Raw genomic sequence first — 57,183 nt, forward strand, 5'->3', positions numbered from 1 at the left:
GCGGGGCGCAGCGTCGAGCGCGGCGGGCCCTGGGCCCGCACCGGCGCGGCGACACGGACACCTTGATCCTTTCCTCCACGGAGGAGAACGAGCGCACTGGCCGAACCAGCTTTTCGAGAAAGTTGAAGATGTTCGCCGGCGCGCCTACCCTCCCGGGGTTCGCCGAGGGCGCGCGCGATGGTCGAGCTCGAGGACATGCAGCTGTTCGTGTGCGCGGTCGCGAGCGGCAGCCTGTCGGCGGCGGGGCGCGAGCTCGGGTTCTCGCCGGCGGTGGCGAGCAAGCGCATGACGCGGCTGGAGGCGGCGCTCGGCGTGCGCCTCCTCCAGCGCAGCTCGCGGCGGCTCACGCTGACCAGCGAGGGCGCGACCTACCACGAGCGCTGCATGTCCATCCTCGCCGACGTGAGCGAGGCCGAGCTCGCGGTGACCGCCGGAAAGGCCGAGGCGCGCGGCGTCCTCCGCGTGTCGGCGCCCGTGGATCTCGGCCGCCAGTGGGTGGGGCCGGCCGCGGCCGACTTCGCGGCGGCGCACCCGCGGCTCAGCGTGCGCGTCAGCCTGTCGGACCGCGTGGTGGACCTGTTCGAGGCCGGCGTCGACGTGGCCGTGCGCATCGGCGCGCTGGCCGACTCCCGCCTCGTCTCGCGCCGGCTGGCCCGGAGCCGGCGCGTGGTCTGCGGCGCGCCGGCCTACCTGTCGCGGCGCGGGCGGCCGCGCACGATCGCAGACCTGGCCGGCCACGAGTGCATCGTGCTGCAGCGCCCGGGCATGCGCGCCCTCTCGTGGACCTTCCGCACCGAGCAAGGGCTCCACACCGTCCGGCCCTCAGGGCGGCTCGTGGCCGACAGCGGCGACCTGGTGCGCGACTGGGCCGTCGCCGGCCATGGCCTCGCCTTCAAGTCGATCTGGGACGTCGCCGCCGACATCGACGCCGGGCGCCTCGTCCCGCTGCTCACCGACCTGCCCGCGCCGGGCTCGGCCTTGAACGTCATCTACCCCAGCCGGCGCTTCCTGCCCGCGAGGGCGCGGCTGTTCGTCGACTTCCTCCAGCAGCGCTTCGCCGCGCACGAGGCCGCGGTGCTGGCCGCCTCGACGCCGCAATCGGGGCCGCCGTCATCGCCTTCACCGCCGCCATCGGCGCGTGGCAAGCAACGCGCCTGAGGAGCCCCCCCGCGGCGGGCAAGGAGGGGCCGCTGCCGAGACGCGCGGCGCGCTTCAGGCGTCGGCCTGCGGGCCGGCGCCGATCGCCGACAGGAACTGCGCTCTCTCCTCGTCCGTCGGGCGCCGGCCCGAGAGGTAGCGCCGCTGGTGCGCGCGGGCCGCCGCCAGCGACGCCTGATTCAGGACGATGATCGGCACCTTGGGCGCATACAGGCTCGTCACCTCGATCAGCGTCGTGCCCCCCGAGCCCGGCGAGAAGCGGTAAGTCCCGAGCCCCCGCGTCCACAGCACGTTCTCCTCGAACGCATCGACGACGATCACGAAGACCTCGGGCGAGGCGCGCTCCGCGGAGAAGCGCAACGTCTGCGTGAAGTGCCCAACGCCCGGGAGAGGCACGCTCATCCGGACGACGAAGCGCGACTCATGGAACGATCCCGACTGCATCTCGCACCCGGTCCCGGGGAAGAGCTCCCGCGCGCAGCCCTGCTGATCCCACCACACGGCGGCGGCGTCGAACGGGTCGATGTTCCCAATATCGATGACGAACCGGACGCCGCGCATGCCCCGCGCCTCGTCGTGGACGCTCTCGGCGTGCGCGATCTCCGTGTCTTCCTGCTGCCACATGGTCGTCTCCTCGCCCCGGCGAGCGAGCATAAGTGAAGCACCGTTGCGCATCAAGGAAGCGGCCCTCCGCGCTGGATCCGCGCCGCCGCCACCCCGCGACGAGGTCTCCGGCGCGGCGCGCGGCGCCTGTCGCGCGCTCGGCGCCGCCGCCCGCCGGGCCGGCTCATGACGGCGCGACTCCGGCGAATCCCTACGACGCGTTCCGCCCTGGGGCGTGGACGGCCCACGGAGCGCGTTGCTACCCTCCGGCGCCATGGACTACCGCAATCTCGGACGCACCGGCCTGAAGGTCAGCCCCCTCTGCCTCGGCACGATGAACTTCGGCCCGGAGACCAGCGAGCCCGACAGCTTCGCCATCATGGACCGAGCGCTCGGACACGGGATCAACTTCTTCGACACAGCCAACGTCTACGGGCGGAAGCGCGGAGAGGGGATCACCGAGCAGATCGTCGGGCGCTGGCTCGCCCAGGGCGACGGGCGCCGGGACCGCATCGTGCTCGCCACGAAGGTCTACGGCCTCATGGGCGAAGGGCCCAACGACAGGAGGCTCTCGGCCTATCACATCCGGCGCGCCTGCGAGGCGAGCCTGCGCCGCCTGCAGACAGACCATATCGACCTCTACCAGATGCACCACATCGACCGCGAGACGCCCTGGGACGAGATCTGGCAGGCGATGGAGCAGCTCGTCCGCGAGGGGAAGGTCCTCTATGTCGGCAGCAGCAACTTCGCTGGATGGCAGATCGCGCACGCGAACGGCCTCGCCGCGCAGCGGCACTTCCTCGGGCTCGTCTCGGAGCAGAGCCTGTACAACCTCAACGCGCGCACCGTCGAGCTGGAGGTCCTGCCCGCGTGCCGCGCGCTCGGCCTCGCCGTCCTGCCCTGGAGCCCGCTCGCCGGCGGGCTGCTCGGCGGCGTCCTCCAGAAGGCGCGCGAGGGCCGGCGCTCCTCCGCCGATGCGCAGGCGCGCATCGACAAGAACCGCGCCAAGCTGGAGGCGTACGAGGCGTTCTGCGCCGAGATCGGAGAGCGGCCCGCCGACGTGGCCGTGGCCTGGCTGCTCCGGAACCCCGTCGTGACGTCGCCCATCCTGGGTCCGCGCACCGCCGAGCAGCTCGACGGGAGCCTGCGCGCCCTCGAGATCACGCTGACGCCGGAGCACCTCGGGCGGCTCGACGCGATGTTCCCCGGCCCCGGCGGCGAAGCGCCGGAAGCCTACGCCTGGTAGTGCCGCCCTGCGCGGCGCCCGCCGCCGGCGCCGCAGCGCGCGGCGCTCGCCGCCGGCGCCATCCAGCCGGCTCGCCTCCACCCGGGCGCCACGCCTGCGCCTTCCTCAGGAATCGCGCCGCGGGACGGAGCGATTTCGATTCCATGGCGTCGAGCGGGTGGCCTACGCTCCGAGGTCCCGAGACGCGTCAAGAGACGCTCGGGCACAAGGGGATCGATATGGGCCGATGGCGGTATGAGCAAGGGCTGGAGGACATCGGCAATGGCTGCTTTGCCTATCTCCAGCCGGCCGGAACCTGGGGCCTCAGCAACGCGGGGCTCGTCACCTCGGACGGCGAGGCCCTGCTCGTCGACACGCTCTTCGACCTGAAGCGCACGCGCGAGATGCTCGACGCCATGCGCGCGGCGGCCCCCGCCGCGGCGCGGATAGGCACCGTCGTGAACACCCACGCGAACGGCGACCATTGCTACGGCAACGCGCTCGTCGAGGGCGCGACCATCATCGCCACGCGCGCCGGCGCCGCCGAGATGGACGAGGTCCCCGCGCCGATGCTGGCCATGCTGATGCGCCAGGCGCGCAGCGGCGCCGCGGGCGCGCTGGGCGAGTACCTCGTCCACTGCTTCGGCGCCTTCGACTTCGACGGGATCGCCCCCACGCCGCCGACCCGGGTGTTCGACGGGGAGCTGACCGTCGCGGTCGGGGGCAAGGAGGTCCGCCTCATCGAGGTGGGCCCCTCGCACACGAAGGGCGATCTGCTCGTGCACGTGCCGGCGGACCGGGTGATCTACACGGGAGACGTCCTCTTCATCGACGCGACGCCGATCATGTGGGCAGGGCCCGTCGGCAACTGGCTCAAGGCCTGCGACATCCTCCTCGCGGCCGACGTCGACGTCATCGTGCCTGGACACGGCCCCATCACCGATCGCGCGGGTGTGCGCGCCGTCCGCGACTACCTCGTGTACATCCGCGACGAGGCCCGGCGCCGCTACGACGCCGGCATGCCCGCGGCGGACGCCGCCCGCGACATCGCGCTCGCCGACTACGCGAGCTGGAGCGACGCCGAGCGCATCGTGGTCAACGTGCACACGCTCTACCGCGAGTTCAGCGGCGGGAAGCTCCCCTCGCCGGGCCCGGTCGAGCTCTTCGGCCTCATGGCCCAGCTCGCGCGCCGGCCACGTTGAGCGAGCCAGAAGAAGATGACGGTCATCACGAGTCTGTCGTCGCGAGCAGCGAAGTTAAGCTAAGCGAAGATCACGCCCGTCTTCGTCCCTGGCAGCAGGCGATCCTCGGCGCCTCGGCCGCGCACAGAGGGGCGCCGCCCGCCGTCATGGACACAGAGTTTCCCCTGAGGACGGCTCCGGGTCAAGCGACGTCCCGGCGCGCACGGACAGCCAATGTCCTTGCCATCCTGCCGGCGTTCGGCGCGCCGCCTGCTGTATTTCGCATGGCGTCGCGTCGCGCTCCTGCCGGAGCGGGGCGAAGCGCCTGGAGGCGCGCGAGCACGGTGGCCACCCTCACCAGGCGACGGCGGAGCTCCTCCGACGTGTCCGGTTGCGCGGCCACGGTCGGCAGGCGCGGGAACCAGCAGGATTGCCCTTGCGGACGCCATGTTCCTATGATGCCTTCTCCCCGGAGCGTCTGGACATCATTCTCCCCCACCATGAGCTATGCACACGGCACCCCGCCCGAAGGCGCGGCAGCGGATTGGACGATTCCCCAGCGTTGGGAGCGCTACAGCGCGGCCGAGCACGCGCTGTGGGACCGGCTGTTCGATCGGCAGGCCAAGCTACTCCCGGCCCGCGCCGCGCCCGAGTTCCTGGCCGGGCTCGATGTGTTGCGTCTAGGCGACAGCGGAATCCCGAACTTCGACGCGCTCTCCGATCGCCTGATGAATGCGACCGGCTGGCAGGTGGTGGCGGTGCCGGGCCTGATCCCCGACGATGTGTTCTTCGAACATCTGGCGAACCGCCGCTTCGTCGCCGGCAACTTCATCCGCACGCCCGAGCAGCTCGACTATCTGCAGGAGCCGGACGTCTTCCACGACGTGTTCGGCCACGTCCCCCTGCTGGCGAACCCCGTCTTCGCCGATTACATGCAGGCCTATGGCCAGGGCGGCCAGCGGGCGAACGGGCTCGGAGCAATCCAGCGGCTGGCGCGCCTTTACTGGTACACGGTCGAGTTCGGGCTGATACAGAGCGCAGAGGGCCTGCGCATCTATGGCGCAGGGATCGTCTCCTCGCACGGCGAATCGATCTTTGCGCTCGACGATCCCTCGCCCAATCGCGTCGGCTTCGATCTGCTGCGGCTGATGCGCACCCGCTATCGAATCGACGATTACCAGCAGAGCTATTTCGTGATCGACAGCTTCGAGGATCTTCTCCGCCAGACGCTCGAGACCGACTTCGCGCCCCTCTACGAACAGGTCGCCCAGCTGACGGACATCGCGCCGGCCGACGTGCTGCCGGAGGATCGGATCTACACACGCGGCACGCAGGCCTACGCGCTCGCGAAGGGGGTGGCGGGATAAGGCATCCCCTTACTCGACCTCGAAGAAATGGCTGAAGAACTCGACTTTCAGAGTTCGATCGAGCCCCGAGGCCTCGCTGGCCGCGCCACGGGGGGCAACGCTTGACATTCGAGGAGGCCTGCCGCCTCGTCTGAACCCATGATGGAGGGCGCTTCCGCGCCGCCGCTCGCCGAGGGGTCCTGTGCCCTCGACCGGGCTCACATCGAGTAGGCGCCGCCCTGCCCCGCCGCAGCGGGCGCCTCGGCGGGGGACTCCCCCTCGCGGAGCTCTTCCACCGCCTTCGCGTGCTCGGAGAGCGCCGGAAGCGCCTGCGGGTCGTAGTCGGGCGCGACCCAGAAGACCTCTGGCGCGGGCCTGTACTCGCTCGAATAGCTGCGCTCCGAGGCCCTGCCGTCCTTGTAACGGACGGTGACAAAGGACCTCACGTCGTACCCGCACGAGCCCTTCTGGTGGCGCTTCACCTTGCCCTCGGCGAGCTCGGACTTCACGTAGATGCGCCGGATGAAATCGTCGGTGTGCTCGGCCGAGACGTGGTGTTGGACCTCCGCCACGGGGTCTCCGCCCAGGATCTCGACGCGGAGCACCGTCGGCTCGGGGAGATACGCGTGGATCATGATCGGGAACGGGAGCGTGTTCTTGATCTTCAGGTCCGACTCCGGGTAGGTCACCATCGCGTCGAGCCCCATGGGGATGTAGGCGCTCGGGCGGGAGTGGCTCTGGCGGTCCGGCGTGTCGAGCGCGCCGAAGAGCGACGCGGCGTAGAGCGTGCTCGAGACCTGACACGTCCCCCCGCCGTAGCCGGGGACGGTCTCATCCCCCAGGATCTCCGGGGCGATGGTGAACCCGTTCTTGGCCGTCCGGGGGCCGACATGGGCGTTGAACGAGAAGGTGTCGCCCGGGGCCAGGATGGTGCCGTCGATCTTGGACGCCGCGTTCCTGATGTTGCGGGCGCGCCCCGCCTCCTTGCCGTGCTGCTTGAACTTCGTCTCGTAGGCCGCGACGACCCTGGTGACGTCGACGCTCACCAGGTCGGCGACGACGACCTGCGGCGAGATCTGCCGGACGGCGAGCTCGACGAGCTCCTCGTCGCCGTGCTCCCCGGCCCGCAGCGCCGCGATGGACGCCTCGACGTCGAGCGCCCGGCCGGCCTGCTCCGGGATCTTGCGCCGGTTCGCGAGGTCGAGCCGCGCGTCCACGGGCGCCCGGTAGATCTGCGGAGCGAGCCGCTCGAGGAACGCCCGCGCCCGCGGCTCGTCGACGGCCCAGGCGAGCGGCACGTCGATCTCGCCGCGACGCGCCCCTCGGGCCTCCCGGAGCCGCCGCGCCCAGGGCCCCTCGTGGCCAACGCGCTGCGCCGCCGCGAGCGTCTCGTCGACGTCGACCTCGACGCCCACCTCACCGAGCGTCGCGGTGAGCTCCACGTCGTCGTGGCGCAGCCGGACCACGCGCTCGCGAAGCGCGTCACGCCGCGCCGCGAGCCAGGCCGCCGGCGCGGCGCCATCCGGCAGGAAGCGCTCGCCGACCGAGAGGCCGCGGACCACCGGAGAGGCCGGCAACACATGGCGCACCCCCACGGCGGCGCCCACGCCGGCCGACCCGCCGAGCGCCAAGACCAGAACGAGGGCCCTCGTATCCACGGCAGCTGGCCATGGTAGCCGGATCGCGAACGATCTGGAAGATCGCTAAACCGTCGAGAAGAGAAAAAACCGCCATGGCGCCAAGAGAAAAGAGAAGAAAAAACGCAAAGACGCAAAGACGCAAAGAGATTTTTAATTTTCTCGTGTCTTTTTGCGCCTTTGCGCCTTTGCGCCTTTGCGTTCCTTCTCTTCCTCCGGAAGCCGCGCCGCCAGCCGAACGACCTCAGCCGCCGCCGACGAAATGGACGATCTCGACCACGTCCCCCTCGGCGAGCTCGGCGGCCGTGTGCTCGGCGCGCGGCACCACCTCGCCGTTGCGCTCCACCGCCACCGGCCCCTCGGTCAGCCCGAGCAGCTCGACGAGCCTCCGCACCGTGAGCGCCGCCGGCACGTCGCGCGCTTCCCCGTTCACCGTGATGTTCATGGCTTCCTCACCTCTCGCATCACCAAGCGCGCCGCGACCTCCGGCGGCTCGACGGCCTCCCCGGCGAGCGCCGCCCGGAAGCGCCGCGCGTTCTCCACGTAGCCCGCGGCGCCCAGCCTCCCGAGCTCGGCCTGGTCCGGCCGCACCTCGCCCACCACCCGGGCCGGGTTGCCGCGCACCATCGAGCGCGGCGGGATCACCCGCCCCGGCGGCACCACCGCGCCCGCCGCGATCACCGAGCGCTCGCCGATCTCGACGTTGTCGAGCACGATGCTGCCCATCCCGATCAGGCACCCGTCCCCGACGACGCAGCCGTGCAGGATCGCGCTGTGCCCGATGGTCACGTCGGCGCCGACGATCGTCTGCGAGACGCCGCCCGTCAGGTGCAGGCACGCGAGATCCTGCACGTTGGTCCGCGGGCCGACGCGGATCGCGCCGATGTCCCCGCGCAGCACCGCGCCGAACCACACGCTCGCCTCGTCGCCGAGCTCGACGTCGCCGATCACCGTCGCGTTCGGCGCGAGGAACACGTCGCGCCCGAGCCGCGGGGACACCCCGCCGAGGTCCAGGACGAGCGCCACCTCAGCCGCCCTCGGCGGCGACCACCGGCAGCGAGCGCCGGGCGGGCCGCGGCTCCAGGCCGCCCCGCTGCCGAGGCCGAGCCGCGGCGCGCGCCGCCTCGGTGAGCTCGGCCTGCAGCGAGTGCTTGTTCGCCCGCGTGATCGAGACCTCGACGACCTCGCCGAGCAGATCGAGCTCCCCGGCGCCGTCGATGTGCGCGATCTCGTGGCGCCCCGTCCGGCCGGACCAGAGCGCGCCGCCGGCTCCGCCGTGACCGCGCTCCTTGTCGCGCCCCTCGACGAGCACCTCCTGCGTCGTCCCCACGAGGGCCGACAGGTGGGCCGCGAGCAGCGCCTCGCTCTCCTCGAACAGGCGCGCGAGCCGCTCGCCCTTCACGCCCTCGGGCACGTCGTCCGGCAGCTTCAGCGCGGGCGTGTGCGGCCGGCGCGAGTACTTGAAGCCGAACAGCCCCTTGAACCCCACCTCGCGCACGAGCGACAGCGTCGCCGCGAAGTCGTCCTCCGTCTCGCCCGGGAAGCCGACGATGATGTCGGTCGAGAGCGTCAGGCCCGGGACCGCCTCGACGAGCGCCCGCGTGCGCGCGACGTACTCGGCGCGCGTGTAGCGGCGGATCATCCGCCGGAGGACCCGATCGCTGCCCGACTGCACCGGCATGTGCACGTGGCGCGGCAGCACCGCGAGCTCTGCGTGCGCGAGGACGAGCGAGGGCGTGAGGTGCCGCGGGTGCGGGCTCGTGTAGCGCAGGCGCGCGAGGCCGGGGACGTCGGCCGCGACGCGCCGGAGCAGCGCCGCGAACTCGCTCTCGTCCGGGTCGTCGGCGCTCGCGCCCGGGGCCCGCGGCAGCGCGCCGAGCGGGTCGCGGTAGCTGTTCACCGTCTGGCCGAGCAGCGTGACCTCGCGCGTCCCCGCGGCCACGAGCGCCGCGATCTCGGCGACGATCTCGTCGCTCGGCCGGTACCGCTCCGGCCCGCGGGTGTGGGGGACGATGCAGAACGAGCAGCGCTCGTCGCAGCCCTTCATGACGGTCACGAACGCCGTCGGCGCGGCGCGCGGCGAGGACGAGGGCGACGGCGGCGACGCGACGAGGAACCGGGGCGCGTCGAGGTCGAACACCGTGCGCGCGATCGGCAGCCCGCCGATCGCGAGGTCGCCGAGCAGGCCGGGCAGCTCCGGGATGTTGTCGGGCCCCACCACGACGTCGATCGCGCGCATCTGCTTGAGGAGGCGCTCCCCCTCCTGCTGCGCCACGCAGCCCGCCACGACGAGCACCCGGTCCGCGCGCTCCCGCTTCCAGCGCGCGAGCCGCCCCACCTCGCTCCGCAGCTTCTGCTCGGCCTTCTCGCGCACGCTGCACGTGTTGAGCACCAGCACGTCCGCCTCGTCGGCGCTGCCGGCCTCCGTGTAGCCGGCGCAGCGGAGCACGTCGTGCATCCGCTCGGAGTCGTGCACGTTCATCTGGCAGCCGAACGTCGTGATGGAATACCGGGGCATCGAAGCGATGAACGCTCTAACAGAAGGGGCCCGAGGCCGCCACCTCGCGCGCCAGGAGCCCCGCCGCCGACGCCGTCGACGGCCCGCGAGCGCTCCCGCTCCCCCCCATCGTCAACCCCGCGCGGGCCCCCCGCCCCCGCGCCGAGCGACGCGCGCGAGGCCGCTCCAGCGTCGGCGCGACAACAGCCGGCGCCACGTGCCGCCAAAAGGACACTGACGCGGCGCAGTACCATGTTAACAATCGGATCGGGAGGAGACCGATGGCAAAACTGGAGAACCTGGTAGACCTGCTCGATCGCGCGCTGAAGCTTCATGGCCACAGGCCGCTGTTCGGCACGAAGACCGATGGCCGCTGGGACTGGATCACGTATGCGGAGTTCGGGCAGCTCGTCGCCAGGTTCCGCGGTGGGCTGGCGTCGCTCGGCGTCCAGCGGGGGGATCGGGTGGCCCTCATCTCCAACAACCGCGTCGAGTGGGCGGTCTCGGCGTACGCCTGCTTCAGCATGGGAGTCGCCGTCGTGCCGATGTACGAGGCGCAGCTCCCGAGCGAGTGGGCGTTCATCATCAACGATTGCGAGGCCGTGGCCGCGATCGTCGCCACGCCGCAGATCTACGGCAAATGCAAGGATCTCCCCGAGAAGGCGCCCTCGCTGAAGCACGTTGTCTGTCTGTTCGACCCCGACGGGGCGAGAGACGGCGTCCCCGGCGCGAAGACCAGCTCGTACAAGGAGCTCCTCGCCGCGGGCGAGCGGAGCCCGGCCCCGTCCATCCTGCCGACATCGAAGGACACGGCGTGCCTCATCTACACGTCGGGCACGACCGGCAACCCCAAGGGGGTGATCCTGTCGCACGGCAACATCGCCTCCAACGTCTGCGCGGTGCTGGATCTCATCCCCTTCGGCGGCGGCGATCGGAGCCTGTCGTTCCTCCCGTGGGCGCACTCGTTCGGCCACACCGGCGAGCTCCACGTGATGATCACGGTGGGCGCGTCGATGGCGCTGAGCGAGTCGGTCGACAAGATCCTCGCGAACCTCGGCGAGGTGCGCCCCACCGTGTTGATGAGCGTCCCGCGGATCTTCAACCGCATCTACGAGGGCGTGCAGAAGAAGATGGCGGGGAAGCCCGCCGTCATCCAGGCCCTGTTCCGCGCCGGGCTGCGCGCCGCGACGAAGAAGCAGAAGGGCGAGCCCCTCGGCCTCGTCGAGCGGCTCGCGCTCGTCGCGGCGGATCGCGTCATCTTCTCGAAGATACGCGCCAGTGTCGGCGGCAAGCTGAAGTACGCCATCAGCGGCGGGGCGGCGCTCGCCTATCAGGTGGCCGAGTTCGTCGACGCGCTCGGCATCACCGTCTACGAGGGCTACGGCCTCACGGAGACATCGCCCGTCGCCACCGTGAACTACCCGGGAGCCCGCCGCCTCGGCAGCGTGGGCAAGGCGATCCCGGGCGTGAAGATCGTCATCGACAGGTCGGAGACCCACGACCCGAAGCAGGGAGAGATCGTCGTCTACGGCCCGAACGTCATGGTGGGCTATTACAAGCGCGACGAGGAGAACAAGGCCGTCTTCACGGAGGACGGCGGCTTCCGCACTGGCGATCTGGGCTACCTCGACGATGACGGCTACCTCTTCGTCACGGGCCGCATCAAGGAGCAGTACAAGCTTGAGAACGGCAAGTACGTCGCGCCGGCCCCGCTCGAGGAGAAGATCAAGCTGTCTCCGCTGATCAACGGCGCGATGATCTACGGCGACAACCGCCCCTTCAACGTGGCGGTGATCGCGCCCGAGATGACGGCGCTCACGGAATGGGCGCGGGCCGAGGGGCTCTCGTTCGAGTCGACGGAGGTGATGCTGAAGCACCCGCGGGTGGTCGCGCACGTCCAGGCGGAGGTCGACAGGTACGCGTCTGATTTCAAGTCCTTCGAGAAGATCAAGCAGATCGCCCTCGCGGCCGAGGATTTCACGGCGGAGAACGGGATGCTCACGCCGACCCTGAAGCTGAAGCGGCGCGTGGCGCTCCAGAAGTACGGGCCCGCGCTCGAGGCGCTCTACGGCGGCGCGGGCGGCGCGGAGAAGACCGCGGCGCGCGACGCCGCGCAGCCCGGCTGAGCCTCCCGCGCCTCCCTGCCGGCGGTCCCTCGCCGCGCCCCCGCCGCCACCTGCCCTCCCCCCGTCCACGCCCTCTCCCCTCCCGGCGCGCGTTCGCGTACCCTGGGCGCGCCGGCGCGCGACGCGCGACGCGCGACGTCGACCGACGAACGGGAGCGGCATGACGACAACAGGCACCCAGAGGCGAACGCTGTATCCCGAGATCGAGCCGTACCGCGCCGGGAGGCTGCGCGTCTCCGATCTTCACGAGATCTATTTCGAGGAGTCGGGCAATCCGCGCGGCAAGCCGGTGGTCTTCGTGCACGGCGGCCCCGGGGGCGGCACGGAGCCGAAGCAGCGGCGCTTCTTCGACCCGGCCGCCTACCGGATCGTGCTCTTCGACCAGCGGGGCTGCGGCAGGAGCACGCCGTACGCGTGCCTGGAGGAGAACACCACCTGGCACCTCGTCGAGGACATGGAGAAGCTCCGCGAGCACCTCGGGATCGAGCGCTGGCAGGTGTTCGGCGGCTCGTGGGGGAGCACGCTGTCGCTGGCCTACGCCGAGCGGCACCCGGAGCGCGTGACGGAGCTCGTGCTGCGCGGCATCTTCCTCCTGCGGAAGCAGGAGCTCGACTGGTTCTATCAGCGGGGCGCCAGCGCCATCTTCCCCGACGCGTGGGAGGAGTACCTCGCGTTCATCCCCGAGCCCGAGCGGGGCGACCTGCTCGCGGCGTACCACCAGCGCCTCACGAGCCCGGACCCCGGGTTGCAGCAGCGGGCGGCGCGCGCGTGGAGCGTCTGGGAGGGGCGGACGAGCTGCCTGTTCACGAACCATGAGCTCGTCGCGAAGACGTCAGGTGATGAGTTCGCCCTCGCGTTCGCCCGGATCGAGTGCCACTATTTCATGAACAAGGGGTTCTTCACGACGGAGACGCAGCTGCTCGACGACGTGCACCGGATCCGCCATATCCCGACCGTCATCGTGCAGGGCCGCTACGATGTGGTCTGTCCGCCGGAGAGCGCATGGGCGCTCCACCGCGCGTTCCCCGAGTCCGATCTGCGCATCGTGGCGGACGCAGGGCACTCGGCGATGGAGCCGGGCATCCTGCACGAGCTGGTCGAGGCGACCGACCGGTTCCGCTGACGGGCGGTCACCGAGCGCGGCCGCCGCGGCACGGCCGAGCTCGGTGGATACGCCCGGTACACCAAACACCGTATTTCGCGGTCAACCACCTCCCGAGCGCCGCTCGCCCCCTCTCGCTATCCATCAATTCAGGCCGCGCGCAGGCTGTCGAGTCTGCTGGAGCCTGCCTCTCGGGGCGCGATCCGGCCGAATTACGCCGGACTCGGCCCTCCGGCCGCTTGCGCCGCGTGGGGTCGGTCTTTAACGTAAACCAAGGGAAGGGTTGATTCCCCGTGGAGGCTTATGGCAAAGAAGGCAGCACGGAAGACGTGGATCCTGGTCTCCGACGCAAGCCGTGCCCAGCTCTATCGTGAAGAGCCTGCTGGCAAGGGCTTTACCCTGCTCGAGTCCTACAACCATGACGAGAGCCGGGCGCGCGTGCGGGATCTGATGGCCGACGCGCACGGCCGCAAGCCGAATGGCACCTCCGGCGGGAACAGCAGCCCTGTCGGCGGCCCGGGGGGTCAGTACCTCGGCCGTCCCGGCGCCGCCCCCGACACCGATCCCAAGGAGGTCGAGAAGCAGAAGTTCGCCCAGGAGCTCGCGGAGGTGCTGGAGAAGGGGCTGAACGAGCACGCCTACGAGACGCTGGTGCTCATCGCGCCGCCGCACTTCCTCGGCCTGCTCCGCGGCGCGGTGAGCAAGCAGGTCAGTAACCACATCGAGACGAGCGTGGACAAGGACCTGAGCTGGCTGGACGGCCCCCGGCTCACCGAGCGGCTGCGCGAGCTGCGGGCCGGATAACGCCGCTCCCGGCTGCCTCGAACGTGTAGGCGACGCCGAGCCCGACGACGTTCGCCCGGGCGCTGTAGGCGCCGCCGTTGATGGTGTTCGGGTCCTCCGGCGGATTGGCCCGCACCGGGCTCACCTGCGGGAGCCGCGCTTCCCTCGGATCGACCCTCACATCCGCGGCGAAGGCGTGCGCATAGCTCGCGTCGAGGCGCCACCGGCCGAGGTGGACGCCGAGGCCGGCCGCCGTCGTCAGCTTCGTCGCGTCGATCGTCAGGACCGACAGGTACGCGGGCGGGACGGCGCTCTGCTCGAGGCTCACGCCGGCGCGCAGATCCCACCGCGCGCCCCCGAGATCGAAGGAATACTCGCCCCCGAGCCTCGCCGAGAGCGAGCTCTGGAAGCGCCGCGGGAACGAGACGGCTGGCACGCGGAACTCCTCCGGGAAGCCGGCGACGTTCCGGAGCACCACGCCGTCGGGCTCGACGAGGATGTCGTCGTGCATGCTCCAGCCCTCGACCCCGAACCCGAGCTCCACGCGCAGGTCGTCCACGACCCGCGCCTCCACCCCGGCGCGGAGGATCCACGGCAGGTCGAACGCGACGTCGGCGCCCTCGCCCTCCTGGACGGCGCGCTCGAAGACGGGCGCCGCGGGGAGCCGCGCCCTGAACTTGGCCGGCGCGCGCACCCAGATGGGCAGCTGGAAGGCCAGGCCGACGCGCCAGCGCGGCGTCGGGACGAAGAGCGCCCCGAGCTGGCCCGTGGGCGCCACGATGGGCGCGACGCTGAGCTCGGAATGGATGTCCCACTCCGGATCTTCGGGCGCGCAGAACATCCGCTCCGGGAGGCACCCGGAGACCACCATCCGGCTGTTGAACGCGCCGACAAGCGCGCTGACTCCGGCGCCGAAGCGCCATTCGGGCGACGGCGCGTACGCCGCCCCGACCCCCACGAGGGCGAGCGCGGAGCCCTCGAGCGTGAGCAGCGCGTAGCGCTGGGGCGCCGGCATGCCGTTCACCTGCTCCGGATAGCTGGAGAGGGCCGCGTACGGCGCCCACATCCCGCCCCAGACGACCCACCGCGGATCGACCTTGAACGACGCCGCCAGCGTGGGGATCGGCAGCACCGGCGCGCTGCCGGTCACCGGCTCCATCGTCTGCACGAAGCTCGCGCCCGTCGGCTCGCCGGTGTTCGGGTCGACCTGCCGTACGATCGCCTGGCGCGTGTGCCGGCTGCGCCACTCGAAGAGCCCGACGTCGAACAGGACCTGGGTGCCGGCCTCGTAGACGCCCGCGGGGTTGTAGGCGATCGCCCCGAGATCGTCGCCGCCGGCGATGTACGCCCCGCCGCGGGACGACGGGCGGACGCCGCGGTCGGTGAAGTACAGCCCGGCGGCGCCGGCGTCGCCCGCGGGCAGGAGGAGCGCCCCCGCGGCGGACGCCACGGAGAGCACGGCGCGGATCGTGGGCGTTTGCACGTGGATCACTCGTGCGGCCGGTTCTTGACGATGGCGTAGATCTGCTCGAGCCCGCGGGTCTCGTCCGTCAGGAAGTCCCTGACCGAGACAAACAGCTGCCGGTAGTCCTCCGCCGTCAGCGGCGCGCCGCTCCCTGCCTCGATGCGGTTCACGTCCGCGAACGCGTCGAGGAACACGTCGAGCGGCGCTCGGCCGTCCGCCATCGGCGTCACGAGCGCCGGGAGCACGTGCTCCATCGCGCGATACCTGTCGTAGCGATCGTCGTTGAGCGCCTTCAGCGCCTCGAGCCCCGCGTCGGCCGCGCCCGGCCCGCCGGCGCCCCCCGCCGGGGTCAGCGCGGTCGACGCGGCCTTCAGGATCCGGCGCAAGGCGTCGTCGTCGGCGAGGAGCTGGAGGCCGTCGGCGAGCGTCGTCGGCAGCACCTGGAACGGGGCGCCGGCCGCGTCCGCGTCGAGCAGGTAGGTGAGGAACCGCTCGATCTCCCGCCGCGCCGGCTCGTGGGCGCGGACTGCCTCCATCACGTCGACGGCGGCGGCGAACAGCGGGTGGCTCAGGAGGTCGCTCACCGTGGCGCCGAGCTCCTTCTGCGTCCAGGCGCACCGCCCCGTCGCCTCGCGATCGGGGCAGCGGGCGTTCAGTTGCTCGCGGAGGACGCGCAGGACGAGGGCGCCCATCCTCGGGAGCGCGCGGTTCTTGAACCGGGCCTCGGGCCCCGACCCCTCGACCGCGAGCAGCGCATCGACGAGCTCGTCCACGCCGCGCTTCCACTGGCCCTCTCGCTCGGCGGCGTCGGGCGCATTGCGCTGCGCGAAGCGCGCGTCGACGCCGTTCAGAGCGCCGGCGAGGAGGGTGAACACGGTGAGCTGGTCCTGGACCTGGCCATCCGCCCACGTGGCCTTCTTCTTCCCCCAGCGGTCGACCATGCCCACGCCGGCCGCGTAGCGGGTGCTGAAGAGGATGCGCGCGAGCTTCTCGATGACCTGGGCCTTCGTCAGCGGCCGATCTGCCGCGGGGCCGCGCCGCACGGTCACGGACGTGTCGCGCGCCATCCGGGCGAACGCCACCGACGACGCCAGGACGTCCTCGGCCCGGAGCGCGTCGGCAAGGAGCGGCTCGAAGCTGTTGACCCCTGCCTCCGAGCAGTACGCGGTGTTGGTCTCGGGCGAGCCGGCCTTGATGCACTCCGGCCCGTGCTCCTTGCCCGGCCAGTGGCGGTACGCCGTGCTGAAGAGATCGGTCAGGATCGCCTCGCCGGTGGTGCCGTGGTCGACGTCGGCGAACGCCTTCACGATGGGGCCCAGGTACGCGGCGAGCCCGAGCTGCTCCAGGAGGTAGGTCGTCCCCGGGTGGCGCACCCGGATCAGGTTCTCCGGGGAGCTGCACTCGTTCACGCCCAGCGCGTTCCTGGGGCAATGGATCGTGCCGGCCGGCTCGAGCGTCCCCGAGATGAACAGGTTCGTCGCGAGGTTCGCGCCGGCCCGGAAGGGATCCAGGTCCGGCAGCCCCGGGAACCTGTCCGAGTCCGCCCCGAAGTAGATGAGCCGGCTGAGCGCGGCCGGCGTGGGGTGGCTCGTCAGGCCGCCGATGCCGCTGGAGTCCACGAGCACCGAGTCGGTCACGAGCAGCGCCAGGGCCGAGGGCTTCACCTCGAGCTCGGCCCGCTTCGGGTCCCCGTCGGGGAGGAGCGAGTCGAGGTAGAAGGCCGCCAGGTCGTCGATCTGGAACAGCTCGCACTCGGCGAACTCGACGAAAGGCACCGTGACCTCGAAGGCGCTCACCACGGCGCCCTCCTTGTTGCACTGCCTGACGCCGGCGGTGTCGTGCATGAGCTGCATCAGCCGCTCCATGCCCGAGCGGTTGTCGCCGCCCCTCGGGTTCTTCGGGTCGATCGGCGTCTTCGGGGCCGCCGTCGACGGCGCCCCGACCGTGAGGTTGATGGCCGGGCCGTTCAGGTCCGACGGGTTGTACGCGTACTGGTCGCGGGTCGTGAGCATCGCCGCGATCGCGTCGCCCGCGTGCCGCGCGCCGCCGTGCGGGGTGAGGAGCGCGCCGCCCGCGATCGCCTCGAGCAAGCGCGCCACGAGCCCCGGCTGCTCCACGGCCCCGCCGAGCACCGCCGCGAGCTCGTCCCAGAGCGGCGCCTCGTCGTCGATCTGCGCCGGCGCCTCCTTGCCCTGGGCGGCCAGCCGGTCGTGCTCGCGGGCGACGTCCCGGATGCGCAGCGCCGCGGCGGTCATGCGCGCGAGCTCCGCCTCGCGGTTCTCGAGCAGATCGATGAGCGTGAGCAGGAGGACGTCCGAGTCCTTGTCGGCGAGCACCTGGCCGACCGCGTGCGCGAGGTCGGCGAGCGGCGAGTCCTCGCCGCGGAAGCGGCGGTACGAGAGGCAGCCGTCGCACCGCTCGTCCGCCGGCACGGCCCTGCCGCGGCGGACGTCGTAGCGGGCCTCCTCGCGGTCGCCGAAGAGCAGGTACGCGCCGGAGAGCGCGTACATGAGCCCTTCGTGCTCGGTCTTCCACGGCTCCGGATCGCCCTTGCCCGCGTACCGGGTCCCGTCGACGAGCGGCACGATCGACCGCAGCGCCGCGCCGAGGACGGTGCGGGAGGTGTCGACGTAGGCGTAGAGCTCCGGCGAGAGGCCCCCGAACGGGTCCCGCGGCGGCTCGGTGACGCCGGGGATGGCGAACGGCGGTTCGATCGCGAGCGGCGCGCCGCTCCGGTCCACGAACCTGCCGGACGCGTCGACGTCGGCGAGGCCGTCGCCGTCCGCGTCGGCGAACGGCGCGGGGACCCCGTCGCCCTGGGGGAGGACCCACCCGCGCCCGTCGCGGCGGGCGATGAAGATCGACCGCGGCGCGGCGAGCTCGGGGTGCTCCGCGAGCAGCGCCGCCTGCGCGAGCTCCAGGGTCGTGCGCGGGCGGCTCGGCTGCGCGGTGGCGGCGTCGATCGCGAGCGGCGCCCGCTCCGGCAGCGACAGCGCGGCCAGCTCCTGCTCGCCGGCCGCGAGCAGCGCCTGGAGCGCGGGCGCCCCCGGGCCGCCGGGGCCGAGCACGTCGAGCGCCGCCACGGTCATCGGGCGCAGCCCGGGGTACGCGAGCGCCGCGCCCAGCATGCCGAGCCCCACCTCCGCCGAGCGATAGCCCTGGCGCCCCCAGATGCTCGCGAGGGCGCAGACGGGCATTTCCTGCCCCTCTGCCCTGTCGCAGGCGATCGGCGCCCGCTCCCGCTGCCTCTTCTGGTCGCCCTCCTCCGGCCGCGCGCTCTCCTCGCCGCCGTGGATGAGCGCGTCCAGGAGCCTGGCGATCCCCCGGGTCGACGCGGGCAGGACCGGCGGCCCCGCCGCGTCGAACGGGTTCGTCTCGTAGAGCGGCGCGAGGGTCTGCGAGAGGCTCAGGACGGCATCGTGCAGCCGGATCTTGCCGCCCCCCTCGCCGGGCGCGACGTTGTCGATCTCGATGTCCGGCACCGCGGCGTTGACGGCGTCCACGAGGGCGTTGCGCCACCGCGCCATGGCCTCCACCTTGGCCACGCCCAGCCTGCGCGCCTGCTCCGCCCGCTCGCCCGAGACCGGCGGGAGCAGCGAGACGTCGACCTCGTCCTCGTACCGGCCCTCGCGGTCGTAGTGACAGACGCGCTGGTACGAGGCGCCCGTGGGGTCCTCGTGGAGGCTCGACGCGCCCACGCGGTCGCAGAGCATGCCGAAGACGTCGTCGCCCAGCCCGCCGCCCTCCGTGACCCTGGGAGGCGCCACCCGCGTCGTGTCGAGCGGCTCGTGACACGAAGCGATCGCCCCGCCGGCCGCGATGAGCGCGACGAGCCGGAGTACGACAGCGGCCGAGGAACCCAGCGCGCGCCTGCGCATGACGACAACCTCCCCCAGTTGCCTCCAGGGTAGACGATTCCACCCCAGGTGCGTAGGGGCTTGGCGCCCCTGCGGGTGTCAGGTGGGTGGCGTCGGAGCGCGCGTTCTCCAGTTCTCCAGCGTCACTGCGCTGCGACGGGGACGGCGGCGGGCTCGTGGGTATACGCTGCGGAGCGATGGCGACCCAACCCACCCCGCTCACCGCTGTCGTTCTCGCTGCTGGACAAGGGACTCGGATGAAGAGCGCCCGACCGAAGGTGCTCCACGAGCTCTGCGGCCGGCCGATGCTCCATTACGTCGTCGACGCGGCGCTGGCCGCCGGCGCCTCGGACGTCGTGGTCGTCGTCGGCCACGGCCGCGAAGAGGTCTCTGCGGCCCTGGACAAGGCGTTCGGCGCCCAGGGGAAGAAGGTCCGCACCGCGCTCCAGGCCCAGCAGCGCGGCACGGGCGACGCGGTGCGCTGCGCCATGCCGCACATCGACGCGACCTCCGAGGCGGTCCTGATCCTGTGCGGCGACACGCCGCTGCTCGATCCGGAGCAGCTCACGCAGCTCCGCGGGGCGCTCGACCGCGCGGGCGACGCGCCGATCGCGATGCTCACCGCGGAGGTCTCCGATCCGACGGGGTACGGCAGGATCCTTCGCGACGCCTCGGGCCGCGTGACCGGCATCCGCGAGCACAAGGACGCGACGCCCGAGGAGCGCGCGATCACCGAGGTGAACCCCGGCGTCTACCTCGCCCGCAGCGGGTTCCTCGGGCGCGCGCTGGCCGGGCTGACGACGGACAACGCGCAGGGCGAGCTCTACCTGACCGACATCGTCGCGCAGGCGGCGAAGGCCGGCGGCGCCGCGGCGGTCGTGGCCAGGGACGTCGGCTCGCTCGTGGGCATCAACGACCGCGCGCAGCTCGCCGCCGCCGAGGAGGTGCTTTACGGCCGCATCGCCGACCGGCTGCGCAAGAGCGGCGTCACGATCCGCACGAGCGCCCGCATCGACGCGGGCGTGGCCGTCGAGCCGGACGCCGTGATCGAGCACGCCGTGGTCCTGCGGGGCCGGACGCGCGTCGGCGCGGGGGCGCGGATCGACGTGGGCTCGGTGCTCACGGACGTTGTCGTCGAGGCGGGCGCCTCGGTGAAGCCGTACACGGTCGCCTCGCAGTCGTCGATCGGCGCCGGCGCGCAGATCGGGCCGTTCTCGCACCTCCGCCCGGAGAGCCAGATCGAGGCCGACGCGCACATCGGCAACTTCGTCGAGACCAAGAAGACCGTGGTCCGGAAGGGCGCGAAGGCGAACCACCTCGCCTACCTCGGCGACGGCGACATCGGCGAGGGCGCGAACGTCGGCGCCGGGACGATCTTCTGCAACTACGACGGCTTCCGGAAGCACCGGACCGAGATCGGCGCCGGCGCCTTCATCGGCAGCGACTCGCAGATCGTCGCCCCCGTGAAGATCGGCGCGGGCGCCTACGTGGCGACGGGCACGACCGTGACCCGCGACGTGCCGGACGAGGCGCTGGCGATCGGCCGGGTGAAGCAGGAGAACAAGGAGGGCTACGCGACGCGGCTCAAGGCGCGGCTGAAGGACGCGGCGAAGAAGTAGGCCCGAAAGCAATCGCCCTACCTCCTCGTCGAGCGAAGGACGGTCACCGGAGGCGCTCGAGCCGGCGGACTTCATCCCTGGGCTCGTGAAGGTGGAGGAGCGCGGATGACGTGGGCGACCAAGTACATCGAGCAGCTGAGGCAGGGGCAGACGGTCTCGTTTCGGCCGACGGGCAACTCCATGCAGGGCCGCATCGCGTCGCGGCAGCTGGTCACGGTGGCGCCGATCTCGACGCCGCCACGGGTCGGCGACGTGGTGCTCTGCAAGGTCGAGGGGAAGCAGTGGCTGCACCTGGTCTCCGCCGTCGGCGCGGACGGGCGCTTCCAGATCAGCAACAACAAGGGCCACGTGAATGGCTGGACGACCCGAGCGAACCTCTTCGGGATCGTCACGCATGTGGATGGCGTCGCCGAGAAGCGCAGATGACCGACCCGAAGCGGGCGAGGTCGACGCGGCCCCGTGCTGTTCACGCACGGTGAGGGGCGGTAGCGAGGCGACCGGCCGACCCGTCGAGCTCACACCTCCCAGCGCCGAAGGCACGCCGCGAGCGCATCGGCGATCCGGCCCGAGCTCCCGGCCGCGGCTGTAGCTCGGCCTCCGGCAACGACCGCGCAGGTCGTTTTCACGCGACGCCGGAGACACCCGTGCTCGCCCGGCTGCAACCTGGGTCGGCTCGAATCCTGGGAGGGCACGGATCTCGCCTGTGCCCGTGTATGTGATTCAGTTCACATTTGCAGGACAGGAGCCCCCATGCCCACGTACGAGTTCAAGTGCAACGACTGCGGCGCCGAGTTCGAGGTGGTCGCGTCGCTCTCCGAGTTCGAGCGCCTGAAGCGGGAGCGCACGGTCCAGTGCACGGCCTGCGGCCGCTCGAACGTCGAGCCGGAGATCGTGGCGTTCCAGGTGCAAACGGCGCGAAAGAGCGCCTAGGCAGAAGGACAAAGCGCCGTGTCGAGCGAGAACTACCACGAGCTGCCGGAGCTCCTGTCGGAGGCGACCAAGGAACGGCACCGCGCGATCGTCTCGTTGATCGAGGAGCTCGAGGCGATCGACTGGTACCAGCAGCGCGCCGAGGCGTGCTCGGACGCGGAGCTCCGTGCCGTGCTGCTCCACCACCTCGAGGAGGAGGTGGAGCACGCGATGATGAACCTCGAGTGGCTCCGTCGGAATGACCGCGTCTTCCAGGAGAAGATCGACATCTATCTCAACAGCCAGGGGCCGATCACCGAGGTGGAAGCGGCCGAGGAGGCGGCGAAGCTCGGCGCCGCGGCGAGGACCGGCGCCATGGCGCCGAGGGGCGCGCTCGGCATCGGGAGCCTGAAGGGGGCATGATCATGGATCTTCTCAAGCGCGAGCTGGCTCCCATCCTCCCCGCCGCGTGGGACCTCATCGATCACGAGGCGACGCGCGTGCTCAAGCTGCACCTCGCCGGCCGCAAGCTCGTCGACTTCCGCGGTCCGTTCGGCTGGGAGGTCGCCGCCGTCAACACGGGCCGCCTGCGCGCGATCGAGCGGAAGGAGGGGTCCTCGGTGAGCGCGGGCGTCCGCCTCGTGCGGCCGCTCGTCGAGTTCCGCGCGCCCATCCGCCTCGAGCTCGCCGAGCTCGACGCCGTCGGGCGCGGCGCGCAGGAGCCCAACATCGAGGACGTCGTGCGCGCCGCCGAGCACGCCGCGCGCTTCGAGGACGGCGCCATCTTCAACGGGCTCGCGGCCGCCGGGATCGAAGGGATCCTGGAGGTCACGCCGCACAAGCCCGTCGGGATCCCCGCGCCGGAGGCGTGGCCGCGCGCCGTGGTGGAGGCGAGAGAGGTGCTCCGCGCCGCGGGCGTCGACGGTCCTTATGCGCTCGCGCTGGGCCCGAAGGCGTACGACGAGCTGGCCGCGGCCGCGGAGGACGGGTACCCGCTCCTCAAGCACATCGAGCGCCAGCTCATCGACGGGCCGATCGTGTGGGCGCCCGCGCTCGAAGGCGGCGTGCTCCTGAGCACGCGAGGCGGCGACTTCGAGCTGACCGTGGGGGAAGACCTGTCCATCGGCTACGACGGGCACGACAGACAGGTCGTCGAGCTCTTCCTCACCGAGAGCTTCACGTTCCGCGTGCTCGAGCGCGCCGCGGCCGTGGCGCTGCGGCGGGGCTGAAATCAGGCCCCGCGGCTACTCGGCGTCGCCGACCGCGGCGCCCTCGCCGTCCCGCAGCGACGGGATGGCGTGGCCCATCCGGAGGCGCTTCGCCTCGAGGTAGGGCGCGGAGAACGGGTTGGCCGGGACGATGGCCGCCGAGCGCGAGGCGATCCGGACGCCGAGCGCGCGGAGCGCGTCGACCTTGTCGGGGTTGTTCGTGAGCAGCCGGATCGACTCGATGCCGAGGTGCTCGATCATCGCCGCCGCGGGCTCGTAGCCGCGGGCGTCGTCGGGCAGGCCGAGGATGCGGTTCGCGTCGACCGTGTCGTGGCCGAACGCCTGGAGCTGGTACGCCCGGATCTTGTTGGCGAGCCCGATGCCGCGCCCCTCCTGCCGGAGGTAGAGCACCACGCCGAGCCCGCGGCGCCCGATCTCGGCCTGCGCCGCCTCGAGCTGCTCGCGGCAGTCGCACTTGAGGGAGCCGAACACCTCGCTCGTCAGGCACTCGGAGTGGACGCGGAGGGTCACGTCCGACCGGCCGCGCACGTCGCCCATGACGAGCGCGACGTGATCGGGAGAGAGCCCCTGCTCGGGGCTCGTCGTCCCACCGAAGTGGAACACCAACATCTGAAAGACGCCGTGCTTCGTGGGCACGGGCGCCTGGGCACGAATATCGAGCTGAGGCCGGATCGCCGTCGTCGGGACGTGCATCTCGCTCTCCTGGTGGAGGAATCCTGGGTCGCCTGTCAAGCAAGGAGCGCGCCTGGGTAGCCCGCTGCCCTGCCCTTGTCCGGCCACCCCTGAAGGTGGCGTCAATCAGGTAGCGTAAGCACCCGGCAGGAACAAGGTAAGCTCTCCAAGATGTTGCTCCAAGGACATACCTGGAGCAGCCGATCAGCTACGAGAAGCAGCAGATCAGCTTCGTCCCGGGGCGATCCCCGCCGGCACCGCCGGCCGTGAGCTAACTCACCAACGAGACGCCGCCGGACCGGCGGAGCGGCGAGGAAGCCGGGGGACCGCCGCCGCTTCGGAACCACCCTGGGGACCGAGGAGGCCGGGGGCCGCGCGCCCGCCTCAGAACCACCCGGGTTGCATCCTGGCGTACGAGTCCTCGCCGGAGCGGCAGAGCGCGGCGAGCACCTCGACCCGGGGCAGCTCCGTCGAGAGCCAGTACTGCGCCGCGCAGAGCTTGCCTTCGTAGAAGTCGGCCGGAGCGGCGCCCCTGGCGAGCCCTTCGCGGGCGGCCGCGGCCATCGCGAGCCATTGCCAGGCCACCACGACCACGGAGACGAGCTCCATGTAATCGGCGCTGTGCCGCAGCATCCGCTCGGTGTCGCCGCGTATCCCCACCTCGGCGAGCTGCACCGTCACCTCGCCGAGCAGCGCGAGCGCCGCGCCGAAGCGCTCGCCCCACGCGGGCTCGACGCCGGCCCGCTGCGCCCGGACGATCGTCTGCTGGATCTCGCCGCCGAGCGCGATGAGCGCGGCGCCGTTCCCGGCCACGACCTTGCGGCCGAGCAGGTCCAGGCCCTGGATCCCCGTCGTGCCCTCGTGGATCGCGTTGAGCTTCTGATCCCGGAGCCAGGCCTCCGGGAGGTACTCGCTCGAGTAGCCGTAGCCGCCGTGGACCTGGAGCGCGAGGGCGTTCGACTCGAAGCCCTTCTCGGCGGGGAAGGTCTTGGCGATTGGGGTGAGCAGGTCGAGGAGCCGCTGGGCGCGCTCCCGCTCCGCCGCGTCCGCGGCGTGCGCCGCGAGATCGGCGTACAGCGCGGTCGTGGAGACGAGCGCGAGGCCGCCCTCGACGATGGCCTTTTGCCGGAGCAGCATCCGGCGCACGTCGGCGTGCTCGATGATGGGCACCTGCGGCGCCCCCGGGTCCCTCGCGCCGAGCGGCCGGCCCTGCGGCCGGACGAGCGCGTAGCCGAGCGCCTCGTGGTAGGCCGCGGAGGCGGTCGCCACGGCGTTCGCGCCGACCAGGATGCGGGCCTCGTTCATCATCTGGAACATGCAGGCGACGCCCTGGTGGGGGCTGCCCACGAGGTAGCCGTGGCAGTCCCCCTTCTCGCCGAAGCTGAGCGACAGGCTGGGGAGCCCGCGCCAGCCGAGCTTGTGGATCATGCCGGCGACCTCGACGTCGTTCGGGACGAGCTGCCCGCCCTCGATCCGCCGCTTGGGCACGGCGAACAGGCTCACGCCCTTGATGCCCCGAGGCGCGCCCTCGATGCGCGCGAGCGTGAGGTGGACGATGTTCTCGGTGAGGTCGTGGTCGCCGCCCGAGATGAACATCTTCGACCCACGGACGAGGTAGTGGCCCGCGTCGGTCTTCACCGCGCTCGCCTGCACGTCGGCGAGGCTCGATCCGGCCTGGGGCTCGGTGAGCGCCATCGTCCCGGTCCACTCGCCGGCGTACATCCGGGTCATGAAGGCGGACCGCAGGGCGTCGTCGCCGAACGTCTCGATGAGGTGCGCCGCGCCGGCCGTCAGGCTGAGGTAGCCGCACGCGCTCAGGTTCGCCGCCTGCAGGTAGGCCCCCGCGAGCGCGGCGACGACGAGCGGAAGCTGCTGGCCCCCCACCGCGGCCGGCCGCGTCGCGGTGAGCACCCCGAGCTCGACCATCGGCCGGAAGACCCGCTGGATGGCGGGGTGCACCGTGATGGCGCCCCCCTCGAAGCGCGGCGGCGCCTCGTCGACCGGCCTGTAGGTCGGGAACAGCACCTCCCGCGCGAAGCGCCGGCAGCTCTGGAGGTAGAGATCGAACGTGTCGCGCGCGTGATCGGCGAAATACGGGAGCTCGCAGAGGCGCGGCGCGTCGAGCACCTCGTAGAGGAGGAATTCGACGTCGCGGTCGTTGAGGAGGGGGTTCTGGGGAGCGGTCATGGTGTCGTTCGCCGGCCTTGCCGCACGCTAGACGCCGATGAAGCGGGATGTCGAGGGCTTGTCTCGGCCACGGTCCGGCGAGCGTGGGCGGAAACGAACCGACAGGATCCGGCCGGATCTTGTCGGCGTCGGCGCCAGCGCCGAGTTAGCCCGCCCCGCCTTCGTCTCGAGTGCGTTTCTTCCAAACAGAAGGGCGGCGCCGCTGATGGAGTACGGCAAGGATCACCGCCGCCCGCTGGTCGGCTTCACCACGAAGCAGGAAGTAGATCCCATAGGGGAATCGCTTGAGCAGTGCACGGCGAGTCCCCCGCCCGACATCGGGGAACTGCGACGGGATCTCGCGGATCCGGCGGACGATGTGCCGTAGTTCATCGACGAACTGTCCGCCCAGCCCGGCCTCCTCGTCCTCGTACCATTCCGCCGCCTCCCGGATGTCCAGCTCGGCAGACGGGCGTACGATGAGCCGGATCATCGACGCGTCGCGAGGCTCGCACGAAGGTCGGCCTCAACCTCTTCCCAGGACCGGCCGGCGTCTGGCGCAGCTTCGTACTCGGCGAGCCGGCGCTCGAGCTCGGCGCTGTGCCACTCGGGTACTGGCACCTCGTCCTCCCTCGCCGCGATCCGCTCCCAGAGCGCTTGGACGTATTCGATCTGCTCGTTCACGGTGAGCTCGTCGAAGCCAGGCGGCGGGTTCTGGATGGCTCGCTCCATGATCCGCAGGATACCACAAGGGGCACGCGGCGGCGCAGCGCGTGGTTGACGCGGTCGAGAGCGAGCGGCGCCGACGGTGAGCCGCGCGCCGCGGCACCGTCACGCCGATCCGGGACCGCATCGCCTCCGGTGAACGTACGCCTGGACCCAGCGGTGGCCCTGTCGTCCGCGCGACGCGCTCCGGATTCCGACCGTGCGGCGATACGCGTCATCTCGGCGTCGAGATTGCCTTCAGCTTTCCCCCCCCAGCAGCCTGCGGGGCAAATGACTATTGGGTTCTCTGCCGTGCTCTCTGGAGTTACAAAACCTCGGGAGACAGTACCGAACCGGCTCGCACGATATCGAAGCGGAGAGCTTCGAAACCTGAGGCTCTACTGAGCGACGTCGGACCATTCCGGCCCAGCGTCGGCGAGGTGATGCATCGGCGAGTGCGTGCATTAAGAGAGGGTTGCCCTCTCCCATCGCTCCCAGAAGCCATCTCTCGACGGCCAAGGATGGTTCCGCCGCCCTCGACCGCCGTTAAGCGCGCGTCACGGCCGACCGGCCAGCAGTTCCTGCGGCGATGGATCCACGCTTTTTTTTCAAAATCGAGCGTTCGGGGGCCACACGCTCTTTGCCGTGCTTACCCGGGGTTCCTAGACTCGTGACCCATGAAACGACTTTTCTGGGTTCTGCTCGCGGCGCTGGTTTCCGTGGGCTGTGGGGACAACGACGACCCGTCGGAGGCGGGCTCGGGCGGTGAAGGAGGTGGCGGCGGCGCAGGTGGTGGCGCGGCCTGCGAAGCCGGAGGCGACGGAACACTCGACATCGAGATCGTGAGCCCGAACGACACCGGAGACGTCGCCGTGACCTCGCCGGGAGTGCCGGACGAGCGCGTGGTCTCGAGCGCGTCCCTCGACACGCCGGCGGGTGAGTACACGCTGCGCGCAGGCAGCGTGGCCGACTACCCGGAGGACGAACGCGTCGGCTTCGTCTATCGGCCCGAGGACCCGGAGCAGAGCGCCTGCGTCGCCGACGGCGCGACCACCGAGGTCACCTTCAACTACGAACTCACGCCCGGGAGCCACAAGCTCTGGTTCACCGCGCAGAACGGCGACCAGCTGGTCGGCGCGCTCGACGGCGAGGCGCTGCTCGAGTCGGGCGAGGTCACACCGAGCGTCGCGTTCCAGGGGAGCGCCGAGATCATCACCCAGGGCGCGATCGCGTTCGATGGAGCCGGCAACCTGTGGGTCTCGGCCAACGCGGGCCAGATCACCGTGCGGCTCGTCGACACGCTGGGCGAGAGCAGCGAGGCCGCCCCGGATCGCGTGCTCGACGTGTCCGAGGCGTGCGCGGGCGTCACGCCCTGCGCCGCGGGCGGTCTGGCGTTCGACGCCGCCGGCAACCTCTGGGTCGGGATCCGCGACCATTTGCTGAGGATCGACGCGGCCGATCTCGAAGGCTCAGGCGTGGTGGAGCCGTCCGTGACCATCACCGGAGACGAGATCGAGAACGTTCAAGCGCTCGCGTTCGACGGATCGGGCAACCTGTGGGTGGCGAGCGCCGAGCAGGACGCGGTGCTGATGTACGGGGCTGAGCGGCTCGCCGCGGACGGCGGGGATCCCGCCGACGTGGTGCTGAAGGCGCTCACCCCAGAGCCGGTGATCGGGCCGCTGGGCCACCCGACGGGGCTCGCGTTCGACGAGCAGGGCGCGCTCTGGGTGGGTTACTGGGGATCGAACACCATCGCGAAGTTCGAGCCCCGCGATCTCGAAGCTTCCGCGGAGCTCACCCCCGGGGTTCAGCTCGAAGTGGGGGTGCTGGCGCTTCCGGAGAGCATCGCCTTCGATCAGCAGGGGAACCTGTGGCTGCCCTCCAAGGTCGGTTCGGCGGCGGCGATCGCCAAGGCCGAGCTCGCCGCGGGCGGAGAGGTGGACGCGGGAGCCACCGTCCTGACGAGCGAGGCGCTCGGATCACTCATCGACCTCGCCTTCAACCCGCCCCCCGACTGGTCACCGATCCAGGGCCCCAAGTGAGCCCGTGGCGGCCGTGGAGCCCGGCCGCCGGAGCCGGGCAAGGCGCGCCCGCAGGTCGTCCGCGACCACGTAGAACGCCGGCACGACGAGGAGGCTGAGCGCCGTCGAGACGACGAGGCCGCCGATCACCGCCGCGGCCATCGGAGCCCTGATCTCGGCGCCGGGGCCGAGCGCCAGCGCGGACGGGACAGCAGCCATCAGCGTCGCGATCGAGGTCATCAGGATGGGGCGCAGCCGCACCGGGCCGGCGCGGAGCATCGCCGCGCGGGCGTCCATCCCCTCCCCTGCCCCCTCGCCGTGCCCGCCCTCGCGCCTCACCTCGATCGCGTGATCCACGAGGATGATCGAGTTCTTCTTCACGATCCCCATGAGCAGGAGGATCCCGATCATGCTGAAGATGTTGAGCGTGTGCCCTGTCAGGAGCAGCGCGAACGCAGCGCCCGCGATCGACAGCGGCAGGATCGTCAGCACCGTGACCGGGTGCAGAAACGAGTTGAACTGGGACGCGAGCACCATGTAGGCGACGAGGATCCCGAGCACCAGCGCGAAGAGGAGCCCGCCCATCGACTCGCGGAACGTCACGCTCGCGCCGCCCAGCACCAGGCGGTAGCCGGCCGGCAGGTCCCGGCCGAGCTCCTCGACGCGGGCCACCGCCTCGCCCTGCGAGCGCCCCGGCGCGACGTTGCCGAAGACCGAGATCGCGCGCTCGCGGTCGCGGCGCGTGATCGCCTGGAGCGCGGGGCGCTCCTCGTAGGTGACGACCGACGTCAGCGGGACCAGCGCGCCCGACGCGCTCCTCACCTGGATGCGCGCGAGATCCTCGGGCCGGCTCCGCTGCTCCGCGAGCAGGCGCGCGCGGACGTCGATGCGGCGCCCGTTGTCGTTGTACTTGGCGACGCGCCCGCCGCCGATCAGCGTGTTCAGCGTCGTCGCGATGGCCTCGACGCTCACGCCCAGATCCGCGGCGCGCGCCCGGTCGGGCACGATGCGGAGCTCGGGCATGCCGAGCTGGTAGTCGGAGTCGAGATCCACGACGACGCCGCTCTGCGCGAGCTCGGCCCGGATGCGCTCGCTGTGCTTCGTGAGCTCGTCCCAGTCGGGGCCGCGGATCGAGAACTCGACAGGGAACCCGCGCTGGGCCGTGAAGCCCGACTGCGAGAGGTCCTGGACCACGGCGCGCAGGCCGGGGTAGCCGTTCAGCTCCTTGCGGAGCGCGCCCTGGAGATCGGCCTGCGAGAGCGCCCGCTCGTCCGCCGGCTTCATCGTGACGAACAGCACGCCCGTATTCACGCCGCCCCCGCCGCCGAAGCCGCCGACGACGGCGAAGACCCGCTCCACCGCCGGGTTCGCGCCCACGGCCGCCTCGGCGCGGCGGAAGAGCCGGTCGGTCTCCTCGATGTCCGAGCCGACCGCCGTCTGGAGGCGGACAAGGAGCCGCCCCTGGTCCTGCGACGGGACGAACTCCGTCGGGAGGCGCTGCATGGCGACGATCGCGCCGGCGAAGAGGATCGCGCCGAGCAGGACGACCGCGACCGGGAACCGGAGCGCCCGGGCGAGCAGCCAGCCATAGCCGCGGGAGAGCGCCTCGAAGCCGCGATCGACGAGCCGCCCGATGCGGCCCCGGTTCTCGCGGGAGACATCGAGGATCTGCGCGCAGCGGGCGGGCGCGAGGGTGATCGCCTCCAGGTACGAGAGCAGCACGGCGATGCAGAGGGTCACGCCGAACTGGAGGAAGAACCGGCCGACCACCCCCTCCATGAAGATGATCGGGAGGAAGATCGCGACGACGGCGAGCGTCGCGGCGAGCGCCGCGAAGGTGATCTCGGCCGTGCCCTCGCGGGCGGCGCGGACGCGGTCCTTCCCCCCTTCGGCGTGCCGATGGATGTTCTCGAGCACCATGATCGCGTCGTCGACGACGATGCCGACGGCGAGCGAGAGCCCGAGCAGCGTGAAGGTGTTCAGCGTGAAGCCGAGGAAGTAGATCGCGGCGACCGTGCCGAGCAGCGACATCGGGATGGCCAGGACGACGTTGAGCGTGCTCGAGAGCGAGCCGAGGAACATCCAGCAGACGAGGGCCGTGAGCGCGATGGCCATGCCGAGCTCGAGCTCGATCTCGTGGACCGACTCCTCGATGAACTTCGTCGAGTCGAAGTTCACGCCGACCTCCATCCCCTCGGGCAGCGACTTCTGGACCTCGGCAAGCGCGGCCCGGACCCCGCGGGCGACCTCGACCGCGTTCGAGCCGCGCTGCTTCCTCACGCCGAGACCCTGGGCCGGCTCCCCGTTCACCCGGGCCAGCCGGCGGACGTCCTCGAAGCCGTCCTCGACGAGCGCGACGTCCTCCAGGTACACCGTGGCGCGCGCCGACGACGGCGGCCCCGCCGCCTGAGCGGCGCCCGGCTGGGCGGCCGCGCCGGGGTTGCCCTGGCGGAGGACGATCCGCTTGAAGGTCGCGAGATCGAGCGCCTCGCCCATCACCCGCACGTTGAGCTCCCGCCCTTCGGTCTCGATGCGGCCGGCGGGGAGCTCGATGTGCTGGCGGCGCAGGGCCTCGGTGACGTCGGCGACGGTGAGCCCGTTCGCCGCGAGTCGATCGGCGTCGATCCAGATGCGGACGTTGCGCTCGAGGTAGCCGCCGAGCGTGAGCTCGCCGACGCCGGGCACCGTCTGGAGCTTCTCCTTCAGCCGGTAACGCGCGATGTCGGCGACGAGCTGGGGAGAGAAGGGGCCGGAGAGCCCGACCCACATGATCGGCTGGTCCTCCGGGTTCGTCTTGGAGACGACGGGCGGGTCGAGGTCGAGCGGCAGCCGCCGCTGCGCCTGGGAGATCTTCGTCTGAACGTCCTGGAGCGCGACGTCGACGTCGCGCGACAGGTCGAGCTCGATGGTGACCGAGGCGCTCCCCTGGCGTGACGTCGACGTGATCGATCGGATCCCCTCGACCTGGACGGCCGCCTCCTCGAGCGGCTCGACCACGTCGTGCTCCATGATCTCGGGGGCGGCGCCCTCCAGCGTGGCGGAGATGGTGATGGTCGGGAAGTCGACGTCGGGGAACTGGCTGATGCCGATGCGCGACACGGCGACGAGGCCGAAGACGATGGTCGCGGCCATCAGCATCCAGGCGAAGACCGGCTTCCTGAGGCAGGCTTCGGTGAGGCTCACGGCACGCTCCGTGACGAGCTGGCGGGAGCGGTCAGCGGCGACGCGCCGGACGAGGCGGCGGGGGGTGACGCGCCGGACGAGGCGGGCGGTGACGCGCCGGCCGCGGGCGCGCTGGCGTCTGCGCCTCCCTCGGGGTGGTGCCCCGCGGCCTGGCCTCCCGGCACGCTGCCGGGCGCCGCGATGCGGACCTGCGCCCCCTCGCGCAACGCCTCCGCGCCGCGCGTCACGAGGAGCTCTCCCACGGAGAGGCCCGACTTGACCTCGACGCGCCCGTCGGGCGTGCGCAGCCCCAGCGAGAGCACGCGCTCGCGGGCGGTGGTGCCGTCGACCACGTACGCGAGGAACCCCCGCTCGCTCGGTCGCACGGACGTGAGTGGGATCACGGGGGCGTCGCCGCTCGCGCCCACGGGCACGGTCACCTCGGCGAAGGTGCCGGGACGGAGCAGCTCCTTGCCCTCGCCCTGCACCTCGCCGGTCACGGCGACCATGCGCGTCGCCGGATCCGCCGCGTCGGCGACGTGCGTCAGCCTGGCGCTGTAGGTCCGCGCGTCGCCCTTCACGGTGAAGCGCGCCTCCATGTCGGGCCTGACCCGCGGGGCGTCGGCGGCGGGGATCTGGAAGCGGAGCAGGAGCGGATCGCGGCGCAGGAGCGTCGCGAGCACGGTGCCGACAGGCACGTGCTGGCCGGTCTGCACGGTGCGCGTCTGGATCTTCCCCTGGATGGGGGCGCGCACGTAGGCGTCGCGCAGGTTCAGGAGCGCCTGGTCGACGGCGACCTTGGCCTCGGCGACCTGCGCGGCGGTCGTCGCCGCCCTCGAGCGCCAGGACGCGACGTCTTCCTTGCTGAAGACGCCGTCGGCGCCCTCCGCCTCGCGCCGCTCGAGCCCCGCGGCGGCCTCGGCCTGGGTGGCGGTCATCCGATCGAGCGTCGCGCGCGCCGCGCGGACGGCGAGGTTGTACCGGGCCGGGTCGATCTCGACGAGCACCTGCCCTGCCTTGACCTCGGCGCCCTCCATGAACCGCACCGCCTCGACGACGCCGGCGACGCGCGCGGTGAGCTGCACCTGCTCGAACGCCTCGACCGCCCCGACAGCCGGCACGGCGTACTCGACCCGCTCCGCCGCGACGGGCACGACCTCGACCGGGAAGCTGAGCCCCTGCTTCGCGGGTTTGCGCCCCTGCTCGGGCGAGGCCTCCCCGCCCTTCTTGCACGCCGGAGATCCGAGGAAGACAAGCCCCGCCACCAGGGCGAGCGCGGCCACGCGAATCGGTTGGAGCACCATCTAGGTGGAGGAGTAGCGCAACTTGAGCCGCTGTGCGCGGGGCCGAGCGGGGTGACCGATCACAAACCCCGCCGATCCAGCACAAAGCCACGCACTGCCGCGCAGGACAGACAGTCCGTACAGTCCTGCAGACAGCAGGGATGCTGACCCACGAGCCCGGCGTGAAACCAGCGACGACGGGCGAGCTGACACGAACTGGCGGAGACGACGATGAAAGACCTGGTCAACGACATGACCGAACGATTTCTGCGCGATGCCGGCATCGCTCCCGGCATGCGCGTCCTCGACGTGGGGTGCGGCCGAGGCGACGTGAGCTTCATGGTGGCCCGCATCGTCGGCGAAGAAGGTTGTGTGCTCGGGGTAGACCGCGATCCCGCGCCCATCGCGGTCGCTCGCCGGCGAGCCGCCGAGCTGGGACTCCGCCGCGTCGCCTTCGAAGAGCGGGACCTCGGCGCGCTCTCCCCCACCGCCGAGCGCTTCGATGCCGCCGTCGGCAGGAGGGTGCTCATGTACCAGCCGGATCCTGTCGCTGCGGTCCGTGCGATGGCCGGTGCCGTGCGCGCCGGCGGCCTGATCCTGCTCCAGGAGAACGACCCGACGATGGGCCAGGGCAGCCTCGTGCCCATGGATCTGCACCGCCAGGTGCACCAGTGGATCTGGCGTACCGTCGAGCGTGAGGGCGCGAGCCTCCACATGGGATTCCAGATGCCGAGCGTCTTTGAAGAAGCGGGCCTGACCGTGCAGTTCGTGAGGGCCGAGGCCATCGTGCAGACGGCGAAGATCCAGCATCAGCTCGCGTTGATCGTTCGCGCGATGCTCCCGCGGATCGTGCAGCAAGGCGTGGCGTCGGAGGCCGAGGTCGACGTGGACACCCTGGAAGAACGTCTCGCTGCCGAACGGACGAAGGCCAATACCACCTTCGTCGGCGACCTCGTCTTCAGCGTGTGCGGCCGGACACCGTCTCCTGGGTGAGCGAGCGTCCCTTGCTCTGCGCTTCGGCGCGCCACGCCGCCGGCGTCGCCCCGTGCTCTCTACGGAACATGCGGATGAAGTGCGTCGCGTCCGCGTAGCCGACGCGCTCGGCGACGATCTCGACCCTCTCGTCGGAGTGGAGGAGGATGCGGCGAGCCTCCGCCATTCTCCCGGCGACGATCCACTCGACAGCGCTCCGGCCCGTCGCCCGAGAGAGCGCCGTCGTCACGTACGCCGGGCTCCGCCCCACGGATCGCGCGACGTCCTTCAGCGAGAGCGGCCGGAGGCAGTTTCGCTCGATGAAGCGAAGGGCATCGACGACGACTCCCGGCGATGGCGAGGCAGGGTGTTGCGAGCGCGCGGCCTGCTGAACCTCGTTGAGGATGAGCACAAGGAGGCTCCGCTGGACGACGTCAGGAGCGCTGCCATCCCACGATCCCGTCGCGCGCGTCAGCTCGCGGAGGAGCATGTCGATGTGCGCGTGACGATCCGCGCTCACCCGAACGACGGGGGATGCGCCGGCGCGCACGCGCTCGAACGGCTCGAGCAAGCTGCCCGCCTCCTCGGCGGCCAAGCAGGGGACACAGAAGCCAACGCCGATCCACTCCGGGGCGGCCTTCTCGATCGAGCGGTGCGGTTGTCCGGCAGGCACGAGGAGGACGTCTCCAGCTTCGATCTTCCATCGACCGCGCTGCTCGATCCGAGAAGAGCCGCTCGTGTAGAACGCCAGCGCGGCGAAGGCGTGGGTCATGGACGCCCGCATGACCGGCTGCACCGGTGAGGGTTGCCGGCAGCAGAAGATCGCTCGGCCCCCACCAACAAGGTCTTCTCGCTGGATCGCCGACGCGGGGGGCATGAGCGCCATGATGACATCGGCGGCAGCAGGAGGCGAGCGCCGGCGCTCTCCGTCGAGCAGGCTACTGGATTGTAAGGAGCTCTTCCCTGCGCTGCGCCAGCGAAAGGCCAGCGAAGTTCTGTCGGGCCCGACCTGCGCGCGCCTGCCGGACGGAGCTACGGCGTCAGCGTCATCCGCATCTTGTAAGTCTGCATGCCGAACATCACGCCAGCCGGGTCGGCAGGATCGATGGTCCCGTCCCGACCGCGGCTCAAGCGCACGAAGGCCTGACAGCCCTCGGCGGGAAGCCCCGTGGGGTACGAGCCTTCGGGAACGATGAACGAGCCGGTGTCGTCCACCTCCCCCGACGAGTCGTCCCAGGATACGTCGTCCAGACAAGGACCCGGCTCATCGAAGCTGACAGGCCCGATGGACCACCTCATCATGTCGTCCTTGCCCAGCGGCTCCCACGAGAGCACGAGATCCTCGCCGGAGCCGAGGCTGAACACGCTCTCCGGCTCGGGAGACGTGAGCTCCGAGAGCTCGGGCATCACGATCTCCCAGCCGTCGAGGTCGTTGAACCGCGCGCGGATCGCGCGGCCCGGCTCGGCGTGCTTGAGATAACCGCGGCACTTGGCGGCGATGAGATCGTCGTCCGGATTGCTGTCATGCCACCAGTAGCAGGCGAGCTCCGCCTCCTCCGCGTCGTTGCTCACGACGAACCTGTCGGGGAGGTACTCCCCGTCCCCGGGGTCTCGGACGCCGAACGCGCTGCTGACGTCCACCTTCCGGACGAAGGCCTCCGCTTCGCCGAGGTACTCGACGCCATCGCGGACGATCGGCACGTTGTATCCGTAGACCCGGACGACGACCGCCTCGTCCTCCGCCAGGGGCCGATACTCGTCCGGGCCACACGCTGCCCCGGAGAGACCCAGGAAGGCGATCAAAGCCAGCCACGCAATGCCTCTCATGATATCCTCCACGCTCCTATGTCATTGCAAGAGACGGCTGCGCTGCGCGAGGGCAACCTGTGCGCCTTCTCTGTGAAAAAAGCTACGGTTTCAGCGTGATCCGTACCTCATAAGACTGGCGCGCGAAGATCGAGCCTCTCTGCACGCCGGGATCGATGGTCCCGCGGCGGCCGCGGTCGAACCGCAGGAGAGCCTGACACCCGTCGGGGGGAAGACCCGTGGGATACGAATCCCGGGGAACGACGAACGCCCCGGTGTCGTCCATGGCCCCATCCGAACGGTACCACGCTACGTCATTCACACACGGCCCTGGGTCGTCGAAGCTGGCGGGTCCGAGAGACCATCCCATCCGGTCGTCCGTGCCCAGCGGCTCCCACGAGAGTGCCAGATCCTCGCCGGCGCTGAGGCTGAACTCGCTGTCCTGCTCGGGAGACGTGAGCTTCGAGAGCTCGGGCATCACGACCTCCCAGCCGTCGAACTCGTTGAAGGTGGCGCGGATCGCACGACCGGGCTCGGCCTGGACGAATTGACCGCGACAGAAGGTCGCGATGAGGTCGTCCTCCGGATAGCTGTCCTCGTAGAGGACGCAACGGAGCGTGGTCTCCTCGAGGCCGTTGTTCACGACGAACCTGTCGGGGAGATATTCCCCGTCGTCGTGCTTCCGGATACCGAACGCATTGGGATTGTCCGTCTTCCAGACGTAGCCCTCCACCTCGCCCCGGTACGTGACGCCATCGCGGACGAGGGGCGGCTCGAACCCGTAGACGTCGATGCGAACGGCGTCGTTCTCCGCGAGCGGCCGGTACTCGTCCGGCGCGCACGCCACTCCCGAAAGGCCCAGCGCCGCGATCACGACCGGCCTCGCCATATTGCTCATGATATTCGCCTCGCTCCCGTGCTTTTTGAGGAAGACGGCGACGATGCCCCTTCCGCTCAGGGGAGCCCCTCCGGGCAAGGAGGGCAGTCACCACCACAATCTCTACCTATTTCCCTACCGTTCTGGCGGTCGTCGTCGCACCTCGCCGGCTGGCATCTGCCCCCGAAGCACACCTTCGTCAGGCAATCCTCGGCTTCGATGCACTTCTCTCCAGCCGCGCAGGAACGGCAGTTGGCTCCACAATCGACGTCGGACTCGTGCGCGTTCTGGACGCCGTCGCTGCACGTGGCGTAGCTGCATCGGTCATCGAAGCCGCACACCCCGGTATTGCAGTCCTCTCCCGTGCTACACGGGAACGTCGGGAGACACGGTTCGCAAAGACCACCGCAGTCCACATAGGACTCGCCGTTGTCTGCATCGAGCTCGCCGTTGTCGCAAGCAAGAGGCACGCACTTGCCGATCGGGGAGCAGTACTTGGAAGGGTCCCCGCAGTCTGGATCCGACAGGCACTCGACCAAGCTTAGCTGGCCATTGCACAGCCCCGAGCCGTCAGGGGCCGGACCTCGCCGGGTCGGCACCGTGACCGGTTGCGTGATATCGCAGAGGTCATCCGAACAAGGGTTACCGTCTTCCGGCACGTCGTCCGGCGCGGGCACGACGACCTTCTGCCCGTCCCTGTTGCACGCGATCGTCGTGCAGTCGCCGGGATACTGGCCGCGGTACTCCCCCAGCTCCCGCTGGCACTTGCCATCAACGCACTTCACCGTGCCACACGCGGGGTCCGGCGGGTTGCGGCAGTCGTACTCGGTCACGCACTCGGAGCGCTCCGGCAGAGGCGCAGGAGCCTCACCCGAGCACGCAATCCAAAGCGCGGCCATGGGGAGCATAGCGCCAGCGGCGAAGAGGTGCTTGCTCGTGATCATGTTGCCTTTCTTCATGGCTCTCTGCCTGAGATGTGCAGTGGGCACGCAATGGGGCAGCTCGCGCCGCAGTCGATGCCTGGCTCGGCACCGTTCTTCACTCCATCATCGCACGTCGGGGCACGGCACGTGCCGTCCGTGCACACGCCGCTCTTGCAGGACGCGTGAGCGTCGCACCGCCGACCGGCAGCGCAGGCGGGGCACGACGGCGCGCCGCAGTCGACGTCGGTCTCGGCGCCGTTCTGAATTCCATCGCGGCAGCTCGTCTCCTCGCACAGCCTGTCCGAGCCACACGCGCCCGCGATGCAGTCGCTGTCGACCGCGCACGGTTGTCCTGCCCTGCATGGCTGGCACAGGCCGCCGCAGTCCCGCGCCGTCTCGCCCGAGGCGTCATCGAAGATGCCGTTGTCGCACCACTCGAGGACGCACGTGCCCGATGTCGAGCAGGCGTACGAGGGGGTCCCGCAGTCCTCGTCGTGAATGCATGCGACCCGGTGCCCTTCGCCATCGCAGTACCCGGAGCCCTCTTCAGCCTCTCCTGCTGCCCTCGGATGGTGTACGCTGACCCCCTGCACGCATGTGTCGATCGTGCACTCGTTGCCGTCGTTGAACGCGTCACTGTCGTTGAGCTCGGCGACCACCCGCCCTGCCTCGTCGCACCGCAGGGTCACGCAATCGCCGGTCCGCTGGTTCGGGATTTCGTCTGGTAAGGCCAGCCGGCAGACCTCCGCTTCGCATACGGCCTCGCCGCACCGCGGGTCGACGGGCTTCGGGCAATCCTCGGCTGTGTAGCACAGCACGACGTTGCACTCGCTGATGGGCCGACATTCCCGCTTGCAGGAATCGCCCTCTACCTCCCTGGCGCCGGGCTCGCAGCAGCTCTCCTCCTCCGGGTCCGAGCACCTGCAGCGACCGTCGATGCACTGCGCGCCGCTCAGCTTGGGCTGGCAGTCTGCCGTTGAGTCGCACAAAGGCTCCTGTTCCACATCGACATAGGGGTCACCGCTGCAGGCCGCCCAGAGTAAGCCCCCCAGGAACACTGTGCCGAACGCGCACAGCCCGCGCCTCCATCTTCGAGCCATATATCAGGCATCCTCATCCAGGGGATCGCGGAGATCCGGGCCAGTCGTCGAACGACGCGTGTCGTTCGCATTGCGATCTAGGCCCCCGAATTCTCCGCCCAAATGAACTACCCTTTCAGAACATTGAACTCGGCTCCGCTCCCCGGAGCACGCCTCTGCCAAGGCCGAGCGCTACCACGAGAACGAGAGTCCCACGCCGGGGGCGCTCCCCACGGCCCCTACGCGGACCTTTGCCTGTGGCGCGAGCAGGAACCCCGCGGTCACGGCGCCGCCGGCCGAAAGACCCGCACCGACGAAGGCGCCCACCGACAGGGCCGTGAACGTCTTCGTGCGCCCGTCGGCGTCGGCATACGCGTCGCAGGCAGGGAGCCCCGGCCGGCAATGGAAGACCTCCCAGCGCGCCCGGACGAAGGCGGCGTCTCGCTCCCCGGCAGCGTCGTTGGCCTCCAAGAGCGAGAGCGCCCCGACGGTGGCTAGGGCGGCCGACGTGGTCGCCAGCGCGCCCACGGTCCACCACTGGAGGGCGGGGTTGCGCGTGGAAGGAAGCGACGCCGCGACGGGCCGCGAGCGCACCTTGCTCACCGGAGGACGCGCGGGCGCTTCGGCTCGGGCGCGCGGGAACGTCAGCCAGACGGTCCTCTCGCCGCCCGCTCCGACCGCGGCCACATGCTCACGCTGTGCCCCGGCGAGCTGTCCGCTCACGCGGTGCTGGCCGGGAGTGACGTACACGGGTCGCGGGAGCGGGGACACGCCGACCTGCCGCCCGTCCACGAGCACGGCCGCGCCGGGCTCGCTCACGCGCACGTCGAGCGCGCCGACATGCCGCCGTGCTTCCGCGAAGTCGGCCCGCGCGAGCTCGTAGCTCTCCTTGAAGCCCGGCGGCACCCAGATCTTCGGGGCGTCGGGGGTGCCGACCATGTCGAAGTAGATCGAGAGGAACTCCGCCGCCCTCTCGAAGTCGTGCAGCCTGAACGACAGCATCCCCACGCGGAACGCGTCGGAGGCGCTCTTCGTGAGCCCCCACAGCGTCAGGTGGATGTCGCGCGCGTCCGCGAGCCTCCCCTCGTCCAGGAGCCGCTTCGCCTCGTCGAGCATCTCCCGCTCCGGCCCGGTCGGCGGCGGCCGCCGCGGGAGCGGCGCTGCCGCCGCCGGCGCTGGGCAGGTGAGCAGCAGCAGGACCGCGGTGATCGGGCTGAAAAGCGGGAGTCGCATGGTCTTGTCTTCCGGGAGTCCTCCGCGCGGCGAGGTCGCCCTGCAGAGCTCGCGAGGGCGCCGCAGGCACGGCGCGCCTCGGGCTCAGGGTCGAGGACCTGGCACGGGAGCTCGAGCAACGCGCTCTCTCGATTTCCAGCGCCTCTCCTACCAGAGATCACCGCACGGTTGCGCTCGAAACGCTCGACATCAACAGAAGATGTGAGAACGAACGACACGACAAGAACGCGCCAGGATCAGCACAACTCATTGCGTTTATCGAACAAAAATTCTCACATCAGATGAGATTTCGCTCCAAATATCTAGACCGTGTTCTCAAGCTGGGCCGGCTGACGCCCGAGATCACCGAACAGCTGCGTTCGAACCACTCAGTATGTAGGCTGGACACCAGAAAGAGCGCATTCCATTGCATCTATCGAAACAAATTTCTCATGCTTGATGAGCGAAGGCTCAGAAAAATTCTCAACCTGGGTCAGCCGACGCGCCGCCGCTCCTCAACCTGGGTGAGCTGGCGCCTCAACCTGAGCTGGCGCCTCCGCCTCAACGTGGGTGAGCTGGCGGGGAGAGCTGACGGCTCCTCAACCTGGGTGAGCCGACGCTCCAGAAATTCCCAGCCTGGATGAGCTGACACAGGGTGGCCGACCCTGCGGCCCCTCAACCAGCCGCCGGAAGCCCCGCGCCGACGTTACAGCCGCGCCGGGATCGGGCGGACCGGCGCTCCGCTAGCTGGACGCCCGGTCCCCGGCCCAGCCGCCTGGCGAGGCCGCGACGAGGCCGTCGCGCCCGCCGCCCTTCCGCGCTCGCCCTGGGGCGGCGCCGGTCTATACCATGGGGACATGCGCCCCACCGTGCTCCTCTGGGACATCGACGGCACCCTGCTCTCCACCGGCGGCGCAGGCCGGCGCGCCATGGAGCTCGCGTTCGCCCGGTACGCCGACCGGCGCGACGCGTGCGAGGCGTTCTCGTTCGCCGGCATGACCGACCGGGCCATCATCCGGACAGGGCTCGAGACGGTCGGGCGCGAGGCCACGGAGGACGCCATCGACGCGCTCCTCGCGATCTACGTCGAGATCCTCGCGCAGGAGATGTCGCTCGCCGGCGACACCCGGGTCCACGTCGGCGTCATCGAGGCGCTCGACGCCGCCGCCCGGCGCGCGAAGTGCGCCATCGGCCTCGGCACGGGGAACGTCCGCGCCGGGGCGCAGGCGAAGCTCACGCGGGTCGGCATCTACGAGCGGTTCGCGTTCGGCGGCTTCGGCTGCGATCACGAGCGCCGCGACGAGCTCCTGCGCATCGGCGCGGCGCGCGGGGCGGCGATGCTCGAGGCGCCGCTCGAGGCGTGCCGCGTCGTCGTCATCGGCGACACCCCGAAGGACATCGCGGCAGCCCGCGCGATCGGCGCCGAGTCGATCGCCGTGGCCACCGGCACCTACGCCCTCGCAGAGCTCGCCGCATGCGCCCCGACCCACAGCTTCACCGATCTCCGGGCGAGGGGCGCGCTCGAGGCGCTCCTCGGCTGAGATCCGAGCTCTCTCGACGAAGCGAGACGAGCGGCCGCCTGACCGCTGCGGCGCCGATGCGGCAGCGTATCTCTGCGAGATCACGCCAGCGGTGTTCTGATCCTCCGGAAGAGGATCAGAGAAGGCGACAGGTTCTCTGACGCATAGCGCGGCGAGCGCGAGGCTCAGTAGCGGCTGAACAGGTCCTCCGGCGTCGACGGGCGCAGGCCAGACTCCCTGCTCCCAGGGACCGACTTGGACGCGTTCGTCGGCGGCTTGCCCGGCGAGGCCGGTGCCGACGCGCTCGAGACGGGAGCGGCCACGACGGGCGCATTGCCGGATGGCGTCACCGCCGTCGGCGGCGCCGGAGCCAGCGTGGGCAGCGGCGAGCTCGGTTCAGGGATCGCCTCGCGCGCTGTCGCGAGCGGCGCGGCGGCTGCCGTGCTCGGCTCGGAGGCCGTCGAGATCGCGGCGGCGATGCCCGCCGTGGCTGGCTCGTCCGCGCTCGACGCGGGCTGCGAGAGCCAGAGCGCCGCGCCTGCGAGCGTCCCGACCCCCAGCGCAATCCCGGCGGCGAGCGGCTTGCGGCGCGCCCTCGGCGGCAGCGAGGTGACGGCAACTCCGGTCGATGTCGCGGCGAATCGCCCGCGATCCGGGTCAGCGCCGTGCTCCGGGGCCTCGGTCATCCCGGGTGCGGCCCCCGTTCCCGGGATGGCTGACGGCGCCTCGGGCGCGGGAGGCGAGCCCCGGCCCGCGCGCGACGAGGGAGGCGAGCTCGCGGCAGCCGCCACGCGGGCGCCGCACAGCGGCACGCCGAACACCTCGCCGAGCGCGCTCACCGCGTCCGTGGCCCGGCGGAAACGCGCCGCGGGCTCGAGCGCCGTGGCCCGCGCGAACCACGCGTCGAAGCCGGGCGGCAACGTCACCCCCAGCGAGCGCGCGCGCTGCACCGGCGGCTCCTGCGGGCCGCGGACCGCCAGCATCGCGAACGCGAACACGTCGCTGGCCTCGTTCGCCTCGGGATCCCAGTACGGGAATCCCACCAGCAGCGTGTACGCCATCATGCCCAGCGCATGGATGTCGGCCGCGCTGGTGAGCCTCTTGCCGACCTGGAACTGCTCGGGAGCCATGTAGAGCGGCGTGCCGAGGCTGCGCGTGGCGCCGGCCGCGGTGGCGCCCTCGGCGACGAGCTTCGCGACGCCGAAGTCGAGGACCTTCACGCGGATCGAGCCGTCCTCGCGCTGCGACAGGAAGAGGTTCGCGGGCTTGAGGTCGCGGTGCACGACGTTCGCCGCGTGGGTCCGGTCGAGGGCCAGCGCAGCCTGGTGGAGGTAGGTCACGACGTCGGCCGGCGGGAAGCGGCTCGTGCGCTTGAGGCGCTCGCCGAGCTCCTCGCCGCGGAGCAGCTCCATGACCAGGAAGGGCATGCCCGTCGCCTCGTCGACGCCCGCGTCGAAGACGTCGACGATGTGCTCGCACTCGATCGTCGCCGTGATGCACGCCTCGAGCTTGAAGCGCTCGCGCATCTCCTCGCTCTGGAAGAGGTGCGCGTGCATGACCTTCAGCGCCCGCCGGCGCTCGGTCGCGATGTGCGTCACCTCGTGGATGGCCCCCATCGCGCCGGTGGCGATGAGGCGCACGACGCGGTAGCGGCGGGCGAAGACGATCCCCTCGGCCAGCATAGTCGACACGATCGCCAAGCGTCGTTTAGGGTGCTCTCCCGGTCAAGGCGCCTCGGTGAAAAGGTTCGTCGAGACAGGTGTTTACGACAGACCACGACGGAGCACGACGGATCGCGACGATCCGGAGCGCGTCAAAAACGCCCTTGCGCGCCGAGGACCGTTCCCGACGGCCCCACCTGAAGCACGGTTCCGCGGATCCACATCGTGCCAGAGGGGCTCGCGGGCGCGGCCCGGCCGGGGGCTGTCAAGCCGAGCACCGCCGCCGCGCCGAGCGCCGTGAGCCCCACACCGAAGCTGACGGTGCTCACCAGAGCCATCGTGTTCCCGCTCTGCGCGGCGTCGAGCCCTGTCGCGTCGCAGCTCTTCGGATTGCTGGCCTGGATAGCGCTGCCGCAGTGCTCGCTGACGACCGACCTCTTGCCGATCACGAGCGCGCCCATCACCCCGCCGGCCACGAGCCCTGCCACGCCAAGCCCGCCTGTCACGTAAGTCGCCGCCCGCCAGCCCTTCGCGGCTGTCGCCGCCGCCGGGGCGGTCTGCGCGGTCGGCGCCTTGTTCTGGGTCGTGGCCGGGGACGTCGCCAGCGCCGGCGGCTGCGCGGGGGCGTCGGGCGCCGGCGCGAGCTTGATCTCCAGCGTCAGCGCCTTCGTCTCGCCCTCGGCGATCGTGACGCGTTGTTCCCACGCGGGCCCTCCGGGCGCCCGGGTCGACGTGCGATGTTCCCCCGGATCGACCGGCAGCGCGACGCCCAGCGAGGCCGGCCCAAGCGGGCTGCCGTCGCGCAGCACGACAGTGCCTGGCGGCGCTCCTTCCGGCAGGGCGAGCGAGAGCCTCGGCACGCGCGGCGCGAGCCGCTCGCGCTCGTCTCTCGCCACCTTCGGTCGATGTCCTTGACGGGCCCTTTGCGCCGGCGACATCCGCTCCACCCAGGCAAGGTAATTCCCGAGCTGCGTCACCGCCGTCGCGACGCGGCCCCACCGCGACTCGCACATGGCGAGCGTGAACAGCGTGCCCGGCTGGGGATCGAGCTGCTCGCTCTCGGCGAGCGCCGTGCAGCCGGCCTCGTATTTCCCTGCCCCCATGTCGGCGAGCCCTCGATTGAAGAGCTCCTCTGCGGCCGCGGCGTCCTGCGCTCCAGCGGGCGCGGCGAGCGAGAGCGAGCCGAGGGCCATGAGGACTTGCGTGGACCGGCGGAACCAAAGCGTCATGTTCTGTCTCACCAGGCAGGAGAAGGGACCTCGGAGCGAATGGCCGACCGTCCGGCAGGCGCGCGCGCAGATCACCGGAGGCCCGGGCGCCTGGCGCCTACGGCGTCCTCACGCAGCGGATGCCGATCGCGCGGCCGTTGTCGTTCGCAGGGTAATGACCGCGGGATGACGTGCTCAGCCTGGACGACCCGTCGTTCCAGCCTCCGCCCCGGATGATCCGCTCCCCATGGGCCGTCAGCTGAGCGCAATCGGCGCATGGAGCAGGATAACTCAAATACGAGTCCAGCGTCCATTCCGACATGTTGCCTGCCAGATCCGCGTGTCCCCACCTCCCGTCACCCAGGGGCGATTTCGACCCGACCGGCTTCATATGGGCGTACATGCACAGCGTGGGCCCCCCGGGCAGGCAATCGTGCGCGGCGTGGTCCACATCGAGCGTCGTCGAGGACGGCGGGGTGGACCATGGAAAGACGCGCTGCTCGCTCCCGCCGGCTGCCGCGTAGTTCCACTCCGCTTCGGTCGGCAGCCTGCCCCCGTCCCACGCGCAGAAGGCGAAGGCCACGTACCAGGTGATGCAGTTCATCGGCAGGTGCTCGTTGTCGTCGGGCGTATCGGTCCACGTGCTGTAGCTGGAGGTGCATCGGATCGACGACCTGAACAGCGCCGGGTCCGGCGGCAGGTTGGCCTCGTCCCAGGCAGAATTCCACCCGCTCCCCGCGATCTGCGGGTGCGCGCCCGCGCCCCCCGTCGGTCGGCTCTCTGGATAGGCGTCGACGAACCTCCGGAATCGCCCCACGGTCACCTCGAACCGGTCCAGCTCGAAGCCGCCCACCGTGGCCGGAAACGCGGTGTCGTTGCCGCGATCGAAGGTCCCTCCCGGGACGGCCATCGTCGCGCAGCAACGCTCGTTGCCTTCCGGTCCGCAGGTCTCGGGCAGCCCGCCGCAGCTCAGGCGGTCGGTGCATGTCCCGACGGCACACAAGGGCATGGAGCCTGCGCATGGCGCCGAGCTCTCCCACTCGCCTCCATTGCACCGTTGCGGCGTCCTGTCGTCGCAGCGACGCTCGCCCGTCGAGCACCCTCCACCGCCAGCGGTGGTGGAGCTGGTCGACGTGGTGGCGGAGGCCGAGCTGGTCGACGCGGCGGCCGTCGAGCTCGTCGAGGGGGGATCGCCGCCCGGGGCGCCGCCGCCCGCGGCGTTGGTCGAGGTCGCGCCGCCGCCCGTGCTCGCGGCGCTGTTCGTGCCTGTGTCGTCGCTGCTTTGCGTGGCCGTGCTGTCGCCGGCACCTGCGCCACCCGTGCTCCCGGTCGCCGCGGCGCTGCGGTCGTCTGGGATGTAATCGTCGTCAAGCCCGACGAGCGTGCCGCATCCGCTCCCGACAAAGACCGATGCTCCCCACCACCATCCCGCGCGTCTTCCGAGCATCTCGATTCTTACAGCCGCTCCACGGGTGCTGTCCACTCGGGTGCTCGCCGCTGGCGTCACGAGGTGTTGTGTCCTGTCCGGAAGGCGCCCTCGGGACGCGCCGGCGCGACGTGCCCCGCGATCTCTGCGCTGCGCGCCTGCGTCCGTGCGTGTGAAGAGCGTGTGAAGACGAGGTGAGCCGGTCAGCGCGCGCCCGTGGGACTCCGCGCCTCGAAGCGCGCCGGCACCCGGCCCGACGGCCCTAGCGCGGTCGTGCCGCGCGGTCGCGCTTCCGTTGGCCGCAGCGCGACGAGCCTCCCCCGCTGCGCGAGCCGCGCCAGCACGATCGCCATCTCCGTCAGCCCGAAGTGGTTGCCAATGCATACGTGCGGCCCGCCCCCGAACGGCATGTATGCCCAGTTCTTGCCGGCGCCCGTCGTCGCCGGGTCGCCCGCGAAGCGTTCCGGATCGAAGCGGCGCGGCTCGGGCCAGAACGACGGGTGGCGGTGCATCGCGAAGGGGGAAATCAGCACCGACGTGCCGCGCGGGATGGCATAACCGCGGATCTCGTCGTCCTCGACCGCCTCGCGGACGATCATCCAGGCCGGCGGGTAGAGCCGCAGCGTCTCCCGCAGGACCATGGCCGTCCGCGTCAGCCTGGGCACGTCCTCCGCCTCGGGCGCGCGACCTCCGAGCACGCTGTCCACCTCGCCGCGCACCCGCTCCCATTCGTGCGGGTGCAAGGTGAACAGGACCGTCGCCCACGTCAGCGTGTTCGCCGTGGTCTCGTGCCCGGCGAAGAAGATGTGCAGCACCTCGTCGCGCAGCTCCTTCCGCGACATGCGCTCGCCGGTCTCCTCGTCGCGCGCGTCGAGGAGCGCGTCGAGCAGGTCCCCCGGCCGCTCTCCGCCCTGCTCGCGCCGGTCGATGATGCCGTACACCACCCGGTCGAACGCCGCTGTCGCCTCCCGGATACGCACGTTGAAGGGCAGCGGCCAGGACAGCGGCACCCTGAAGGGGAGCAGCATCCGGATCTTGATGTAGCGGTCGATCTCCGCGAGCGCGCCGTCGAGCGTGGCGATGTCCGACGGGAGCTGCTGCGAGAACATCGTCTCCACGATGACGTCGCGCGTGATGCCGAGCATGAGATCGTGGGCGTGGAGCTCCTGGCCATCGGTGAGGCGCGCGAGGTGGCGCTCGGCCACCGCGTTCATCGCCGCCGTCATCCTGGCGATCCGCGCGCGGGAGAAGCTCGGCTGCATGATGCGCCGCTGCCGTAGCCAGAACGGCGGATCGCTGATCGCCAGTCCGTTGCCGAAGACGGGCTGTACGGTCTCCCTCGACTTCTCGCCACGCAAGTACTTCCTGGCGGCTTCGTGGAGCACGTAGCGGGCGTCGTCCGGGTGGGTGAGCATCACCATGCCCGCGGCCCCGAACGGGATCCGGGCGATCGGCCCTTTCTCGATGGCGACGCGCTCCAGGAAGCCCGCGGCGTCGACCGCCATCCACGGCAGGCTGCCGAGCAGCGGGATCGAGGGAGCGACAGGGATCTCGGAAGCGGGGCGAGCAGGCGGCGAGGGGGCTGCGGTCGTCATGGGCGGCTCGCCCGAGGGTACATCAGCGCGGTCGCGAAGGCGGTCCCACGGCGGCACCGGGGGAGGTGCGGGTTTTCGCGGGAGACGGGGAACTTTTCCCGCGGGCGCGGGTCGTTTGCTCATGCACCCGATCCGCGCGCAGGTCCCCACCGAGAGCATTGCCCGCCCGCCCGAGCCCGGTAGGCCCTACGCGCCCGACGTGCCCCACACACCCGCCCTCCCGTCCACGGACAGGATCCCCAGCCTTCTCTTCGTGGACCCGCCCGCGCGGACCGATCTCGACGAGCTGCGACAGTCGCTCTCGTTCGCGTTCACGAGCGGCGTCTCCGGTGGGCTCTTCAGCCAGGCGCTCGATCGGGCGCCCATCGGGCCCTCCACGTGGGATCCGAAGAGCTTCGCGCCCGACCTGTTCCTGGAGGAGCTCGTCGCCCGGTGCTTCCGCGTCCGCGTCGGGGGGCACGAGGCCGTCGTCAACCGGGGGTTCATCCTCCGCGTCCTCTCCCGGCCCCCGAGCGACGCGCGCGTGACCGAGCTCCGGAGGGGGATCCTCCACGAGCTCTCGGGCTCACCCACGTTTCGCGGGCAGCTCGAGAGGCTCTACACGGCCTCATGCCGGATGCGGGGCGCGCTCGAGGGCGCGGTGGCAGGCAAGAAGTTCGATCCGACGCGGCGGCAGCTCGACGTGCTCGCGATCGTCAAAGAGGTCTTCGACCTGATGAGCGCGTCGTTCGAGGGCGCGCGATCGGGCCTCTCCCGGCTGCGCGATTTCGGCCAGGCGGTGCAGGCGACCGAGGGATATCGATCGATGGCCGATCTCCTCGATTACGACGAGCACCTCGCGACGCTCCGCCTGGACATCCGCGTCGGCGCCGACGGCCGCATCCGAGGCTTCGACGTCGTGACCGTCCGGGAGCGGCAGGAGAACCCGTTCGTGCTGTCGCCGGTGCGGCGCTGGCTCGCGAAGCTCGAGATGTTCTTCCGCGGGTACAGCTTCGGTGACGGAGAGGTCATGGCGAGGCTCGTCGACGCGGTGTTCGAGGGCATCGAGGATCAGGTCGTCAAGCTGGTCCCGCTCGTCGGAGAGATGGAGGTCTACCTGGGAGCGCTCGGCTTCCGGGATCTCGCCGAGGCGGCGGGGCTCGAGGTCTGCCTGCCCGAGCTCCGGTCCGCCGCGGAGGGCGAGCGCGTGCTGCTCGGCCTCTTCAATCCGCTCCTCGTCGCCGGCGGAGGGAAGGCGGTGCCGTGCGACGTCGTGACCGATCGGGCCGACACGACGCTCCTGGTCACGGGGCCGAACTCGGGCGGAAAGACGCGCCTGCTCCAGTCGGTGGCGCTGACGCAGCTCCTCGCGCAGGCGGGCATGTTCGTGCCGGCGCGCAGGGCGAGCGTCGCCCGCGTCCCGGGGCTCGTGGTGTCGCTCATCCAGGAGACGAAGTTCGACCAGAGCGAGGGGCGGCTCGGCATGGAGCTCCTCCGGATACGGGCGCTCTTCGAGGAGCTCGGCCCGGGAGCGATGGTGATCCTCGACGAGCTCTGCTCGGGGACGAACCCGTCCGAGGGGGAGGAGATCTTCGAGCTCGTCGTCACGCTGCTCGAGAAGCTCCGCCCGCAGGCGTTCATCACCACGCATTTCCTGACGTTCGCGGCGCGGCTCGAGCGGGAGAAGGCGATAAGGAACCTCCGGTTCGTCCAGGTCGAGCTCGACGCGGCGCAGAAGCCCACGTACCAGTTCGTCGACGGCGTGGCCGCGACCTCGCTCGCGGCCCAGGCCGCGGCCCGGCTCGGCGTGACCCGCGGCGAGCTCGAGGGCCTCATCGATCGCAACATCGATCGCAATCAGCTCGCGTCCCGGGCGCTGTCCGTCGTGGGTCGGGAGAGCTGATATGGCGACGTTCCTCACGACGGAGCGGATGAACCCCGCCCTCCGCGCGCGCGTGGAGCGGGCCGCCAGCCACCGGACGCGGGCGCGCCATCACGCGGCTCGAGCCGGGATCAAGGGGACGTTCGCGAGCGACAAGCGGCTCGGGCGCGCGCGGCTGCTCACGCTGCTGACGGCGGCGGCCGTCGTGCTCCTCGCGATCGCGATGTACGTCCAGGATCGCCGCGCCACCGAGGCCGAACGGCGCGCCCTGCTGGCCGTGCTCGACGAGCGCCGGGCGGAGTTCCCGGCGGGCCACGGGGGCTTCGTCGAGGCGACGGATCGCTGGATCGGCGAGGCCGCGAGCGACGGGGACCCCGCCGATGTCGTCGACCCTTCGCTCCGCGCTCCAGGGGCCCTCGACGGCCTGCTCCGCCGGCCCGCGGTGTACGTGCGCGCTCCTCGCGCCGAGCTGCGCGACGCTCGCAAGATCGACGACGCCGCGCGCGGATCCGACAAGGATGCGTTCCTCCTGTGCCTCCTCACGCCTCCGCCCACGTCCGAGGAGCGCGATCTGCTCGCGAAGGTGCGAGGCGTATATTTCGGCGGGACCAAGGTCGACGAGGAGACAGCGAACGTCCGCCGGCTCGCCGAGGCGCGGCTCGGCCTCGCGGTGCTCGGCCCCGTGTTCGAGGGCTCGGTGCGCGCGGCCCGCGACGTCGCGGCGGTGAAGAGGCACCGCAAGGAGCTGGATCACTCCCCGATCGAGCTGGCGAAGAAGGCGGCCGGCGCGGAGGTGCTGATCGTCGTGGCCGAGAGCCCGGCCGAGAGCACGACGTCCGCGAGCTCGGCGCGCGTCTCGCTCGTGGATCTCGCGGCGAAGAAGGTCCTCTTGCGCGTGGGCCGGCGGGTCGACCAGCAAGGGCTCTCGCCGGTGGGCGTGCTCCATCGCGAGCAGATCGAGGGCTGCGGCCTCGCCTTCGCCGTGCGGCGCAGCGTCGAGGAGTGAAGGCTTCGATCCCCGGCGGGGGGAGCCGCTCGCTGCGCTGGGCGGCGCTGGCGCCGGCGCTCCTGCTGCTCGCGGCGGAGATGGGGGCCGTGACGAGGGAGGAGAGGCCGGGCTATGAGGGGTGGCGGGCCGCCTCGGCGGGGGACGAAGGTCGTGGTGGAGCTGCCACGTGGGGACGCTGGACGGGGGTGAGGCACCGGACGGAGCGCTTTCGCACCGTGGTAGGTTGCTCTTCGCTACCGAAGGATCCGGAACAACGCCGATGCTGCGCAAGAAACACCCCGGGAACAATCATCAGACAAAGAAGAACACGACCGTCAGCGGTGCCACCCAGACCGGTGCCAGCAAGATGAAATCCGATCGCGGCCGCGCCGCGACCAAGACGAATATCCCCCTCACCAAGCAGGCCCCCCCCGCGACGACCCTGACCGCCGCCCCCACTCCCTCGACCTCCAGTACCTCCGCGGCGCAGCCCCCGCCTCCGCCGATGACACCCGGTCAGGCGCAGGTCACGGCCTACAACAGGCGGCCACGGCCGACCCTCGACGATCTGCCCAAGGACCGCTGGTGGAAGCTCTTCATCGACAGCAAGCATCACGGCGCGGCCCAGAAGACGAAAAAGCCGGAGGCGTTTTACGACAACGACAAGTCGCCCGGGTACAGCCGCGCCATCATGGAAGTGTTCGATAATGTGCTGCTCAGCAACGGGCCTCACTTCAAACACAGGCTGGACGCTGAATATTATCGATTCCTGCATGAGAAGGTCACGGATGGCGTGACCATCAACGAGGGCGGAAAGCAATGGAGTGAGTACGAAGACGGCAGGCAGACCTCGTTCGGGTCATATGACTGGGACAGCTGGCCCGACGAAGTTACCAAGGCCTATGGCATCAAGGCAGCGGACGTCAAGGCGGCCATCGAGGAGATGAGGAAGGAGAGGCTCATCTACACCCCTGACGACGTCATAGGGGGGCTGAGCCAGGAAAACCAGAATAGGATTGGCGTGCTCCTGGTCAATGCCACGGGCGAGATGAGCGCCGCTTACCGCCCGGGCGAGGCCAAGAAGCGCGTGGAAGCCATCCTGGACAGGTACAACAAGGAGATCGATGCAGCGAAGACACACGGCGCGGCGCTGGCCGCCATCGCCAGGACCGTCCGGGCCTTACACGTCGGGCATTTCTTCCGCGATGCCAACGGCAGGCTCAACATCTACGTCGTCCTCAACAAGCTCCTCACCGACGAGGGATACAGCCCGGTGATCCTGCCCTATGGCCCGGAGGTCTTCGGCGGAATGAAGACAACCGACGAGCTGGTGGAGGACATCTGGGACGGCATGGATGCCTTCCGGGACGAGGTGGACGACGCTCACACTCGGGAGCGCGTGCAGTAGAGCGGTGACCATCGAGCCCGACGGGACACGCTCACCTGCTGAAATCGCTCGGTTTTCCGCCTCAGAAAATGTGTGGGTAAGCCATTGAGGCCCGGGACGGGACCACGGCGGGGCGCTGTCGGCTGCGGCGCAGAGCTCGATGGCGGGGCGAAGGACGCCGGCGACGCGCACGGGGCCACCCACGGTGACGCTCTCGATGAGCGCGCGCGGCACCTCCCCCCGCGCTCTCCCGCTCAGCGCGCGCACATCTCCATCAGCATCGTCTCCAGCACCGCCTGCGCCGGCCGGCGGCTGCTCTTCAGCGCGAGATCCGTCTCCGCGAGCACGCGCATCCAGCCGGCGAGCGCGCCCTTCGGGAGCTGGCGGACCGACTGCGCCACGTCGTTCGCCTTGAAGGGGGCCACGCCCGCGCGCTGGGCGGCCTCGGCCTGGCTCGCGCCCCCGGCGAGCGCCGACTCGAACTTCACCATCTGCCGCACCGACCACGACACCGCCCCGAGCAGCCGCAGCCCGCCGTCGCGCGGATCGTAGGCGTCGGCGAGCGCCGCGAGCGCGCGGTCGAGGCGCCGCTTCCCGAGCGCGTCGATCAGCTCCCAGACGGTGCTCTGCCGGATGCGGATGACGATCTGGGCGATCGCGTCCTCGGTGATCGGCTGCTTCGGCCCGACGTACAGCGAGAGCCGCTCGAGCGCGTCGACCACGTAGCCGAGCTCGGGCCCGGCGAGCTCGGCGAGCTGATCGGCCACGTCGGGCGCGATCGGGTTGCCCTTCTCGCGGGCGATGGTCGCGATGAAGCCGGGCAAGGCGCGGCGGTTCAGGGGCTCGCACGCGACAAGGAAATCGCCCTTCTTGGCGGCGGTGACGAGGCGGCGCTGGCCATGGAGCTTCGTCGCGACGAGCACGAGGACCGCGCTCGGCGACGGCGCCTTGGCGTACTCCGCGAGCGCGTCGAGCGGGCTGAGCTGCTTCGACACGCCCCGCTTGCCGCTGGCGCCGCTCGCGCCGCGGTCGTCGTCCCCCTCGCCGTCGTCGCCCTCGTCCTTCTTCTCCCAGCGATCGACGCCGCGGACGAGCACGAAGCGGCGCGGGCCCATCATCGGCAGCATGCGGGCGGCGCCGAGGATCGACTCGACAGGCGCGTCGCCCGCGGTGAACTTGTCCTCGTTGAAGCCGGCGACGCCCCCCTTGGCCGCCGCTTCCCGGATCGCGCTCACCACGCGATCGACCAGCCAGCGCTCCTCCCCCAGCACGAGGTAGACCGGGCGGAGGGCGCCGGTTGTCGCTTCCTTCAAGGCTTGGTCGGGCGTCACCGCTCCGGCATCGGGCGTTCAGGCAGGTGCGTCAAGGGCGCCGCGCTCGCCCCCGGCGCCGGCGGGCCCGCGCCCCCGGACCTCCCCTCGATCACGGCAGCGAGAACGGGACATCGACCCGCACGTTCGCCCCTGGCGGCGCGACGGCGACCGGCGGCAGCGCGTCGACCAGGCAGGCGGTGACCTCGGGGCGCGACGCCTCGCGGTCCTCGATGATGCCGCGGGCGAGCTGCCGGCCCTGCGCGTCGAACGTGAGGTTGAAGACGTACTTCACCCCGCGCGGCGCCGGCTGCGCCGCGATCGCCGGCTTGTAGCAGCGCTCGATCAGGGCCGGCCGGTGCGCCTCGAGCGCCCGCGCGGCCTGCGTCGCGACCTCGTCGCGCGCCACGCTCGGCGCGGGCGCCTGGACCGGGCGCGCCGGTGCGGGCGCCTGGACCGGGCGCGCCGGTGCGCCCGCGCCAGTCGCCCGAGCCGCCGGCCCGGCGGCGGACGCCGTATCGGCAGACGGCGAGGGCGCTCCCTCGGCAGGGCGCGGGTCCGCGGGGACGCCGGCCGGGCCGTGACGAAGGCCGAGGTAGACCGCGGCGGCGATCATGGCGCTGCCGAGGAGGATCGCGGTGGGGGTCGAGAGCTGCCTGCCCATGCCTTGGCATTCCCAGTTTGACAGGATCCCCCCCGACCACTCTAGATCCGCGCCGTGTGGTCCGTCCTGCTCGTATTCGCCTTCACGTACATGCTCATCGCGGCGCGGCGCCTGTCGATCCTGCCCATCGGACGCCCGGCCGGCGCGCTCGCGGGCGCGTGCGCCATGGTCTTCCTGAGCGCGCTCCAGCCGGGCGCCGGCCTGGATCCGCACGAGGCGTTCGCGGCGATCGAGCCGAACACCATCGGCCTCCTGCTCGGCATGATGCTGCTCTCGGCGTCGCTCGACGCCGCGGGGGTGTTCGAGCGCGCCGCCGCGTGGGCCGCGCAGCGGGACCTGTCGCCGGTCCGCCTGCTCTACCTCGTCACGGTGGGCTCCGGGCTCGCCTCCGCGGTGCTGCTGAACGACTCGGTCTGCGTGATGCTGGCGCCGCTCGTCGACCGGACCGCCCGGCGCGCGGGGCTCGAGCGGGCGCCGTACCTCCTCGCGCTCGCGATGGGCGCCAACGCCGGCAGCGCGCTCACGCTCGCCGGCAACCCGCAGAACATGCTCGTGGGCCACCTCTCCGGCATCTCGTACCGCACGTACCTGCTGGAAGCGGGCCCCGCCGCGCTGATCGGGCTCGCCGTCACGGCCGTGACGCTGCACCTGCTGCTCCGGCGCCGCATCTCGGTGCGGACGCCCGCGCCAGCGCCCGAGCCCGCGCCCGCGCCCGCGCCGACGGGAGGCGCCCGGCCGAGCGCCCTGGCGCCGCTCGCCTGCATCGCGGTCGTGTCCGTGATGTTCGTGCTCGGCGCGAACCTCGCGTGGACGGCGATCGGCGGCGCGACCGCGGTCATCCTGCTCCACCGGCGCGACGCGAACGGCCTGTTCGAGCGGGTGTCGTGGACCGTGCTCGTCTTCTTCGGGGCCCTCTTCATCGTCGTGGCGGGGCTCCAGAAGACCGGCATGCCCGAGCAGGCGCTGCGCGCGGCCAGCCCCTTCCTCCCCGCCGGGCCGACGATGGGCCTGCTCGGGCTGAGCATCGCGATGCTCGTCGGGTGCCAGATCGTCTCGAACGTCCCCTTCATCCTCCTGGCGGACTCGTACATCCGCAGCCAGCCCGATCCGCACCTCGCGTGGATCACGACGGCGCTGGTGTCCACGCTCGCGGGCAACCTCACGCTGCTGGGCTCGGTGGCCAACATCATCGTGGTGGAGACGGTGGGCGCCGAGCGCGAGATCGGCTTCCGCGCTTACGCCAAGGTGGGCGTCCCGGTGACGCTCGCCTCGACCGCCGCGGCGCTGGCCTGGCTCCTCATCGTACGCTGAGCCGCGCCGCCACGGCGCGACCCCGCCGCGCCGCCACGGCGCGACCCCGCCGCGCCGCCACGGCGCGACCCCGCCGCGCCGCCACGCAGAGCAGGCGCCGCGCCGATCACAGCGGCGCCTGCTCGCGCAGGCGCAGGCGGCGATGCCGCACCCCGCCGCGCGCGAAAGGACGCCGCCCCGGCGGCCTGCGCCGCACGTCCAGCCACGCGTGGATCACCGTGATCCCGACGGCCGCACAGAACACAGGCCCCATGGCGAGCATCACCAGGAGCCGCAAGGCTTGCCGGATCGCACGCTTGTTCATGTAGCCCAGCGTACCATCCCCGGTGGGCCCAGCAGCGGATTGAATTGAAAAACTTCAACTGTGCTGCTGGAAAGACCCATGTTCAAGTTCCAGCGCGGAAAAATCTTGTATTGCTGGATCCTGCTCGTTTACAGCTGGGGGTGGCCGATCTCGACCCGCTGTCGACCCTCTGCCGCGCGGCAGGGAGGCCCCTGGAGGCGCGCCTGTGCGGCCGATCTCCTTCGCGGCGGCGAGCGAACCGCGGTCACCCATCTCCCGGAGAAGCCTGAATGGCGCACCAACTATCCAAACGAGTCGCCCTGGTCACCGGCGCTTCCCGCGGCCTCGGGGCGGCCATCGCCCGCAAGCTCGCGGCCTCGGGCGCGCGGGTGGCGGTCAACTACTTCGGCAGCGGCGAGCAGGCGGCGCGCGTGGTCGAGGACATCCGCCAGGGCGGCGGCGAGGCCGAGGCGTTCCGGGCCGACGTGCGCGACGAGCAGGAGGTCGCCCGCCTCGTGGGCGAGGTGCAGGCCCGCCTCGGCCCCGTCGAGGTGCTCGTGATCAACGCGACGGGCCCGCAGCCGTTCGTCAAGCTGGAGGACCTGACCTGGAAGCACTGCCTCGACCAGCTCGAGTTCTTCGTGAAGAGCCCGGTCCTCCTCGCGAAGGCGGTGGTCCCTGGGATGAAGGAGCGCCGGTCGGGGCGGATCATCAACGTCGGGTCCGAGGTCTTCGAGCAGGGCGTCCCCGAGTTCTCCAGCTACGTCTCGGCGAAGGGCGCGCAGCTCGGCCTCACGCGCTCGTGGGCGATGGAGCTCGGCCCGCACGGGATCACCGTCAACCAGGTGTCCCCCGGCTGGGTCGTCGTCGAGCGCCACATCCAGGAGGGCGCGAGCGCCGAGGCCATCGAGGCCTACCGGGCGAGCAACCCGCTCCGGCGCATGGGCACGCCGGACGACATCGCCGAGGCCGTCGCCTTCCTCGCGTCCGACGCCGCCGAGTTCATCACGGGCCAGAAGCTGTCCGTGAACGGCGGCAGGACCCTGGCCTGATCGCCCCCAGGGAGGGAGAGCAGGACCCGCTCGTTCCCTATCTCGTGGATCGGGTCAGCGATTCCGGCGGCCCGCTCCGCCGCGCCACCACCGCGCCTTCACGACGAGCACCGCGTAGACGACCAGGAGCGGGCTCACCGCGAGGTGCGAGAGCAGCGCGAGCGCCAGGAGCACGCCGTTGACGCCGTCGTCCGGGCTCTTGGCGCGATCGCGCAGCCCTCCCATGATCTCGATCACGCCGGTGGCCAGGTTGAAATACGTGAGTCCTGTCACGATCAGCGCGAGGGGCAGGAGCGTCGCGGTGATCACCGCGGGCCAGCGCAACCCCACGCCGCGCCGGAGATAGTGAACGAGCAGCGCGACGCGCCAGCCTGCGACCACCGAAAGAAACCCGAGGTTGATCTGGATGGCCACGGGCATCGAGGTGAAGCGCTCGACCGGGATCGCATAGAGCGCCGCCGGGGGCGCCGTCATCGTGATGACGGTCAGGAGCTTCGCGTACGAGAGCCGCAGCTCACCCGGGCGCCGGAGCGGCGCCACGACGATCCAGAGAAACGCGCTCAGGACGATGGCATAGACGACCGAGCCAAGGCCCGTCTTGCGCCAGGCGCTGGCGACCGGATCGTCCCAGAACCGCCCGACGCCGACGAGCCAGGTGCAGGCCAGGCCGAGCGCGAGGTGCCGCCCGTCGAGGCGCGCGAGGTCGTCGGGCGAGAGCCGGAAGGTGAGCAGCCGCCCCGCGGCGCGGGCGAACGACGGTCGATCAGGATCGCGCATGCCGTCCCCTGCGGGCGCGTGTGGCGCGGCGAAACCGGCTGCGCCGGCGCGCGGTCTCCCCTGGACTGTAAAGCTCGCTCATCAGCCAGCGGAACCCTCGCTCGAGCGCCTCCACGCTCATGCGCGCTGGCCTGAAGGTCACGTCGAACAGCGTGCACGCGTCCCAGAACACGGGGCGGAGCAGCCGCCCCTGCGCCTCGAGCGCGCGGTGGAGCGCGGTGCCCGGGAACGGCGTGAGCACCGTGATCTGCACCTCGGCGAGATCGCACTCCCGGGCGAACGCGAGCGTGCGCTCGAAGACGCCCTCATCGTCCTCGTCGAAGCCGAGCACGAAGCAGCCGTTCACCGGGATCCCACGCTCCTGGATGCGGCCGACCGACTCGACGTAGCGGGCCCGCTCCGCGGCCTTGAACCCCCGCGGCTCCGCGGCCCGTAGCGCGGTCGGATTGACCGACTCGAGGCCGATGAGCAGCTCGGCGCAGTTGGACTCGGCGAGCAGATCGAGGAGCTCCGGATCGTCGGCGA

48 protein-coding genes and 1 pseudogene (1 of these 49 cut by a window edge) are annotated in these 57,183 nt (G+C 71.1%); 21 read left to right on the forward strand and 28 right to left on the reverse strand.

Translation table 11 applies throughout. The annotated features are described in order from the left end of the window. The first annotated feature begins 177 nt into the window (after window positions 1–177). Window positions 178–1,158, forward strand: coding sequence for a LysR family transcriptional regulator (locus tag WME97_RS28590; protein ID WP_437541997.1), 981 nt, complete (start codon window positions 178–180; stop codon window positions 1,156–1,158). 54 nt (window positions 1,159–1,212) lie between these two features. Here WME97_RS28590 and WME97_RS28595 read toward each other — a convergent pair whose 3' ends face one another. Next, entirely contained in the window at window positions 1,213–1,782 is a 570-nt protein-coding gene (locus WME97_RS28595; protein WP_437541999.1) for a hypothetical protein, read from the reverse strand. A gap of 253 nt (window positions 1,783–2,035) precedes the next feature. Here WME97_RS28595 and WME97_RS28600 point away from each other — a divergent pair, with 253 nt between their 5' ends. The 3 genes from WME97_RS28600 to phhA all read left to right on the forward strand — a co-directional run bounded on the left by WME97_RS28600 (window position 2,036) and on the right by phhA (window position 5,534). Then, window positions 2,036–3,007 carry an aldo/keto reductase gene (locus tag WME97_RS28600; RefSeq protein WP_437542001.1) on the forward strand — a complete coding sequence of 324 codons (972 nt, stop codon included), beginning with the start codon at window positions 2,036–2,038 and terminating at the stop codon, window positions 3,005–3,007. 218 nt (window positions 3,008–3,225) lie between these two features. Further along, window positions 3,226–4,188 (forward strand): MBL fold metallo-hydrolase, encoded by a 963-nt coding sequence (locus WME97_RS28605; RefSeq protein WP_437542003.1) that lies wholly within the window; start codon window positions 3,226–3,228, stop codon window positions 4,186–4,188. A gap of 479 nt (window positions 4,189–4,667) precedes the next feature. Beyond that, complete coding sequence (gene phhA, locus WME97_RS28610; RefSeq protein ID WP_437542005.1) at window positions 4,668–5,534, forward strand: phenylalanine 4-monooxygenase; 867 nt, start codon at window positions 4,668–4,670, stop codon at window positions 5,532–5,534. Window positions 5,535–5,731: 197 nt separating this feature from the next. Here phhA and WME97_RS28615 read toward each other — a convergent pair whose 3' ends face one another. The 4 genes from WME97_RS28615 to miaB form a co-directional block, all read right to left on the reverse strand. After that, window positions 5,732–7,171, reverse strand: coding sequence for a VanW family protein (locus WME97_RS28615; protein WP_437542007.1), 1,440 nt, complete (start codon window positions 7,169–7,171; stop codon window positions 5,732–5,734). Between the two features lie 223 nt (window positions 7,172–7,394). Further along, complete coding sequence (gene thiS / locus WME97_RS28620; protein ID WP_437293204.1) at window positions 7,395–7,595, reverse strand: sulfur carrier protein ThiS; 201 nt, start codon at window positions 7,593–7,595, stop codon at window positions 7,395–7,397. Then, window positions 7,592–8,176, reverse strand: coding sequence for a gamma carbonic anhydrase family protein (locus WME97_RS28625; RefSeq protein WP_437542009.1), 585 nt, complete (start codon window positions 8,174–8,176; stop codon window positions 7,592–7,594). Before WME97_RS28625 ends, thiS begins: the two co-directional genes overlap by 4 nt. Before the next feature lies 1 nt (window position 8,177). Beyond that, window positions 8,178–9,668: a tRNA (N6-isopentenyl adenosine(37)-C2)-methylthiotransferase MiaB gene (gene miaB / locus WME97_RS28630; protein WP_437542011.1), complete on the reverse strand. Its 1,491-nt coding sequence runs from the start codon at window positions 9,666–9,668 to the stop codon at window positions 8,178–8,180. A gap of 260 nt (window positions 9,669–9,928) precedes the next feature. Between miaB and WME97_RS28635 the strand changes: the two genes are divergently transcribed. The 3 genes from WME97_RS28635 to WME97_RS28645 all read left to right on the forward strand — a co-directional run bounded on the left by WME97_RS28635 (window position 9,929) and on the right by WME97_RS28645 (window position 13,679). Continuing rightward, entirely contained in the window at window positions 9,929–11,773 is a 1,845-nt protein-coding gene (locus tag WME97_RS28635; protein ID WP_437542013.1) for an AMP-dependent synthetase/ligase, read from the forward strand. A gap of 160 nt (window positions 11,774–11,933) precedes the next feature. Continuing rightward, window positions 11,934–12,896 (forward strand): prolyl aminopeptidase, encoded by a 963-nt coding sequence (gene pip, locus WME97_RS28640; RefSeq protein WP_437542015.1) that lies wholly within the window; start codon window positions 11,934–11,936, stop codon window positions 12,894–12,896. A 282-nt stretch (window positions 12,897–13,178) separates the two neighbouring features. Beyond that, complete coding sequence (locus WME97_RS28645) at window positions 13,179–13,679, forward strand: host attachment protein (protein WP_437542017.1); 501 nt, start codon at window positions 13,179–13,181, stop codon at window positions 13,677–13,679. On the opposite strand, the gene WME97_RS28650 is transcribed toward WME97_RS28645, so the two are convergent. Together WME97_RS28650 and WME97_RS28655 are read right to left on the reverse strand one after the other, a co-directional pair. Then, window positions 13,645–15,141: an OmpP1/FadL family transporter gene (locus tag WME97_RS28650; protein ID WP_437542019.1), complete on the reverse strand. Its 1,497-nt coding sequence runs from the start codon at window positions 15,139–15,141 to the stop codon at window positions 13,645–13,647. The two genes, WME97_RS28645 and WME97_RS28650, sit on opposite strands and share 35 nt — an antisense overlap. Before the next feature lie 5 nt (window positions 15,142–15,146). Next, entirely contained in the window at window positions 15,147–19,001 is a 3,855-nt protein-coding gene (locus WME97_RS28655; protein WP_437542021.1) for a hypothetical protein, read from the reverse strand. A gap of 236 nt (window positions 19,002–19,237) precedes the next feature. Between WME97_RS28655 and glmU the strand changes: the two genes are divergently transcribed. The 5 genes and pseudogenes from glmU (at window position 19,238) to WME97_RS28680 (ending at window position 22,737) form a co-directional block, all read left to right on the forward strand. Then, the gene (gene glmU, locus WME97_RS28660) at window positions 19,238–20,599 is read left to right on the forward strand and encodes a bifunctional UDP-N-acetylglucosamine diphosphorylase/glucosamine-1-phosphate N-acetyltransferase GlmU (RefSeq protein WP_437542023.1); all 1,362 of its coding nucleotides are present in this window, start codon (window positions 19,238–19,240) and stop codon (window positions 20,597–20,599) included. 99 nt (window positions 20,600–20,698) lie between these two features. Beyond that, window positions 20,699–21,025 (forward strand): annotated as a pseudogene (locus WME97_RS28665) (S24/S26 family peptidase); the annotation flags it as partial. 324 nt (window positions 21,026–21,349) lie between these two features. Further along, window positions 21,350–21,529 (forward strand): FmdB family zinc ribbon protein, encoded by a 180-nt coding sequence (locus tag WME97_RS28670; RefSeq protein ID WP_437293213.1) that lies wholly within the window; start codon window positions 21,350–21,352, stop codon window positions 21,527–21,529. Between the two features lie 18 nt (window positions 21,530–21,547). Continuing rightward, window positions 21,548–21,931: an encapsulin-associated ferritin-like protein gene (locus WME97_RS28675; RefSeq protein ID WP_437542025.1), complete on the forward strand. Its 384-nt coding sequence runs from the start codon at window positions 21,548–21,550 to the stop codon at window positions 21,929–21,931. A 2-nt stretch (window positions 21,932–21,933) separates the two neighbouring features. Further along, on the forward strand, window positions 21,934–22,737 hold the full coding sequence (locus tag WME97_RS28680) for a family 1 encapsulin nanocompartment shell protein (RefSeq protein WP_437542027.1): 804 nt from the start codon (window positions 21,934–21,936) through the stop codon (window positions 22,735–22,737). A gap of 15 nt (window positions 22,738–22,752) precedes the next feature. Here WME97_RS28680 and ribA read toward each other — a convergent pair whose 3' ends face one another. The 4 genes from ribA to WME97_RS28700 form a co-directional block, all read right to left on the reverse strand. After that, window positions 22,753–23,430, reverse strand: a complete 678-nt coding sequence (gene ribA / locus WME97_RS28685) for a GTP cyclohydrolase II (RefSeq protein ID WP_437521655.1) — start codon at window positions 23,428–23,430, stop codon at window positions 22,753–22,755. A 363-nt stretch (window positions 23,431–23,793) separates the two neighbouring features. Beyond that, entirely contained in the window at window positions 23,794–25,596 is a 1,803-nt protein-coding gene (locus WME97_RS28690) for an acyl-CoA dehydrogenase (protein WP_437542029.1), read from the reverse strand. Window positions 25,597–25,741: 145 nt separating this feature from the next. Further along, window positions 25,742–26,068 carry a type II toxin-antitoxin system RelE/ParE family toxin gene (locus tag WME97_RS28695; RefSeq protein WP_437542031.1) on the reverse strand — a complete coding sequence of 109 codons (327 nt, stop codon included), beginning with the start codon at window positions 26,066–26,068 and terminating at the stop codon, window positions 25,742–25,744. After that, window positions 26,065–26,307, reverse strand: a complete 243-nt coding sequence (locus WME97_RS28700) for an addiction module protein (protein WP_437542033.1) — start codon at window positions 26,305–26,307, stop codon at window positions 26,065–26,067. Before WME97_RS28700 ends, WME97_RS28695 begins: the two co-directional genes overlap by 4 nt. A 650-nt stretch (window positions 26,308–26,957) precedes the next feature. Here WME97_RS28700 and WME97_RS28705 point away from each other — a divergent pair. After that, complete coding sequence (locus WME97_RS28705) at window positions 26,958–28,322, forward strand: Vgb family protein (RefSeq protein ID WP_437542035.1); 1,365 nt, start codon at window positions 26,958–26,960, stop codon at window positions 28,320–28,322. Here the strand turns inward: WME97_RS28705 and WME97_RS28710 are convergent. Further along, window positions 28,299–31,484: an efflux RND transporter permease subunit gene (locus tag WME97_RS28710; RefSeq protein WP_437542036.1), complete on the reverse strand. Its 3,186-nt coding sequence runs from the start codon at window positions 31,482–31,484 to the stop codon at window positions 28,299–28,301. The genes WME97_RS28705 and WME97_RS28710 overlap by 24 nt on opposite strands. Beyond that, a complete protein-coding gene (locus WME97_RS28715) occupies window positions 31,481–32,767 on the reverse strand; it encodes an efflux RND transporter periplasmic adaptor subunit (RefSeq protein ID WP_437542038.1) in 1,287 nt (428 codons plus the stop codon). Before WME97_RS28715 ends, WME97_RS28710 begins: the two co-directional genes overlap by 4 nt. A 210-nt stretch (window positions 32,768–32,977) precedes the next feature. Here WME97_RS28715 and WME97_RS28720 point away from each other — a divergent pair, with 210 nt between their 5' ends. Further along, window positions 32,978–33,739 carry a methyltransferase domain-containing protein gene (locus tag WME97_RS28720; RefSeq protein ID WP_437542040.1) on the forward strand — a complete coding sequence of 254 codons (762 nt, stop codon included), beginning with the start codon at window positions 32,978–32,980 and terminating at the stop codon, window positions 33,737–33,739. Here WME97_RS28720 and WME97_RS28725 read toward each other — a convergent pair. The 6 genes from WME97_RS28725 to WME97_RS28750 form a co-directional block, all read right to left on the reverse strand. Continuing rightward, entirely contained in the window at window positions 33,705–34,490 is a 786-nt protein-coding gene (locus WME97_RS28725) for a helix-turn-helix domain-containing protein (protein ID WP_437542042.1), read from the reverse strand. The two genes, WME97_RS28720 and WME97_RS28725, sit on opposite strands and share 35 nt — an antisense overlap. Before the next feature lie 260 nt (window positions 34,491–34,750). Next, the gene (locus tag WME97_RS28730) at window positions 34,751–35,545 is read right to left on the reverse strand and encodes a hypothetical protein (RefSeq protein ID WP_437542044.1); all 795 of its coding nucleotides are present in this window, start codon (window positions 35,543–35,545) and stop codon (window positions 34,751–34,753) included. Between the two features lie 82 nt (window positions 35,546–35,627). Further along, window positions 35,628–36,500 carry a hypothetical protein gene (locus WME97_RS28735; RefSeq protein ID WP_437542046.1) on the reverse strand — a complete coding sequence of 291 codons (873 nt, stop codon included), beginning with the start codon at window positions 36,498–36,500 and terminating at the stop codon, window positions 35,628–35,630. Beyond that, window positions 36,479–37,360 (reverse strand): hypothetical protein, encoded by an 882-nt coding sequence (locus WME97_RS28740; protein ID WP_437542048.1) that lies wholly within the window; start codon window positions 37,358–37,360, stop codon window positions 36,479–36,481. Before WME97_RS28740 ends, WME97_RS28735 begins: the two co-directional genes overlap by 22 nt. Next, window positions 37,357–38,013, reverse strand: coding sequence for a hypothetical protein (locus WME97_RS28745; RefSeq protein WP_437542050.1), 657 nt, complete (start codon window positions 38,011–38,013; stop codon window positions 37,357–37,359). The genes WME97_RS28740 and WME97_RS28745 overlap by 4 nt, the downstream gene beginning before the upstream one ends. 582 nt (window positions 38,014–38,595) lie before the next feature. Beyond that, window positions 38,596–39,636: a hypothetical protein gene (locus tag WME97_RS28750; RefSeq protein ID WP_437542051.1), complete on the reverse strand. Its 1,041-nt coding sequence runs from the start codon at window positions 39,634–39,636 to the stop codon at window positions 38,596–38,598. An 836-nt stretch (window positions 39,637–40,472) separates the two neighbouring features. Here WME97_RS28750 and WME97_RS28755 point away from each other — a divergent pair. After that, the gene (locus WME97_RS28755; protein ID WP_437542053.1) at window positions 40,473–41,156 is read left to right on the forward strand and encodes an HAD family hydrolase; all 684 of its coding nucleotides are present in this window, start codon (window positions 40,473–40,475) and stop codon (window positions 41,154–41,156) included. Window positions 41,157–41,320: 164 nt separating this feature from the next. Here the strand turns inward: WME97_RS28755 and WME97_RS28760 are convergent, their stop codons facing one another. From WME97_RS28760 to WME97_RS28770, 3 genes are all read right to left on the reverse strand, one after another. Beyond that, entirely contained in the window at window positions 41,321–42,817 is a 1,497-nt protein-coding gene (locus WME97_RS28760) for a serine/threonine protein kinase (RefSeq protein ID WP_437555521.1), read from the reverse strand. Window positions 42,818–42,948: 131 nt separating this feature from the next. Next, a complete protein-coding gene (locus WME97_RS28765; protein WP_437542055.1) occupies window positions 42,949–44,025 on the reverse strand; it encodes a hypothetical protein in 1,077 nt (358 codons plus the stop codon). Window positions 44,026–44,122: 97 nt separating this feature from the next. Then, a complete protein-coding gene (locus tag WME97_RS28770; protein ID WP_437542057.1) occupies window positions 44,123–45,013 on the reverse strand; it encodes a formylglycine-generating enzyme family protein in 891 nt (296 codons plus the stop codon). On the opposite strand from WME97_RS28770, the gene WME97_RS28775 reads away from it, so the two are divergent. Further along, window positions 45,012–45,365, forward strand: a complete 354-nt coding sequence (locus tag WME97_RS28775) for a hypothetical protein (protein WP_437542058.1) — start codon at window positions 45,012–45,014, stop codon at window positions 45,363–45,365. The two genes, WME97_RS28770 and WME97_RS28775, sit on opposite strands and share 2 nt — an antisense overlap. A 268-nt stretch (window positions 45,366–45,633) precedes the next feature. Here WME97_RS28775 and WME97_RS28780 read toward each other — a convergent pair whose 3' ends face one another. After that, the gene (locus WME97_RS28780) at window positions 45,634–47,025 is read right to left on the reverse strand and encodes a cytochrome P450 (protein ID WP_437542060.1); all 1,392 of its coding nucleotides are present in this window, start codon (window positions 47,023–47,025) and stop codon (window positions 45,634–45,636) included. A gap of 199 nt (window positions 47,026–47,224) precedes the next feature. Here WME97_RS28780 and WME97_RS28785 point away from each other — a divergent pair, with 199 nt between their 5' ends. The 3 genes from WME97_RS28785 to WME97_RS28795 all read left to right on the forward strand — a co-directional run bounded on the left by WME97_RS28785 (window position 47,225) and on the right by WME97_RS28795 (window position 51,282). Continuing rightward, on the forward strand, window positions 47,225–48,907 hold the full coding sequence (locus tag WME97_RS28785) for a MutS-related protein (protein WP_437542062.1): 1,683 nt from the start codon (window positions 47,225–47,227) through the stop codon (window positions 48,905–48,907). Between the two features lies 1 nt (window position 48,908). Beyond that, window positions 48,909–49,892 (forward strand): hypothetical protein, encoded by a 984-nt coding sequence (locus WME97_RS28790; RefSeq protein ID WP_437542063.1) that lies wholly within the window; start codon window positions 48,909–48,911, stop codon window positions 49,890–49,892. Window positions 49,893–50,154: 262 nt separating this feature from the next. Then, a complete protein-coding gene (locus WME97_RS28795) occupies window positions 50,155–51,282 on the forward strand; it encodes a hypothetical protein (RefSeq protein WP_437542065.1) in 1,128 nt (375 codons plus the stop codon). Between the two features lie 233 nt (window positions 51,283–51,515). Here WME97_RS28795 and holA read toward each other — a convergent pair whose 3' ends face one another. Both holA and WME97_RS28805 read right to left on the reverse strand, forming a co-directional pair. Beyond that, the gene (gene holA / locus WME97_RS28800; protein ID WP_437542067.1) at window positions 51,516–52,574 is read right to left on the reverse strand and encodes a DNA polymerase III subunit delta; all 1,059 of its coding nucleotides are present in this window, start codon (window positions 52,572–52,574) and stop codon (window positions 51,516–51,518) included. Between the two features lie 109 nt (window positions 52,575–52,683). After that, window positions 52,684–53,235, reverse strand: coding sequence for a hypothetical protein (locus WME97_RS28805; protein WP_437542069.1), 552 nt, complete (start codon window positions 53,233–53,235; stop codon window positions 52,684–52,686). 54 nt (window positions 53,236–53,289) lie between these two features. Between WME97_RS28805 and WME97_RS28810 the strand changes: the two genes are divergently transcribed. Next, window positions 53,290–54,546, forward strand: coding sequence for an SLC13 family permease (locus WME97_RS28810; protein ID WP_437542071.1), 1,257 nt, complete (start codon window positions 53,290–53,292; stop codon window positions 54,544–54,546). Window positions 54,547–54,652: 106 nt separating this feature from the next. Here WME97_RS28810 and WME97_RS28815 read toward each other — a convergent pair whose 3' ends face one another. Beyond that, window positions 54,653–54,850 carry a hypothetical protein gene (locus WME97_RS28815; protein ID WP_437542073.1) on the reverse strand — a complete coding sequence of 66 codons (198 nt, stop codon included), beginning with the start codon at window positions 54,848–54,850 and terminating at the stop codon, window positions 54,653–54,655. 269 nt (window positions 54,851–55,119) lie between these two features. On the opposite strand from WME97_RS28815, the gene WME97_RS28820 reads away from it, so the two are divergent. Beyond that, window positions 55,120–55,881, forward strand: coding sequence for an SDR family oxidoreductase (locus WME97_RS28820; RefSeq protein WP_437542075.1), 762 nt, complete (start codon window positions 55,120–55,122; stop codon window positions 55,879–55,881). A gap of 54 nt (window positions 55,882–55,935) precedes the next feature. Here the strand turns inward: WME97_RS28820 and WME97_RS28825 are convergent, their stop codons facing one another. After that, window positions 55,936–56,658, reverse strand: coding sequence for a hypothetical protein (locus WME97_RS28825; protein WP_437542077.1), 723 nt, complete (start codon window positions 56,656–56,658; stop codon window positions 55,936–55,938). Further along, window positions 56,645–57,183, reverse strand: partial view of a B12-binding domain-containing radical SAM protein gene (locus WME97_RS28830; RefSeq protein WP_437542079.1) — the 3' end only. 796 nt of this gene lie beyond the right edge of the window; the window shows 539 of its 1,335 coding nt (coding positions 797–1,335); the start codon falls outside the window, past its right edge; the stop codon is at window positions 56,645–56,647. The genes WME97_RS28825 and WME97_RS28830 overlap by 14 nt, the downstream gene beginning before the upstream one ends.

The sequence above is a fragment of the Sorangium sp. So ce367 genome, assembly GCF_051520455.1.
Lineage (GTDB): Bacteria > Myxococcota_A > Polyangia > Polyangiales > Polyangiaceae > Sorangium > Sorangium cellulosum_B.

Coding starts and splice junctions, on each gene's coding strand:
- WME97_RS28590 (WP_437541997.1), top strand. CDS start 178: ATGGTCGAGCTCGAGGACATGCAGCTGTTCGTGTGCGCGGTCGCGAGC.
- WME97_RS28770 (WP_437542057.1), bottom strand. CDS start 45,013: ATGCCCTTGTGTGCCGTCGGGACATGCACCGACCGCCTGAGCTGCGGC.
- pip (WP_437542015.1), top strand. CDS start 11,934: ATGACGACAACAGGCACCCAGAGGCGAACGCTGTATCCCGAGATCGAG.
- glmU (WP_437542023.1), top strand. CDS start 19,238: ATGAAGAGCGCCCGACCGAAGGTGCTCCACGAGCTCTGCGGCCGGCCG.
- WME97_RS28730 (WP_437542044.1), bottom strand. CDS start 35,545: ATGAGAGGCATTGCGTGGCTGGCTTTGATCGCCTTCCTGGGTCTCTCC.
- WME97_RS28635 (WP_437542013.1), top strand. CDS start 9,929: ATGGCAAAACTGGAGAACCTGGTAGACCTGCTCGATCGCGCGCTGAAG.
- WME97_RS28775 (WP_437542058.1), top strand. CDS start 45,012: ATGGAGCCTGCGCATGGCGCCGAGCTCTCCCACTCGCCTCCATTGCAC.
- WME97_RS28715 (WP_437542038.1), bottom strand. CDS start 32,767: ATGGTGCTCCAACCGATTCGCGTGGCCGCGCTCGCCCTGGTGGCGGGG.
- WME97_RS28820 (WP_437542075.1), top strand. CDS start 55,120: ATGGCGCACCAACTATCCAAACGAGTCGCCCTGGTCACCGGCGCTTCC.
- ribA (WP_437521655.1), bottom strand. CDS start 23,430: ATGCACGTCCCGACGACGGCGATCCGGCCTCAGCTCGATATTCGTGCC.
- WME97_RS28690 (WP_437542029.1), bottom strand. CDS start 25,596: ATGACCGCTCCCCAGAACCCCCTCCTCAACGACCGCGACGTCGAATTC.
- WME97_RS28825 (WP_437542077.1), bottom strand. CDS start 56,658: ATGCGCGATCCTGATCGACCGTCGTTCGCCCGCGCCGCGGGGCGGCTG.
- miaB (WP_437542011.1), bottom strand. CDS start 9,668: ATGCCCCGGTATTCCATCACGACGTTCGGCTGCCAGATGAACGTGCAC.
- WME97_RS28605 (WP_437542003.1), top strand. CDS start 3,226: ATGGGCCGATGGCGGTATGAGCAAGGGCTGGAGGACATCGGCAATGGC.
- WME97_RS28760 (WP_437555521.1), bottom strand. CDS start 42,817: ATGCTGGCCGAGGGGATCGTCTTCGCCCGCCGCTACCGCGTCGTGCGC.
- WME97_RS28795 (WP_437542065.1), top strand. CDS start 50,155: ATGCTGCGCAAGAAACACCCCGGGAACAATCATCAGACAAAGAAGAAC.
- WME97_RS28755 (WP_437542053.1), top strand. CDS start 40,473: ATGCGCCCCACCGTGCTCCTCTGGGACATCGACGGCACCCTGCTCTCC.
- WME97_RS28700 (WP_437542033.1), bottom strand. CDS start 26,307: ATGGAGCGAGCCATCCAGAACCCGCCGCCTGGCTTCGACGAGCTCACC.
- WME97_RS28655 (WP_437542021.1), bottom strand. CDS start 19,001: ATGCGCAGGCGCGCGCTGGGTTCCTCGGCCGCTGTCGTACTCCGGCTC.
- WME97_RS28805 (WP_437542069.1), bottom strand. CDS start 53,235: ATGGGCAGGCAGCTCTCGACCCCCACCGCGATCCTCCTCGGCAGCGCC.
- WME97_RS28720 (WP_437542040.1), top strand. CDS start 32,978: ATGAAAGACCTGGTCAACGACATGACCGAACGATTTCTGCGCGATGCC.
- WME97_RS28705 (WP_437542035.1), top strand. CDS start 26,958: ATGAAACGACTTTTCTGGGTTCTGCTCGCGGCGCTGGTTTCCGTGGGC.
- WME97_RS28780 (WP_437542060.1), bottom strand. CDS start 47,025: ATGACGACCGCAGCCCCCTCGCCGCCTGCTCGCCCCGCTTCCGAGATC.
- WME97_RS28765 (WP_437542055.1), bottom strand. CDS start 44,025: ATGACGCTTTGGTTCCGCCGGTCCACGCAAGTCCTCATGGCCCTCGGC.
- phhA (WP_437542005.1), top strand. CDS start 4,668: ATGAGCTATGCACACGGCACCCCGCCCGAAGGCGCGGCAGCGGATTGG.
- WME97_RS28600 (WP_437542001.1), top strand. CDS start 2,036: ATGGACTACCGCAATCTCGGACGCACCGGCCTGAAGGTCAGCCCCCTC.
- WME97_RS28790 (WP_437542063.1), top strand. CDS start 48,909: ATGGCGACGTTCCTCACGACGGAGCGGATGAACCCCGCCCTCCGCGCG.
- WME97_RS28680 (WP_437542027.1), top strand. CDS start 21,934: ATGGATCTTCTCAAGCGCGAGCTGGCTCCCATCCTCCCCGCCGCGTGG.
- WME97_RS28815 (WP_437542073.1), bottom strand. CDS start 54,850: ATGAACAAGCGTGCGATCCGGCAAGCCTTGCGGCTCCTGGTGATGCTC.
- thiS (WP_437293204.1), bottom strand. CDS start 7,595: ATGAACATCACGGTGAACGGGGAAGCGCGCGACGTGCCGGCGGCGCTC.
- WME97_RS28670 (WP_437293213.1), top strand. CDS start 21,350: ATGCCCACGTACGAGTTCAAGTGCAACGACTGCGGCGCCGAGTTCGAG.
- WME97_RS28740 (WP_437542048.1), bottom strand. CDS start 37,360: ATGAAGAAAGGCAACATGATCACGAGCAAGCACCTCTTCGCCGCTGGC.
- WME97_RS28750 (WP_437542051.1), bottom strand. CDS start 39,636: ATGCGACTCCCGCTTTTCAGCCCGATCACCGCGGTCCTGCTGCTGCTC.
- WME97_RS28645 (WP_437542017.1), top strand. CDS start 13,179: ATGGCAAAGAAGGCAGCACGGAAGACGTGGATCCTGGTCTCCGACGCA.
- WME97_RS28595 (WP_437541999.1), bottom strand. CDS start 1,782: ATGTGGCAGCAGGAAGACACGGAGATCGCGCACGCCGAGAGCGTCCAC.
- WME97_RS28695 (WP_437542031.1), bottom strand. CDS start 26,068: ATGATCCGGCTCATCGTACGCCCGTCTGCCGAGCTGGACATCCGGGAG.
- WME97_RS28725 (WP_437542042.1), bottom strand. CDS start 34,490: ATGACCCACGCCTTCGCCGCGCTGGCGTTCTACACGAGCGGCTCTTCT.